Genomic DNA, 57,671 nt, shown 5'->3' on the forward strand with positions numbered 1-57,671 from the left:
GCATTGCAGAGTCTATCTGCTTCGGCATCCAGTAAATCGTTTAAGGTCTGCTCCACTGTGCCCCTGACCATTTCGTCCAAATGGCCCCGAATCTTACCCTCGTCGATATGTACGACATGCCCGAGCTTTTTGGTGTTATCCTTGTCCAAGGTGGTGGTCCTTTCGTTTGGTGTGAGTAATCTTAAGCAACTCTCATTTCACCATACGGAGACCACCGCCTACTTATAAAAGCGAAAAATATCTTACGTTATCATGGATTCTCCTTTTCCTCAGCCTTTTCGGTCTTTTGTTCATTCCTGAAGACATCGTATAAGGGATAATTGTATTAATAAAAAGTAACCGCAACAGCGTTTTGGTGGGATAACCGGCAATGGAATAGGAAAAACAGCGGGCTGAAAACAAAGGGATGATGAGAATTTTATTTTTTCAGCCGCCTTCGTGAATCACTTTTTCCAGGGTGGGATACTTGGTCAGGATAATCCAGCTCCCCTGGTTGTCTTTTCTGTGTTCAATGGCATCTACCGAGCGTTGGATAAGGTAAAGGCCAAAACCACTGTCCTTGGAACCGTCCAGGGGAGGAGGGGGAACGGTGGTTGGGTCAAAGACTCTGCCCTGATGGTTGATTTTAACCACCAGTCGGCAGGGAAAGGCTTCGGCTTGCATGGTGAAATTTTGGTCTGCCTGGTTTTGGTAGGCGTGTTTTACCACATTGGCGCAGGCTTCATGGGCCGCCAACTCCAGTTGGTACAGGGCTTCTTTGTCTAGTCCCGGTGCAACGGTGTGGGTAAAGGTATTTCTGAGAAATTTTCTCATTTCATCCAATGCATCAAGCCTGGCGGGAAAAACCCTTTGATTGCAGATCAATGGTTTATCCGGCTCATATATTTTCAGGGCCATGCAGGTGAGATCATCGGACATGGCTTCAGATTCCTGGAAACTGACAACCTGGTCACGGATAGTCTCCACCAACTCTCTGGCGCCTTTCTCTGATTTTTGAACCAAAAGGTCGGCCAGCCTGTCCTCGCCAAAGAATTCCCCTTTGGGATTTTCCGCTTCAGTGACCCCGTCTGAATAAAAAAGCAGGGTGTCGCCGGGCCTGATAGACAAGGCTATCGGCACATACTCATCATCTTTGCTAAAGCCCAAAGGCATGTTCAAACCCATAATCAGATCGGCTTCTTTTTGCCCTTTTCTATGATGTATGAGCCTGGTGTGTCCGCAATCCACCAGCTCCAGGACGCCGCTTTTCAGGTCCACGCGGGCATAACAAAGGGTGATAAAGCTCTCCAGGTCCATGAGCTTTTCCACCATTCGCTGATTGACATATGTGACTATGTCCTGGATCAGGGGCAGGTTTCTGGTTATGGTTTTATTTGAAAGGTGGCTGAAGGCCCTTTCAAACTGGCTTTTGGCCGCTGCGCCCAACAGGGCGGCCGCCACACCTTTTCCCATGATATCGCCTAGAATAAAGTCAAAACACTGGTCGCTGTGTTGGATAAAGTTAAAGAAATCTCCATCGACTCCCCTGGAGGGGATGGTAAGCGCGTAAAGCCTGGCTCCGTCGAGCAAGCCGGGCAGACGCCCCAACAATAACTCCCTTTGGATGCGGGAGCCGATACTGAGCTCCCTTTCCCTGGCCTGGGCCAGCTTTTTTCCCGCCTTAAGGCGCTCGGTAACGTCCCTGCCCACTCCGCTTATGGAGATCGTGCCGTCCTTTTGTTCTGTAAGTGAATTTTTGTATTCAATGGTATGCTTTGCCCCGTCTTTTCCCTTAAGAAGCATGGTCCCGCTGACGCTTTTATGAGCGTGTATGGCAGGCAGGTATTTTTCCTGAAAAAGGTTGCGATATGCCTCGGGAATAAAATCGGAAATCATCTTGCCCACCATCTCTTCTTCTGTGTATCCCAAACTTTTGGTGACAGTGGGGTTTACAGTGATAATGCGTCCTTCAAGATCGTGCACCACCAGGAAATCGCCCATGCTTTCAAAAAGATGCCTGTATCTTTTTTCCGTGCGCCTGACAATATCCTGAACCTGTATTTGTTCCAGAAAGGAGCTTAAAAGATCGCTGATTGTCTGGATCAGGTTTTCCTCTTCCCGCAAAAAAGGCTCCTGATCGGAATTAGGTAGATTTCTCCCGCAGCACACCTGGATCAAGCCTACTTTTTTGCCCTGGCTAATTAAGGGCTTTTCCAGGCACCATTTGGGTTCGATAAAGTTGCTGGAGGTATACTCCCTGCCCTGGTAACTGATTCTGGCATAGGTATCTGTGGGGTGCTGCCAGGCCGTCGGGATAAGCCGCGCTACATTTTCCAGGATCTGGACAGTGGAGGTTTGTTCTTCGTTAAAGAGCTTGGATATACTGTAAAGGCAGTTAAGCTCCTTTACCCTTTCGCCCAGGTCCTGGGCCTGCCGGGCCAGGGCCTTTTCCCAATTCTTTCGGGCTGTGGCGTCTCTGATGAAACCGGTTAAAATGGGTTGTCCCCCCAGACTCACCTGGCCCAGGTGCAGTTCAAAAGGAAAAGTGGAACCGTCTTTTCTGCGGCCGGTCTCAATATTGTCTTCTGTGTCTTTTTCATAATCAGTCAGCAAAAGGGAATCAAAGGGACGGTTGATCACCTCTTTTGCCATGAAGCCAAAAAGCTTTTCCGCCGCAGGGTTAAATGATGTAATCCTGAAGTCCAGATCCATGGAGATAATGGCATCCGGGGCCGTATCCAGGATCGCCTGCAGGCGGGCCTCACTCATGCCCAGATTATTCTGCGCCTTGGCCAGGTTTTCCCAGGAGGCATAAAGATCTTTATTGTTAATGCATGCCCCAATGGCCAGGGCCAATTTACGAGCCAGAGGGGGCAGGGATTCCGTTATTGTTTTTTCCAAGGGGGAACCACTTTTCATCAATAACAGAACACCCCATGGATTGAGATCAAAGTAGTAATAATATTCTTCAGTTGCCGCTATGCCCGTCAAGGGCATGCTTTTATGCAGGTTTTCTTTTTGAGACCTGGTCATGATCCGGGGAATTTCTTTTTCGGCTGTTTGATATACGGGCGTGGTTTCAAGATTTTGGGGGATGGACCGGATCAGTTTTGGGATAAAGGAATCCGAAGGGTTTTCATGAAAAAAAATAACTCCCCCGGCAAAGCAGTTGAGTTTGCGTAAAAAAGTTCGCAAGCTTTTGCCGAGCATTTTTTGCAGATCCAGCTCTTCACCTATGGCGAGGGCTATCTCATAAAGAACCTGGATCTGTTCCGAACAGGAGGAGTTCATATATCCAAAACACCTATTACAGCGGTCTTATTGTGAAAATCCAGGTAGTCCTTTCCGTAATTGGCTATCTCGCCCAGGGTCAGCGCACCGAAGAGAGGAGTGTTCGGGTTGTTGACCGCATCCATTTCCTCGGAAAAGTGGTCACCCAGAAAAAGAGCCCGGCTTACGCAGTCAAAGAACACAACCGGTTTTTTTTGCCAGCCGTTGGCGTAGTTGTTTCTGGCCTGTAAAAGAGCCTCTTTGGCGGCCTGGATTAAAGACGGGTTGTCGCCGGTCAGAATATGCACGTAGGTTTGTGAGGGAATTTCGCCCACGCAGACAATGGAACCGTCTTGCCTGGCTCTGACCGGATCCCTTACTAGTTTTTCAGCATTCAGCCTGGTGATGCCAATGGGAAAATTTTTGGCCAAGTCAAAGAAGTTGTTCTTACTGATCATGGCCTGGGCGTATTTTTGAATCACCCTTTTATACACCCCAAAGGCGGGTTCACCATCCAGGGTTAGAATGGTGTTTTTTTCGGATTTGGTTACCTTGAAAGGCCCTGTCACCACCTCCCAGCCGTGTTTGACCCCTGTGCCGCTTTTGACCTCCATGAAAGCCAGAACCGCTCTGTCCTGAACAAGGCCTTGATTGGTGATGATACAAGGCTTTTGAGTCATGTTCAGCGAACCTGCTCCGCCTCCCAGGAAGTCTATGGACAGGCCGAAGATGTCAAACAGGCTTTCGATCAGATCGTTGATTCTGGTGGCAAAACCGTCCACAAATACGAACATGCATCCCGCGGCAGACTTAACCGGGTAATTACGCTCCAGCACCCTGCCGAAATCCTGCTCCGAGTCGCTTAAAGGGCCAATGACCGCAATCCTGGGCTCTTGCAATAACCCCACCAGCACAAATCCTTTTGTCATCCGGTTTTTTTTGTGCAGGATCTCGGGGAAAACACCGCCAAAGATCGGTGTTTTCAGTTTTTTCAGCCCTTTGTCCAGGTCTTCAGGGCTAAAGTTGTTGCCCTCTGGCAAGAGGGCCAAAAGGCCCTTGACCTCGGGGTTTGCCTCCATCTTGAAACAGGTTTCCAAGAAGAGTTCCGGGTCAGGTCTGTTTTGAGTTTGCAAGATCATCGTGAGCGCCTGTTTGTAAATTGTTTTGCCGTGGCTGTCAGTAAAATTGCTTTTACTTCCAGATAGATAGATTGAGAAAACCTCCTGTCTACAGTTTCAGGCAGGTCTAAATCTTCTGGCTGTAGGCTTATAAAAAAAGTGTAGCATATTGAGCTAATTGCGTATGCGTTTGTTTTTAACGGCCTGATTTGCGGGCTTGTCACGCTTCTTCGTAAAATGCCAAAAGCAGGTCTTCCGGGATAAGCAAAGGGCTTTGTCTTATGGAGGCTATTATCCCTGTTCGACTTGCCGTTTGGGCGGTTTGGGTGATATGTTTTGAGCTATAACACAAAACCGGAGTTTCCATGTCCCGTCCAAGAAAACCCAGAATCTGCAATTGTATCGGCTGCGGTCGCGTTTTCAGGCCCGCCGGAGTCCCCATGGGTATGGTGGAAAGAATCACCTTGGCTCATGATGAACTGGAATGCCTGCGCCTCTGTGATCTCATGGGCCTTACCCAGAGCGAAGCTGGTGAGCAGATGGGCGTGAGCCGGGGTACAGTGCAAAGGACCGTAAAAACCGCCCGGGCCAAGGTGGCCAGGGCCCTGGTGGACGGCGCTGCTTTGGTTTTGGATCCTTCGGAACAGGAGTCGGAGGAGTCCTAAGACAACTGAGGTAAAGGCCTGTCCGGTTTGGCGGCAAAAACCCTTTGGGAGCCTTTAATGACTGATTCCCTGTCCATGCCGTTTAAAGACAGATTGATCCTGATCACTCCATGCTCGCAAGATTATCTGGAGAGTGTGACAGCCTGTTGCGCCAATATGGCCAGGCTTTGCGGTATGGCGGACCGGGCCCTGGACCGTTGTCTACTGGTGGCTGAAGAGTTATTCATGCATATGACCAGCCAATGCACCCTGACCGGTTACCCCGGCCAGTGCCGCCTGGAACTCGGTGTTTTGCCGGACGGGCTGGAACTGTGCTTTACCACTGATCATCTGGCCTATGATCCGGAAAAGGACCAGGACTATTCCCTGGACTCGGTTTTGGAAAACGGTGACGCCGAGGGTTTGGGGCTGCATCTTATCAAGGCTTATGCCCAGAGCATAACCCTAACTAAAAAGGGCAGGGACCAGACCCTTTGCCTTATCATGGCCGGTGGCGGGGGAGGAGAATTGGGGGCCCGGCCCTGGTCCCGCCTGGTGCCGAGCCTGGCCGGTGGAGTCAGGCTTTCACCCATGGAATACAAGGGTAAGCGTATCCATCGCCTGGATGACGAGCATTCCGGGAAATCCTTCAGAGTGAGGGCCCTGGCCCATCAGGCGCTGACCTTGATTGACGGCAAGACCAGTTTCGGCAGCATCATGGCCCGGACCTTAAAGGTCATGCCCGAGGTGACCTGGAACCAAGTGGAAGACCTGTTTGAGGTGCTGATTGATAATAACTTGGTTACCCTAAAGGAATTGCCCCGCCGCCAGGCTGAATTTCAGGTCAAACAGGAGATGGACGCCGCCTCTTTGAGGGCTTTGGAGGCCTACCGCAAGGCGGGTGAGGAAGAAGACACCAAGTAGCGCACACCCCCTAGCCATTTCTGAAAGGCGCCTCTGTCCCGGGTGGCGCCTGATGGTTCTGTCTTTTATGGCAGTTAAAGCCGATCAGGAGAATTTTCTTTTTATTTGGTTAAATTCCGGCGCATATGGTGAGCAATTTGGCTCCGGGCCCGGTCAGGCCCGGAGTTTGGAATTTCTGTCTGGTCTCAGTTGCGCAAGGCCTTGATCGGCGCGGGCAGGCGTCCGCCGCGTTTTACAAAGCGGCTGGAGTCAAAGGTGCTCACCGCCATCACCGGTGCGCGCCCCAAGAGCCCGCCAAAGTCCACCGAGTCTCCGACCTTCATGCCGGGGGCGGGGATGACCCTCACGCCGGTGGTCTTGTTGTTGGCAATGCCGATGGCCAACTCGTCTGCAATTACCGCCGACAAAGTGGAGGCTTTAGTGTCGCCGGGAACCGCGAACATGTCCAGCCCCACAGAGCAGACCGCTGTCATGGCCTTCAGCATCTCGAGGTTTAAAGCCCCGCATTCCACAGCCTCGATCATGGCCTGGTCTTCCGAGACCGGAATAAAGGTGCCGCTTAAGCCTCCCACATTGCCGCTGGCCATGGCCCCGCCGCGTTTAACCGCATCAATCAAAAGAGCCAACGCCGCAACTGTGCCGGGAGCACCGGTGCGCTCCAGCCCAATACCTTCCAGAATGCGGCCTACGCTGTCGCCAACCGCAGTGGTGGGGGCCAGGCTGATGTCAACCACCCCAAAGCTCACACCCAGGCGTTTGGCCAGCTCCCGCCCGACCAGCTCGCCTGCCCGGGTGATCTTAAAGACCGTTCGCCTTATGACCTCGCTCAAGGTGGTGAGGTCGCAGTCGGGGTGCTTGTCCACCACGGCCCTGACCACACCCGGGCCGCTGATCCCCACATTAAGGGAAAAGTCCGGCTCGCCGCCCCCGTGAAAGGCTCCGGCCATAAAGGGGTTGTCTTCGGGCGCATTGGCAAAGGCCACAAATTTGGCGCAGGCCAGACCACCGGGGGCGGCCACGCTCATATCCTTTAAGATTTCACCCAGGCGCACCAGGGCGTCCATATTAAGCCCGGCCTTGGTGGTGGCCAAGTTCATGAAACCACAGACCCTTTGGGTTTGGGAAAGGGACTCGGGCAGGGATTCCAAAAGACGGCTGTCCGCCCTGGTAAGGCCTTTTTGCACCAGACCGCCGAAACCGCCCACAAAGTCAACGCCCGCTTCCATGGCAGCCTGATCCAGGGCCTTGGCCAGGATCACCGGGGCGTCATCTTCCGGGCAGGGCTCGGTGAGCCAGGCGGCCGGGGTGATGGAAAGACGCTTGTTCACAATCGGCAGACCCAGATCCTCGCTGACATCCTGGGCGAGGGTGACCAGCCTGGAGCCGTATTCCGTAAGCCTCTCGCGACAGGCTTCGGCCATGCGTTCAGCCTCGGGGTGCATCAGGTTCTTAAGGTTTACGCCCAGGGTGACGGCCCTGATGTCAAAATCGTGAAACAGGATCATGCCCGCGGATTCAAGGGCTTCTTCCAGATTGATACTCATGGCGGTTACACCCTTTGCATGGCCTTTAATACGGCCTCGTTCTGAACCATGATGGTGAGCCCCATCTCTTCACCCTGCTTCTCCAGGGCGGTGCGCAGTTCCTTGATGCCCTGTTTGCAGCCGGTCACATCGGCCAGCATGGTCATCACAAAGGTGCCGTCCATTACTTTTTGCTGCAAGTCTTCTATATTGCAGTCATGGTCGTATAAAAGGGTGCTGATCCGGGCTATCAGGCCTCTCTGGTCCGTGCCCAGAACCACTACAAAAATTCTTTCCTTGTCCATAGGTGGAGCTTCACTTTCCTGTAAAGGCAAGGCAGCGGGTTTCCTTGCCGACTGGTTCGGTTTTATTTGGTTTTTAAAATATCGCCGTTCGCCGTGAAAAAACGTCGGCATGCGCCTTGTATTTTGGTGCAGGCCGGGGAAACGGCTTAAAAAAACTATTATTACCATAAATCATGAGATTTTTACTCCGAGTGTCTTTTTTTCGTTTATTCGGGCTCTTGAAAAAGGGAATTTTGCCCTTCCGTAAAAAGATTAAACAGCAAGTGGAAATGGATTTGATCCAGGTTTTGATTTAAGTTGCCGTAGACTGTCGGGCTGGATAGAAGATCTATTATGCAAAGCTTTTATTGTTCTGATCCGGTGACGGTGAAATGAAAAAATCATCCCTTTATTTTTGGCCCAGCCAAGCCTTGTTTCTGGGCAGCGTCCAGGATAATGCGGAGCACAGGCATTATGCCGTGCAACTGAGCTTTGCTTTGGATAAACCGTTTGAAATTGTCCATGCCGACAAATATGAATTGTTTCAAGCGGTTGCTATAGCCTCTAATTCCCCCCATCAAATGGAAGGGAAAAATGGCCGCCAGGTGATTTTACTTTTGGACCCCGAGGAAAAGATCACCCGGCGAATAGCAGCGCTTTATTTAACCAGAGAACCTATCAAGGGTATTGAGGTCAAGTTTTTTGCCGATGATCTGGTAAGGCTGCGAAACAGCCTTGATCAAGGGGTGTCCTGCCTGGAGGTTGGCGGCTTGATTAATGAAATATTCGCCAAATTGCTCGGCGAATACTGCCTCGTGCCGCCTGTTGATCCCAGGATTGAGAAAGCTGTCACCCTCATAGAACAGTTGCCGGTCAAGAAAATATCATTAAGCCTGATCGCAGCCGAAGTCCATCTGTCCGAGGGCAGGTTTATCCATCTCTTCAAGGAACAGATCGGTATTCCGGTAAGGAGATATTTGCTGTGGCGGCGGCTGCTTATGGCTGTAAAGGCTGTTGTCCGGGGATCTTCCTTCACCACTGCCGCCTATGAAACGGGCTTTGCCGATTCTGCCCATTTAAGCAGAACCTTTAAGGCCATGTTCGGTCTCTCTCCTTCTGAAGTATTCAAAGATAGCCGGTTTGTTCAAGCCGTGGCCTGTAGGTGAAGATAATCTTTCCAAAAAAGTGAGTTGATTTTAGCTCTTTTAAGCCAAGTTCGGGAAGCCGATCCGGTTGGCTGTATTTGGAGGGCAAGATGGCAGATAACCACCACAGATATCTTAGGGAAACGGATTTGCTTGATTTTTCCCACCCGGCCCTGGTTGATCTTGTGCGGGAAAGAAAGTGGAAGGCCCTTTCCGAGTATGACAAGATCGGCTCCATATACGTTTATGTGCAAAATGAAATAGTCTTTGGTTTTAATGCAAAGGACAGCATGCCTGCATCAGAGGTTTTAAGGGATGGGTTTGGCCAGTGCAACACCAAGGCCACGTTGTTCATGGCCTTGTTGAGGTCAGTCGGCATACCCTGCCGTTTACACGGGTTCACCGTGGACAGGGTAATACAAAAAGGCGTGGTAAGCGGGGGGCTGTTTTATCTGGCTCCCAAAAACGTAATTCACACTTGGGCAGAGGTGCTTTACCAGGGGAGATGGCTGAATCTGGAGGGTCTGATCGTGGATAAAAAATACTTAAGGGCCCTGCAGGCCAGGTTCCCCCATGTATCGGGGACGTTCAGCGGATATGGCGTGGCCACCCGAAATTTCAGGAATCCGGAGATAGATTGGAAGGGTGGGGACACCTACATCCAAAAGGAAGGCGTAACCCGGGACTACCATTCTTTTGATGATCCGGATGCCTTTTACAGGGAGCACGGAGAAAATTTCACGGGTATCAAAGCCCTGGTCTACGAACATCTAGTGAGCAAGCTTGTAACAAAAAGGGCGGAAAAGATTCGCTTGGGTTGAATGGCTTGTGATGCGGTGCGCAACTCGGCCGGGCTTGCGGTGTTTCTTTTAAAGTTCGGCCGAGGGGCACAGGGCGGCTAGAGTGCACTCACCGCACTTGGGTTTGCGGGAAAGGCAGACCTTGCGGCCGTGGAGGATCATGCGGTGGCTGAAGGTGGTCCACTCGGGCTGGGGGATTATCTCCATGAGTTCAAACTCGGCCTTGACCGCATCTTTTTGACTGGTAAATCCAAGTCTGCGGCTCAGTCTGCCCACGTGGGTGTCCACGGTTATGCCCGGAGTGTCAAAGGCGTCTCCCAGAACCACGTTGGCTGTCTTGCGCCCCACGCCGGGCAATTTCACCAGCTCTTCAAGGGTTTGGGGAACCCGGCTGTTGTGCTCTTCCACCAGTTTGGCCCCCAGGCCCTTGATTGATTTGGCCTTGTTGCGGAAAAAACCGGTGGAGCGGATCATTTCTTCCAATTCGGCTATATCCGCCTCGGCATAATCAATGGCCCGGGGGAAGCGGGCGAATAAAGCCGGTGTCACCTTGTTCACCCTCTCATCGGTGCATTGGGCCGAGAGTATGGTGGCCACCACAAGTTGCAGGGGGCCCTTGTGGTCCAAGGTGCAGGCCGCATCGGGATAGAGCCTGGCAAGTTCGGTCAAAACCGCCCGCACCCGCTCTTTGGCAGGGCGGACGGTTTTTTTGCTTTTTGAACCGGAGGTTCGGGGCACTAGTCCACCACCTCGGCTTTTTCAATGATCAGGGTCTCTTTGGGCACATCATCGTGCCAGCCCTTGCGGCCGGTGGGCACGTTTTTCATCTCATCCACCACCTCGGTGCCTTCCACGACCTTGCCAAATACCGCATAACCCCAGCCCTGCATGTCTTTGGCGCTGTGGTTCAGGAATTCATTGTCAGCCACGTTGATAAAGAACTGGGCTGTGGCGCTGTGGGGATCCTGGGTGCGGGCCATGGCGACGGTGTATTTGTTGTTTTTAAGGCCGTTGTCAGCTTCGTTTTTGATGGGGTCCTTGGTGGGTTTCTGCTGCATATCCTCGGTGAAGCCGCCGCCCTGAACCATGAAGCCGTCAATCACCCTGTGGAAGATGGTGCCGTCGTAAAAACCGTCTTTAACATAACCCAGAAAGTTGGCCACGGTATCGGGGGCCTTATCCTGGTCGAGTTCCAATACAATTTCGCCCTTGTTGGTGGTGAGTTTCACCATGGGGTTTTTTCCTTTCGTGAAGGCGTTTCCGCCCAAGCCCAGAGTTAAAATGGTTACAGTAAAAAACAAGACAGCCAAATAGCCGCCAAACTTCTTGACCCGATTCACATGCCACCTCCCGGGGAGCGTTTGGGTGATAAAAGGGGGGTAGTCCTCCCTTTTTTAATTCAAGCCCGCATCCCCTTTTTTCAGCACAGGTCCCTGACTGATCAGCGCGGATCGTGGGATAACACGCCTCTGAGCGGATAACCTTTGATGATCGGTTTGTTTCCTTTAGAAAAAAGGAAACTAAAAATATACCCAAAGAGTGCTTGCCTGGGGAACCCTTGCGCTACTCATAAGGGTTTTTTATGACCACGGGCTCTTAATACCCGGTTGCTTGAGCAGACGCAAGGCAAAGCCTTCGGTCTCACACCTTATTTTTAGATTAATTACAATATGACCGTCTGCTTTATGGCCCGCACAACCTCCTGGGGATCGTCCATCACCCTGATGAGGTCCAGATCTCCGGGGCCTATTTTTTCCTGGCCCATGAGTTTATCCTTGAACCAGTCCACCAGGCCTCCCCAATAGTCGGAACCCATCAGTATCACGGGGAAAGGCTTGATGCGATGGGTCTGGATCAGGGTAAGCGCCTCGGCCAGTTCGTCCAAAGTGCCGAACCCTCCTGGCATGACCACATAAGCCACGGAATGTTTAACAAAAATTACTTTGCGAACAAAAAAATAACGGAAATTCAAGCGCACATTGGCATAGGGGTTGGGACTTTGCTCAAAAGGCAGCTCGATATTCAAGCCCACCGAGTGCCCACCCGCCTCGGCCGCGCCCTTGTTGCCGGCTTCCATGATGCCGCCGCCTCCGCCGGTGATTACGGTGAATCCGGCTTCAGAAACCAGCTTGCCGACCTGTTCCGCCTGGTTATACTCCGGGCTTCCCGGGATTACCCTGGCCGAGCCGAATATACTCACTCCCGGCGGCAGTCCGCTCATCTGCTCAATACCGTCCACAAACTCGCTCAATATCCTGAACATCCGCCAGGATTCCCGGGAGTTCAGGGCGTCTATCACATATTGGTTTTCAATTTTATCCACTATGTTGCCTCTTTTGGGATTTAAAAGGTGAAAAAGCGAAAAGCTCCCTGGGTATTGTATGGTAAATGGTAAGTTTAGTTGCTCAAATCTTGACTTCCATATAATATTTTCCTCTTAACATGGACAATGCGGCAACTCAAGGCCGGTTATACTGGTTTATTATAAACCAAAGGACATGGCAATATTAAGGAGGGGTCATGCAGATCACATGCTTGGGTGCGGCTCGCACGGTAACAGGTTCCTGCTATATGGTGCAAGTGGATCCTGACGTACGCTTTTTAGTGGATTGCGGCATGTATCAGGGAGGGCGGCAACTGGAGGCCAGAAACTGGCAAACCCACCGCTACCGGCCCCAGGAGATTCAGGCCATTTTCATAACCCACGCCCACATTGATCACTCCGGCCTGGTGCCGCGCCTGGTGCGTGAAGGATATAACGGCCCGATATACGCATCCAAGGCAACAGCCGATCTTTTGCGCATACTCTGGCTGGATTCGGCCCATATCCAGGAGATGGAGGCCGAATGGCAGAGCAGGAAAAATTCCCGCCGGGGTAAAAGGACAGTGGAGCCCCTTTACGAAACCAAAGATGCGCAAGATGCCGGCGCGCTTATAGAACCCATACCCATGGATAAAAGCCGGGAGCTTTTACCTGGAGTGGAGGTCTGCTTTGTGCAGGCGGGCCATATTTTGGGGGCCTCCAGTCTGCATATCACCTTGAAGGGTGACAAGGGAATTCACCGGGTGGGCTTTTCGGGCGACCTGGGCAGGCCGGGGCAATTGATCGTGCCGGACCCGGCTCAGATGCCGCGGCCGGACACCGTCTTTATGGAGACCACCTACGGCAGCCGCAGGCACAAGACCCTGGGAGACAGCCAGAAAGAACTTCTACAGGTCATCAACCTGGCTTATCAGGAGGGGGGCAAGGTGCTTATTCCGGCCTTTGCCGTGGAACGCACCCAGGAATTGATCTACACTATGGCCGCAGCCTGGCGCAATGATCAACTGCCCAAGGATATGCCGGTTTTTCTGGATTCTCCTTTGGCCATAAACGCCACCCGCATATTCAGGGAGCACCCTGAATATTTTGATCGGGAGACCCAGGCCATTTTGGAAAAAGGCGATACGCCGCTTAATTTTCCCAACTTGAAATTTACTGCGGGAACCGATGAAAGCCGGGCCATTAACGAATACACCGGGCCTGCGGTGATTATGGCCGGTAACGGCATGTGCACCGCCGGCCGCATAAAACACCATTTGAAACACAACCTTTGGAAGCCCAATTGCCACCTGGTGATTGTCGGGTTCCAGGCCCAGGGAACCACCGGCCGCATGCTGGTGGAAGGGGCCAAGGTGGTAAAGATATTCCGTGAGCCAGTGGCGGTTAGAGCCCAGGTTCACACTATTGGAGGCTTCTCAGCCCACGCTGATCAAGCTGAACTGCTTGACTGGCTTGATAAAATAGTTCATCCGGGATTGAGAGTCAACCTCACCCATGGCGAGGAAAGTTCAGCGGTAATATTCAAGGCTGAAGCTAAAAAACGTTTTCCCCAGGTTGATTTCCATATACCGCGTTGGAAAGAGACCCTTAAATTAACCCTGAAGCCCTCTGACCAGCCAATGGCGGCGGCGCAAGCGGCTGATACTCTGGAGACTCTGCGCGCCCGCCTTGACAGGCTGTCCCTTCTTTTGGAAAAGGAAGGTGCAGAGCTGGCCGAGGCGGATATCTCCCTTTTGGAGGGACGCCTGGCAGCGGCTGAGCGCCTGCTTACGGCTAGGGAGCCGGACTGAATAATTTGAACAGACAATCTTTTTTAAACACCGTTATGAAGCCTGCCCGCTACCTGGGCGGGGAGGCGGGCCAGGTGGTGAAGGATCCGGAGCAAATCCGGCTGACCTTTGCCCTGGCCTTTCCCGAAATTTACGAGATCGCCATGAGCCACATGGGGATCAAGATCCTTTACGACTGCCTGGCAAAAAGGCCTGATGTGGCCGCCGAAAGAGTGTTCGCGCCCTGGGTGGACCTGATGGACCTCATGTCCGAAAAGGACATGGTCCCCTGGTCGCTTGAAACCGGCCGCGAACTAAGCACTTTTGATGTTATTGGTTTCTCGCTTCAATATGAGATGACTTACACCAATGTGCTTAAGATGCTTGAACTTTCTGGGGTGCCTTTTCGCAGAGAGGAAAGGGGTGCAAAACAACCGATCGTCATAGCCGGCGGCCCCTGTATGGTGAACCCCGAGCCTGTCGCCGATTTTATGGATTTGTGCGTGGTGGGTGAAGCCGAGGATCTCATGGGCCCATTGATGGATGTTTTCATCAAGGCCAAGGAGGAATCATGGGAAAGAGGCCGCCTTTACCGCGAGGCCAGTTGCATAGAGGGTGTATATGCACCCGCCCTTTTTGAGCCTTTATATGAAAACGGGCGCTTAAAAGAGATAAAACCCCTTGATCCGGAGTTTACCAAGGTGAGGCGCAGGGTGGTGGCGGATATGGATTCCCAAAAGCCGCCTGAAACCGTGGTCTCGCCCGTGGTCAAGCCGGTTCACGACCGCCTCGGCGTGGAAGTGGCCAGGGGGTGCACCAGGGGGTGCAGATTCTGTCAGGCCGGTTTTATCTATCGTCCGGTCAGAGAGCGCAAGGCCGATACGGTGGTCAAGGCGGTGGAAGATGGTTTGAATAAAACCGGCCTGGAGGAGGTCGGCCTCTTATCCCTGTCCACTGGAGACTACACCTGTATCGATGCCCTGGCCAAGGCCCTGATGGACACCCTGGAGCAGAAAAAGGTAAGCTTGAGTTTGCCTTCCTTGAGGGTTGACTCCCTTTCGGACGAGTTGATGAACCAGATCAAAAGGGTTCGCAAGACCGGCTTTACCCTGGCCCCGGAAGCGGGCTCCGGCCGCATGCGCCAGGTGATCAACAAAGACTTGAGCGAAGAGCAGATTCTTTCCATGGCCGCCAGGGTCTACGGCTTGGGCTGGAATCTGATGAAACTGTATTTTATGCTGGGGCTGCCCACGGAAACGGATGAGGATTTGGAGGCCATTGGCCGCCTCTCCTGTCAGGTGGCCGCACTCGGTAAAAAAGGGGCCAAAAGGGGCCGGGGTAAAAAACCACTGGTCAATTCCAGCCTCGGCATTTTTGTGCCCAAGCCCCACACTCCCTTTCAATGGGAGGGTCAGATAGACTTGGAAGAGTCCTACCGCCGCCTGAAGCTGGCCAAATCCAGCCTGGGCGACCCGGCGGTAAAGGCCAAGTGGAACGATCCCAGGCAAAGCCTTTTGGAAGGGGTGCTCTCCAGGGGCGACCGTCGTCTGAGCCGGGTGCTGGAACTGGCGGTCAAGGCGGGCTGCCGCTTTGACGGCTGGAGCGAGAAACTCAGTTTTGACACCTGGATTGAGTCCATAGAAAAGGCCGGACTCACGGTGGAGGAGTACTTACGCCCCCGCGACACCGCAGAGGTGCTTCCCTGGGATCATATAGATGTGGGGGTCACTAAAAAATACCTGCTCAAGGAACGCAACAAGTCTCTGGCCCAGGAGCGCACCGGCGATTGCCGTAAAGAGCGCTGCACCAACTGCGGGGTCTGCGATCATAAGAACATCCTGCCCCGTCTGGCCGAGACTCCTCCCCAGCCCCTCGAGGCGCTGAAAAGGCCTGAGTCTGAGTTGCGGGTGTTAAGGTTCAGGCTGGAGAAGACCGGCCCGGCCCGTTATCAAGGACACTTGGAGATGATAAGCCAGCTGGTGCGTTCTTTCAGAAGGGCCGGGGTGGAGTTGGCCTACAGCCGGGGCTATCATCCCCATCCCCATCTTAAGACCGATTCAGCCCTGCCCCTGGGGGTGGAGAGCCTGGTGGAGACCCTTGAAGTGGGGGTTTATGAGCTGGGCCGGGTTGATGAGATAGCCGAAAGAGTCAACTGGGTGCTTCCCTTGGGTCTTTGCCTGGCAGACGGCAGGCCGAAAATGCCGGGTGAAAAATTGGCCGAACCCCATGAAGTTACCTATATGGTTAGTAATATGGGGTCCTTTGACAAGGAGGCCCTGGATGCTTTTGAAAAGGCAAGCGAGTTTACCATGGTGCGTAAAACGCCTAAGGGCAACCGCACCTTGGATCTCAAGGCATCGGTAAAGGAATTGAAAATTGAGGAACAAGGGCTTTTCATGGTTTTGGCCAAAGCGGCCGGTGGAAGACCAAAGCCCTATGAAATATTAGAAAACGTACTGGGTCTGTCTCCTTGGCAAGCCAAGGCCGGGCGGGCTTTGAAGATCAAGGCCCGGCGGGAAGGTTGATGTTTTGTCCTGCACTTTATTGATAAATGCAAGGAACTACGAGACCAGGGTTGCCCTGGTGGAGAACGGCCAGTGTGTTGAAATTAATGTTGAGCGCCACAGCCGCGGATCATTGGCCGGCAATGTGTACCTGGGCCGGGTGGTCCGGGTTTTGCCGGGCATGCAGGCGGCTTTTGTGGACGTGGGCCTGGACAAGGCCGCATTTCTATATGTGGGGGATGTACAGTGCGAGGCTGATGTGGGGGATACGGTGGGGGTTGTTTCCCGCACCAATTCCAACCTGCGCATAGAGGAATTGCTTAAGCAGGGCAGTCATATCATGGTCCAGGTGGCCAAGGAGCCCCTGGGAAGCAAAGGCGCCCGCCTGACCACCCACATCACACTGCCCGGCCGGAATCTGGTTTATATGCCCACCATTGACCATGTGGGGGTGAGCCGTCGCATAGAGGACGAGGAAGAGCGCAACCGCCTGCGTAGTGTGCTGGAGGGTATGCGCCCCGAAGGCAGGGGGTTCATTGCCCGGACTGTAAGCCAGGGCCAGGAAGAAGATAAGCTCAAGGCGGAGATGGATTTTCTTATCTCCCTTTGGGATGCGATCAACCGCAGAAGGCACACGGCAGGTGTGCCTTCGCTTTTGCACCAGGACCTATCTGTGAGCTTAAGGGCGGTGCGGGACCTCTTTACCAGGGACGTGGATCATCTGGTGATAGATAATGAAGAGGAGTACCGCCAGGTGGTGGAGTTCGTCTCCAACTTTATCCCCAGGCTTATGCCCTGTGTGGAGCATTACAAGGGCGCCGAGCCGATTTTTGAATCCTATGGGGTGGAGACCGAGCTTAGCCGCTCCTTGGGGCGTTCGGTCTGGCTCAAGAGCGGGGGCTACATAATTATAGAGAAGACCGAGGCCCTCACCGCCGTGGACGTCAACACGGGCCGCTATGTGGGTGGCCACGATCTGGAAGAAACCATATTCAAGACCAACCTGGAGGCGGTCAAGGAGATAGCCTTTCAGCTCCGCTTAAGGGATATCGGCGGGCTGATAGTTATCGATTTCATAGATATGGAGCGCCCCAGCCATCGGCAAAGGGTGGTGGATGCGCTTAAGGCGGCCCTGGCCACGGACCGGGCCCGCACCAAGGTGCTCGGCATGAGCGCCCTGGGCCTGGTTGAGATGACCAGAAAAAGGGTGCGCGAGTCCTTTGCCGAGACCATAAAGGAACCCTGTCATTACTGCCGTGGCCTGGGCAACATCAAAAAGCCCACCACCGTCTGCTTTGAACTTTTCCGGACCCTGGAAGGGGAGTTTGCCGAGGAGCCCGGGGAGAGCGTCCATTTGAGCGTGCACCCCAAGGTTGCCGAGGAACTGATGCAAGAGGAGCGTCAGGCCCTGGAAGAGGTGGAAGAGAGGCTCAAACTAACCTTGCACGTTGAGGCCGACCCCAAACTCCATGTCGAACAATACGTCATAAAAAGAGATTGAAAATGGCTGAATACAGACTGCTGGACACCGGTCTATTGACCGCCGCTGAAAATATGGCCTTAAATGAGATCCTGACCAGGCGCGCGGGTGCGGGCGAGAGCCGACCCACCATGCGCTTTTTACGTTTCAAGCCCGATGCCGCGCTTCTGGGGTATCACCAAAGGGCGGAGCAGGAACTCCATCTTGAGTTTTGTCGGGAAAACGGCATCGATGTCAACCGCCGCCTCACCGGAGGGGGCGTAACCTATTTTCAGACCTCTTCCCTGGGCTGGGAGCTTATGGCTCCCTTGGGTATGACTCCCTTTGATCAGGGCTTTGCCCGCTCTTTGGAGCGGATCTGCACCTCGGCGGCCGGGAGCCTGAGCAAACTCGGCGTGAACGCCAGGTTCAGGCCCAGGAACGATATAGAGGTTGATGGCCGCAAGATATCGGGCACAGGCGGTTTCACCCTGGAAAAAGGTATGCTTTTTCAAGGGACTGTGCTGATTGAAAATGAGATCGAAAAGTTCATGCGGGCCATGAACGTGCCTCTGGAAAAGCTGCAAAAACATGAAATAGATTCCATGAAAGACCGCATGGCTTTTCTAAAGGATTATCTTGGTGACTCCTTTGATATGGAGGCCCTGAAAGCCGTTTTGGTCAAAGGTTTTGCCGAAGATTTGGGAATTACCTTGACTCCGGGCGGCCTGACCAAAGAGGAAAAGGCTGAACTGGCCGAAAGGCTGCCCTATTTCCAGTCTGAAGAGTGGATCTTCGCCAAAAAGGGCCTGCCTAGAAATCCCTATTGGTATCACCACGTACTGAATATTGAAAGTGGTTCCCTTACGGTGAATATATGGCTCGACCATAGCGGCCGTCTGGTGCAAAAAACCTTGATTTCAGGAGATTTTTTCTGCTCCCCCTACAGATTGATTCATGATCTGGAAGGCGAGCTCATGGGGAAGAAGGCCAGGCCCGGGGTGCTGAGCCGGGTTGTGTTGGATTATTTTGAGCGCACCCAAGGCGAGGTAATGGGCTTTAGCGCGGCTCAAGTGGCCCAAGCTGTGGCAGACACACTGGAAAACCCTGTGCAGAGCAAAGATTGATGACAAATAAACCTGAATACAGATTACTTGACACCGGTCTTTTGACCGCGGCCGAAAATATGGCCCTGGACGAGATCCTTACCAGCCGGGCCGGCAGGGGGGTGAGCCCTCCCACGGTGCGTTTCCTGCGTTTTAAGCCGGACGCTGCTCTCCTGGGCTATCACCAAAAGGCAGAGCGGGAGCTGCGCCTGGATTTTTGCAAGGAAAACGGGATAGATATAAACCGTCGCCCCACAGGCGGCGGTGCGTTACTGTTTCAGACTTCCGCCCTGGGATGGGAGATCATAGCTCCCCAGGGAGTCTCGCCCTTTGACCGGGGTTTTGAGGATTCGTTAAAAAAAATCTGCACCTCGGCCGCCGGGGCCTATTCCAAGCTGGGTGTAGACGCCTCTTTCCGCCCTAGAAACGATATTGAGGTCGAGGGCCGCAAAATATCGGGTACAGGCGGGTTCTCCATAGACGGGGGCATGCTTTTCCAAGGCACGGTCTTGATCGAAAATGAGATCGAAAAGTTCCTGCGCGCCTTGAGGGTGCCGGTGGAAAAGCTGCGTAAAAAAGAGATCGATTCCCTGATGGACCGCATGGCCTTTGTCAAGGACTTGATCGGCGACGCCTTTGACATGGAGAAGCTTAAACAATCCCTGGCCGAAACCTTTAGCGAGGACCTGGGGCTTGCGCTTACTCCTTCGGGTCTCACCTCTGCTGAAAAGGCCGAACTGGCCGAAAGGTTGTCTTATTTCCAGTCTGACGAGTGGGTGTACTTGAAAAGCGGGGACACGGGCAAGCCCTCCTGGCTGCGCCAGATCCTGCAGACCGACGACGGCACCCTGATCGTCAACCTCTGGTTGGACCACAGCGGCCGCCTGGTGCAAAAGGCCTTGATCACCGGCGACTTTTTCAGTGTTCCCCAAAGGCTGATCTACGACCTAGAGTGTGAACTCATGGGGAAAAAGGCTCAGCCCGAGCTTATCAGGGACCTGGTGCTTGGTTTTTTTGAAAAGTCCGGCGGCGAGCTTTTGGGCATACCGCCTGCCAGCGTGGCCCTGGCTGTGGAAAGCGCCTGTTCACGCAAGGTGCTTTCACCCCGTTATAATGAAATAGAGGCGGCAGAGCTTTTCTTTGTGAATATGGAACCTTGCGAGATGCGGGAACTGAAGGCCACCGCACTCTTGCTGCCTTATTGCTCCAAGCCGGTGGACTGCGATTACCGTTTTGTGCCTGATTGCGCCAGATGTGGTGACTGTCAGTTCGCCCCCATGTACGACCTGGCCGATGAGACCGGTATGGAGCCTTTTTCCATTCAAAGCTTTGAGCATCTGATCGAGGTTATCAAACAACTCGCAGCCGAAGGCAGGCATTTTGTGGGTTCCTGCTGCGAGGCCTTTTACTGCAAGCACCAGGTTGAAATGGAAGAGACCAAGGCCAGGGGAGTTTTGATCTGCCTGGATTCCACCACCTGCTATGATCTGGGCAAGGGCATGGAGGCCTATGTGGGCAAGTTTGAACACCAGACCTTCATGACCACCGAGCTCATAGCCAAGGTGGCAAGGGAGATGGCAAATGGTTAGGGAAGTTGATCTCCTGGTGGCCGGCGGAGGCCCGGCGGGCTGTCTGGCCGCCCGGCAGGCGGCTTCCCTGGGGGCCAGGGTGCTTTTGGTGGAGAAGAAAAGGCGTATCGGCGCCTTGCCCCATTGCGCCGAGTTTGTGCCCCGGGCCCTTTCCCTGGAGTTGGATATCCCTGAAAAGACCAAGGTCCAGGATATTGTTGGTATGGAATCCTGGCTCGGTGAAGAAAAGCACCGCACTCCCGGCCCGGGCTGGGTGCTTGACCGGCAGGTTTTTGATTTTCACCTGGGCGTCATGGCCGCCAAAGCGGGGGCCGAGATCTGGACCCAGGCCAGGGTGCAGAGCCTTGCCGGGGATCAGGCGGAGATTCGCTTGCCCCACGGACTGGAAAAGATTAAGGCCAAGGCTACGGTGCTGGCCTTGGGTGCAGGCAGTCAGATTGCGCGGGAGCTTGGGGTTGAAAAACCTTCACTTTTAACCGGGGTGCAGGTGGTTGTTCCCCTGACCGCAGCTGTGGATCGGACCCTGATTTTTTTTGATCCCGAGATAAAAGGCGGTTATGGCTGGCTGTTCCCCAGGGGGGATGTGGCCAACCTTGGCCTGGGTTGTTTGCCCGAGGCCGGGCCGGTGAAGGCCTTGGCCGCCTTGAGGGAGCGTATGCTCGCTGAAGGCCTTATAAAGCCGGGAATTCTTGGGAGGGGCGGCGGGGCCATTCCTGTTTCAGGACCGGTTGATTCCTTTTTAAAGGGCAATGTAATTCTGGCCGGTGATGCCGCCGGGCTCACCCATCCCGTAACCGGCGGCGGCATACCCCAGGCTGTATTTTCCGGCCAGGAGGCGGGCAAAGCCGCTGTGGCACTGGCCCGGGGTGATATGCAAGAAGCCCGGGAATATGAGGAAAACCTGCGGCTGCGCTATGGGCGTTATCTCACAAGAGCCCTTAAAGCCAGGAGGCTTTTAAGCGAAAAATGGGGAGTCGCCCCCTTTGAAGAGCTGATGAAGGGAACCTGGCCCGCCTGGGCGGGCGCGCAAAGAAAAAAGGCAAAAAAAGCCAAGTGAAACAAGACTTAAATCACCTGATAGATCAGGCCAGGGAAATATCGCGAGAGCATTTCGGCCCCGAGCTTGCCATCCATACTCCGGGAATGTTTGTGGCGTACGGAAGGCGGGGGCGGTATCCTGCGGTGAGTCTGACCGGCAAAAAATGTGCCATCAAATGCCTGCATTGCAATGGTAAACTTTTGGAACCCATGCCTGCCGCAGAAACTCCGGAAGAGCTTGTCAGGCTTGGGAAAAAGATGTGGGACCAGGGGCAGGAGGGCATGCTTCTCTCAGGCGGCAGCGATAAAAAAGGGCTTCTGCCCTGGGATTTGATGCTGCCCGCCATTCAGGAACTTTCCCAGAGCACCGGCCTTGTGTTCACCGCCCATGTGGCCAATATAGACGAACCCATGGCCAGGGCCCTGAAAAAGGCCGGGGTGAGCCAGGGCCTGGTGGATGTGGTGGGAGACGAAGAGACCGCGAAAGAGATCCTGCGCCAGCCCGAGGGGCTGAAGGGCCAGGAAAGGGCGCTTAACGCCTGCCGTTCGGCAGGGCTTGAGATTGCTCCCCACATTATTCTGGGCCTTTACAAAGGGCGCATGAAAAGCGAGGAAAAGGCCCTGGACATCCTGGTGAATATGGATGTGAAAAGGGTGGTTTTCGTGGTTTTTATGCCCCTTGTGGGCACCCCTCTTGAGCACGCAGAGCCTGTACCGGTTCATGAGGCCGCCCGTTTCATGGCCCACGCCAGGCAGAGACTGCCCCGGGCCAGGCATCACCTGGGTTGCGCCAGGCCCAGAGGGCGCTACCGAAAGGAACTCGATGCCTTGGCGGTGAGGATGGGGATCAACGTGCTCGCCATCCCCTCGGACGGAGCCCTGGATGCGGCCCGGGAAATGGGTATTGAGGTAAAACACTTTTTGACCTGCTGTTCTTTGTCCGGGATAGAAACAGAAAATAATGGGCAGCCGGAAGATCTGTGAGTAGAGTAATAGTAAATAAAGATTAATAGGGATTATTCAGGCCGCCGATGGGCTTTATGCCCCGGCTTGACAAAAGCTTTAGTTTTGCCACGCTTAGAAAACTGTTTTTTAAACAAAAAGGAAAGCGGCAAACCTGCTGGAACGGCTGTAAATAAACGGTTGCCAATTAGCCTGCCGACGGTTTTTTAAGGCGGGCAGATGCTGACGCAGCGTACTTACTCCTATTCTTTGGGAAATATGGGGGCGAAATCGCCCTTTGGAAGATATATTGCTTTTGTGCAGGGTTGCTGCACTATTAACGGAGGAGAACATGCCGGAAACGGCCAAAAATCTTGAGTTTCAAAAGCAAAGCCCCGAACATTTACGCCTCTCTCTGGCCGCGGCCATGACTTTGGGCTTTGCCGGGGGCAGATTTTACAGAGACGCCAAACTGGGCTGTATCAATTTATTGCTGACTTACCCCGGCGCCTGCAAGGCCAATTGCGCCTTCTGTGGTCTGGCCAGGGAAAAGCATGTTGATTTCTTTGATCCCAAATTTGAGAAGTTCATCCGGGTCACCTGGAAAGCCTATGCCCTGGACGAGGTGATTGAGCGCACCAAGAATGCCCCTGATTGGGTGCATCGCTTCTGCATCTCCATGATCACCCATCCCAAGGCAAAGGAAGACACCCTTTATGTGTGTGACAGGCTGGTCAAGGAGACAGGCCTGCCGGTTTCCATTCTGTGCGCTCCCACTATCATGAATGAGAAAGACCTCATTGACATGAAAGAGGCCGGAGCGGACAGGATCGGTGTTGCAATCGACGCGGCCACCCCTGAAATTTTTCACAACCTAAGGGGCAAACCCGTGGGAGGTCCCCATCGCTGGGATCATTATTGGGATATCTATGAAAAGAGCCTGGCCATTTTCGGCAAAGGCTATAGCGGCGTGCATCTGATCTACGGCCTGGGCGAGACGGAAGAGGAACTGATCAATGCTATTGATCGGGCCAAGGACATGGGCGGTTACACCCATTTATTCTGTTTCTATCCCGAAGTTTTCAGCGCCATGAAGGACCATCCCCAGCCTCCGGCCACCGGCTATCGCCGCATTCAGATGGCCCGCTGGCTTATTGATGGCGGAATGACCCGCGCGAGCAAGATGACCTTTGATGACAAGGGCAGGGTGCTGGACTTTGGCGTGGATAAAGAGACCTATGAAAAGGCCTTGAATTCCGGAGAGCCCTTTGAGACCTCCGGCTGCCCGGGCAAGGACGGCAAGGTGGCCTGCAACCGCCCCTATGGCAATGAAAAGCCCGGACCGGATTTGAGGAACTATCCCTTTACCCTGGAGTCTGATGATATCGCATTGGTTTCCAGGCAGATAAAGGAATACGAATAATTTATTTACAGTGAACAGGTGTTTCGAGCTTTTTCGCTGAAAAGTGCCTGTTTTAAAAAAAGGTATATTGCCAAGTGGTTAGGTTGGGAATTTTTTCGCCGCCGCTTGAGTTTATGGGTTTCAACCGGTTAAGGGAGGCAATAACCCCTTCCTTGCCGGTTGCGCAAGATCATATGGAATGTTATAAGTCCATATTTTTGGAAACATTTTTTTGCTTAGTGTTGGTAGAAGGGTTAGGAGACCATGAAGGTCAATACCGAAGAGTTGAGCTCTGTTGAGCGTTTGTTGACCGTGGAAATCCCTGCGGCGGAAGTCAAAAAGACTCTCGATAAGATATACAAGGCCATCAAACGCCAGGCCAAGATCAGGGGATTCAGACCGGGTAAGGCTCCCAGAAGCGTTCTGGAGAAATACTATGGGGATCGCGCTGCAAGTGAGGCTGTTGAGAGCTTGATCGGCGACTCTTATGCCGATGCCCTTAAAGAGGCGGATGTAAACCCCATTGCCCAACCGGAGTTCGATTTTGAACCGCCCGAGGAAGGTAAAGATTTTATTTATAAAATCACCTTGGATATCCTGCCCGAATTTGAGCTGGATCCCAAGGAATATAAGGGGCTTGAGCTTAAAGAGCCCGATATGGAAGTCACCGACGATATCGTAAACGAACGCCTTGACTCCTTGCGCGAACGTCAGTCAGTGCTTATTCCTCTAGAGGAAGAGAGACCTTCCGCTACAGGCGATGTGGTTGTGGTCAACTATGAGTCTTACCTTGAGGGTGAGAAGGTTGACGGCGGCCAGGCCGAAAACGTTGAGGTCGAGCTGGGCAAGGGATCCGTACAGGAGGAAATCGAGGTCGCTCTGGTCAAGGTCAAGCCCGGCGATATCGTGGAAGCCACCGTTTCTTATGATGAAAACGTATCCGATCCCAAACTTCAGGGAAAAGATGTGGTCTTTAAGCTCTTTGTCAAGGAGCTCAAGGTCAAGGTTCTGCCCGAACTGGACGACGATTTCGCCCGCTCGGTAAGCCCCGAGTTTGAAAATCTGGAAACCTTGAAGGAGCGTATCAAGACTGACCTGGAAGACAGTTATCAGGATCAGAAAGATTCAGCCCTTCGTTCCCAGATTATGGATCAGATAAGGGACTTAGGCGAGTTTGACGTTCCTAAATCTCTGGTCAGGGAAGAGGCCGGCCGCATGGTGGAAAGCCTGAAAAATCAGCTTCGCCAAAGTGGTATGGATCCGGATAAAGCAAACCTGGATCATGCAAAAATGGTTGAAGATTTTTCAGGTTCTGCCGAAAACAAAGTCAGATCCGGAATTGTTCTGGGCAAGATTTCCGATATTGAAAAGGTGGAAGTTGAGGATTCGGATATCGACGCTGAGATGGAAAAGCTCAGCCGACGCATTGGTCAGCCTGCTAAGGCCATAAAGGAAATGCATATTAAAAACAATATGATGGATTCCCTTAAGGCCCGCCTGACGGAAGAAAAGACGTTGCAGGCCCTAAAAGCCGATGCTATCATTAAAAAAGCGGATCCCAGCGAACTTGCAAAGGAATTGGAAGAAAAGGCTAAAGCGACCCAAAGCGCAAACGAAACGGATGAATAATGTCTTTAATACCGTTTGTGATCGAGCAGACTAGTCGCGGTGAACGTTCCTATGATATCTATTCGCGTCTGTTAAAAGACAGGATAATATTTTTAGGAGAGGCTGTTAATGATACGGTAGCTAACGTTATCGTTGCCCAACTTTTGTTCCTTGAGGCAGATGATCCCAGTAAAGATATTCATCTTTACATAAACTCACCGGGCGGGGTGGTTAGCTCCGGTCTGGCGATTTTGGACACCATGAATTACATCAAACCCGAGGTTAGCACCCTCTGCGTTGGTCAGGCCAGTTCCATGGCGGCCATTCTTTTGAGCGGAGGAGCCAAGGGTAAGAGATTCGCCCTCCCGCATTCTCGTATTCTGATCCACCAGCCCTTGGGAGGGTTCCAGGGCCAGGCATCGGATATAGACATCCATGCCCGCGAAATTTTAAGGCTCCGTGAGGAACTTAACCGTATGCTCGCAGACCGTACAGGCCAGCCCATAGACCGTATCTCTGAAGATACCGAAAGGGATTACTTTATGAGCGGCGAAGAAGCCAAGGCCTACGGATTAGTCGATGAAGTCATCGTCGAACGCAGAACGGAAGAGGACTGAACCTGGGCACTTTAATGGGTGGAGCAGGCTCCTATGAGCAAAAAAAGTAATGGCAAGGGGTCGGATTTGGTTTGTTCCTTTTGCGGGAAAAGCCAGGACGAAGTCAAGAAACTTATTGCCGGACCTTCGGTCTATATTTGCGACGAGTGTATTGAACTTTGTAACGAAATAATCGAGGAGGAATACCAGAAAGAGGAAACCTCCACCGGTGTTTCTGTACCTAAGCCCAAAGAAATCAACGCCATCATTGACGAATATGTGGTTGAGCAGGAAAGGGCCAAAAGGATTCTCTCCGTGGCCGTGCACAACCATTATAAACGGATAGACGCCAAGGTGGAGATGGGCGGCGTGGAGTTGCAGAAAAGCAACATCCTGCTTGTGGGACCGACCGGTTGCGGCAAGACCCTTCTGGCTCAGACCCTGGCCCGTATCCTGAACGTGCCGTTTACCATTGCCGATGCCACCACCCTTACCGAGGCCGGTTATGTGGGTGAGGATGTGGAGAATATCATCCTCAACCTTCTGCAGGCCGCGGACTATGACGTGGAAAAGGCACAGCGTGGTATTGTCTATATCGACGAAATCGACAAAGTCGCCAGGAAAAGCGAAAATCCCTCGATCACCCGGGACGTCTCCGGCGAGGGTGTTCAGCAGGCGCTTTTGAAGATAATCGAGGGCACCATGGCCTCGGTGCCTCCCAAGGGCGGGCGCAAGCACCCCCAGCAGGAGTTCGTCAAGATAGACACAACCAATATACTGTTTATCTGCGGCGGAGCCTTTGTTGGCCTGGACAAGATCATCAGAAACCGCATCGGCGCCAAAACCATGGGCTTTACAGCCTCGCTGCAGGACAAAGACAAAGAATTGCCGTTGGGCGATATCCTGGCCCGCTGCCAGCCCGAGGACCTGATCAGGTACGGCCTGATTCCCGAGTTCATCGGCAGGCTGCCGGTGGTCGCCACCTTGGATGAGCTGAGCGAAGATGCGCTCATGCGGATTTTGCGCGAGCCTAAAAACGCGCTTACCAAGCAGTACGCCAAACTCTTCGAGTTTGAAGGTGTGGAGCTTAAGTTCACCGACGAGGCCCTCTTGGCCGTGGCCCAGGAGGCCATGTGCCGCAAGAGCGGAGCCAGGGGCTTGAGATCCATACTTGAGTCGGCCATGCTGGATATCATGTATGATCTGCCTTCTCTCAAGGGCATTCAGGAGTGCGTGATAGGCGAAGAGGTTATTAAACAAGGTGAACAGCCCATTTTACTTTACTCAAACCAGGCTGAATATGCCTGATGGGTTAATCGCAGGCTTATTTGCGGCGACAACTCAGTTGGGGTCGGGTTTTGCGGGATTCAACCTTCGGAAAATTAATCAAACGGCCCATTGCGGCCGTGAGGGGACCTAATATGCGAGCACCTTTACTGCCGCTTAGGGATATTGTTGTATTCCCGCACATGGTGGCCCCCTTGTTCGTGGGTAGAGACCGGTCCGTGGCTGCTTTGGAGCATGCCATGCGCCACGACAAGACGATTTTTTTAGCCACCCAGCGCGACGCCCGGGTGGACGACCCGGGCCCGGATGATATTTACACCATTGGAACCATCTCCACGGTTCTGCAGCTTTTAAGGCTGCCGGACGGCACCGTAAAGGCCCTTATCGAAGGCAAACGCAGGGCCAAGGTGGTTAGCTTCGTGGAAGAGGACGACCTCTTCCTGGTTGAGCTGGAGGAGTTGCACGAGGAGTTTGATCCGGACCTGGAGTCCGAGGCGCTGGTGCGTTCGGTGAACCAGGCCTTTGAACAATACTCCAAGCTGCATAAAAAAATACCGCAGGAAACCCTGCATTCGGTGGCCAGCATTGATGACCCCAGCCAATTGGCCGACACAGTGGTGGGGCATCTTCCGATAAAGCTGGAAGACAAGCAGGAGCTGTTGGAGCTGGTCAATCCCAACAAGAGGATGTCCAGGCTTTATGAGCTTCTGCGTTCAGAGATAGAGATTCTCCAGTTGGAGCAGCGCATCAAGGGCCGGGTCAAACGCCAGATGGAAAAGACCCAGCGCGAGTACTATCTGAACGAGCAGATGCGCGCCATCCAAAAGGAGATGGGCGATAAAGACGACATCAAAAACGAGATCAAGGAGCTTGAGGAAAAGCTGGCCCAAAAGCGCATGCCCAGGGAAGCAGCCCAAAAGGTGCGCGCCGAGCTGAAAAAACTCAAGCTGATGTCGCCCATGAGCGCCGAGGCCACGGTGGTGAGAAACTACGTGGACTGGCTAATGGCGTTGCCCTGGTATGAAAAAACCAGGGATATATTGGACTTGAAAGAGGCTAAAGATATTCTGGACCAGGACCACTACGGCCTTCAAAAACCCAAGGAGAGAATTCTTGAGTTTTTGGCTGTGCAGGCCCTGGTGCGCAAGATCAAAGGCCCCATCCTTTGCTTTGTGGGCCCTCCGGGCGTGGGCAAGACTTCTTTGGCCAGATCCATTGCCAGGGCCATGGGGCGGAAGTTTATCCGTCTTTCTTTAGGCGGGGTAAGGGACGAGGCCGAGATCAGGGGACACAGAAGAACCTATATCGGGGCCATGCCCGGCAAGATAGTGCAGTCCATGCGCCGCTCCGGCTCGGTGAACCCGGTATTCTGCCTGGATGAAGTGGATAAAATGTCCACTGATTTCAGGGGGGATCCTTCGGCCGCATTGCTGGAGGTCCTGGACCCTGAACAGAACTATGCTTTTAACGACCATTACCTGGATGTTGACTACAACCTCTCCAGCGTGATGTTTATCACCACGGCCAACACCCTGTACTCCATTCCGGCCCCTTTGCAGGACCGTATGGAGATTATTCGCCTGCCCGGCTATACCGAGCTGGAAAAGCTCTCCATAGCCCGTCAGTTCCTTTTGCCCAAACAGGCCAAGGCCAACGGGTTAAAGCTGGAACAGGTGCAGGTCAGCGATGCCGCCATCTTGGAGGTCATCCGCCGTTACACCAGGGAAGCCGGTGTGCGCAACCTGGAACGGGAAATGGCCGCCCTCTGCCGCAAGGCAGCTAAAAAGCTGGTCAGTGCAAACGACAGCGAGGGCACTGTACGCATTTCCCAGGGCTCTGTGCAGCAACATCTGGGTGTACCCAGGTTCCGTTACGGCCTGCCCGAGGAAAAAGACTATGTGGGCCTTACCAACGGCCTGGCCTGGACTGAAGTCGGCGGCGAGATCTTAACCACGGAAGTGGTCATCATGCCCGGCAAGGGTAAGTTGACCGTGACCGGCCAATTGGGCGAGGTTATGCAGGAGTCTGCCCAGGCTGCGCTTTCTTACGTGCGCACCAGGGCCCAGGCCCTGGAGCTGCCCGAGGATTTTTACACCAGGGTGGATATACACATCCACGTGCCAGAAGGCGCCATCCCCAAAGACGGCCCTTCAGCCGGAATCACCCTCGCCACCTCCCTGGTCAGCGCCCTTACCAGACACCCGGTGCGGGCCGATGTGGCCATGACAGGTGAGATAACCTTAAGGGGCAGGGTGCTGCCCATAGGCGGGCTTAGAGAGAAGATTTTGGCAGCACATAGGGCCAGAATCGGCAAGGTCCTTATTCCCAAGGAAAATGAAAAGGACATCAAGGAGATCCCGACCAAGGTGCTCAAGGCTGTGGAACTGGTGCCGGTTGAGAGCATGGACCAGGTGCTGAAACAGGCCCTGGCAGTGGAAGACCCTGAAAAGATCTTCAAACCCGATGCCGCTCCCTTTTGTCTGAATTCAAAATCCAATGGTGAGGACGGTTCCAAAACTGTGGTGGCTCATTAAGCTTCCGCCTCTTGACACAAGGCCAATGCCTTGATAAATAGAGTGCCGTACAAAGGTTGTCGCCCCTGACCACCTTGGTCAGGGGCGACAACTTCTTAAGGGCGGGTAGCTCAGTTGGGAGAGCATCGGCCTTACAAGCCGGGGGTCGCAGGTTCAAGCCCTGTCCCGCCTACCAATAAAAATTAAAATCGGTCGGGTCTTTTGCCCCGGCCGTTTTTATTTGCCCCCAGCCCAATAGGTGTATTTCTCAAGATTCCCGGACCTATGCAGATTTGAAAAACTTCCTGCAAACAATCCGAAGGGTCCAGCCTCCCCTCTTTGAATGCTTCACTCCGGGGAAGGCTCATAAAGAGGCGGGGCAGACTTGCCTGCGCTCCTTTGAGCCCGAACTTTTTTTCCTCTCTCTTTCATGTTTTCAGAGTTCTGATTTCCCGTTTATACGCCTCCCTGGATTCATTTTTTTCATCCGGGGGCTGTTCAAGGATCTGGCATCTGACACTATGACCTTTTGCATGCCTGAAGACATGCAAAAGCTTCTGTTGGTCAAAGCTGTTTTGGGGAAAATCAATTTTAAAAAACAGACTGTCAAAAGAGGCTTAAGCGGGATTTAATCCCGGCTTGGTTTGTTGTGTAAGGGTTGGCCAGGGTGAAATTTACCCTGTAAAAGGGCCTAATCCCCTCGTACCCCCCCTTTATCCGGTAGATGGGGAAATGGATAAGGGTGGTCTAAAATCAGTCCTTAAAAGATATGTTACAGAAAAAAGTGTAGATAGCTCTTTTTGGGCTTTTTGGGGCTTGCCAAACTGCAAAAAAGACGGTAAATATTGCCCCACCGATCGCGACAGCGATAAACTGAATAATGATGCGGGGGCGTAGCTCAGCTTTGGTTAGAGCGCCGGCCTGTCACGCCGGAGGTCGCGAGTTCAAGTCTCGTCGTCCCCGCCACAGATATCAAAAGAGCCAGCAATATTTGCTGGCTCTTTTTTTCGTCCGGCTCAACTGAAAGGCCTGATAGCTATCGGCGTCAGCCCCCACTTCGGATAGAGCGCCGCGGCCGGCAGTACTGAGGCCAGCAGACCGTCTTGATCCAATCCCTTTTCTTGTACCTGGGAATTTGGTGGCCGGGTGGCTATACCCCGACCCATGGCGCAAGGATGAAGTAGAGTCCCAGAAAAGCTATGCCCACCCCGGCGGCTCGCTTGAACCAGAGGCTTCCCCGTTGAAACGATCCATTTTCCAAAAGATTGCTCACCGCCGCTGTAGAGCTTCCAGCAAAGGCAATGGGCAGGGAATGCCCAATACCAAAGAGCAGGATCAATATGATGCCGGTAACGATGTCGTTTTGTACGGTGATAATAGCTAATATGGGGGCTATAAACCCGAAAGTGCAGGAGCCGGAAAGCACTCCGTAAGCCAAACCCAGAACAAAAGCTCCGCCCACTCCTTTAACCTTAAGACGGCTCATCAGGCTGCCTGACATGGAGCAGACTTGTACGCCCAGCATGTCCAAGGCCACCCAGATAAGCACCGCCCCCACCAGTATGGTCCACCATGAACCAATCTCTCCCAACATCAAACCCAACAGGGAGCAGATGACCCCCACCAGGGCGATGGTAAGGAAGAGACCGCCGGTAAAGGCAAAGGCATAAGTGGCGGCGCTTTTAGGATTAACTGCCTTTTCCTGTCCTGCCACGTAAGTAACCATGAGAGGTATTGAGGCCATGTGGCAGGGGCTTAAGGCCACGCTGACCATTCCCCACAAAAAGGCGCCAAGCATGGCGATCAAGCTTCCGGAAGATGTCCAGCTGTTAACTGTGATGAAAAAAGAATCCATCTTTAATCTTTCTCGCAATCAACTAGTGGATCAATTGAGGGTGACTCCCATTTTTTCCAGGTAAGACACCATTTTTTCCTTGTCCATGAATCCAAGGTGTCGAAATTGCTCTTTACCGTTTTTATCAAAGAAAATCTGGGTGGGAATGCCCTTGAGTTTGAACCTGTCCACCTGTGAACGGTCCTTCCAAACATCTATGAAAGCGATGACTGCCTTGCCGTTATATTCTTCACGCACCTCTTTTATAATTGGAGCCATCATTTTGCACGGAATGCACTTGTCGGCTCCTAAATCAATCATGGTAACCATGCCTTTCACTGGCAATTGGTTGGCATCATGAGGCATTTCCGCCGAACTTACTATTGCCGACAATAGAACCAAGGCGATAGAAAAAACCAGAGATATTCTTTTCACCTCAACTACTCCTCTTCGAATTTAAATGTTTTAGTGTTTATCCATCATTAACCCGGCGGCTGGAGGTATTGCAGGTAAAGCAGTGTTTTCAATAAAATGGATTACCAAAACCAGCTAATAGTTGATTCAGGATTTGCAACTCACATGGCAGACCCCGGTTGGGGTCTCCACAGCTCAAGGTAAATATTTCCGCTTCGGCTTCAAAGCCACGTTCAGCATCGAGGTTAATACCGGCGCTTCCATCAAGGGCCCGATCACCGCCGCGGAAAGCCTGCCCTGAGTCGATGCCGTTTTTACGGCCATCTGGCGCATATAGTGTTCCACGATCTGACTGCGGGCGTCGTTCCCGGGTGTAAACAAATAAGACTTGGGGCATGATCCGTCTGCTATAAGGCACAGGGGCGCTAAAACTGCTCAGTCTCATGGAGGCAATAGCAAGGTCAAATGCCAGTGGCTTTTTAATCACAACTGCGGGTCGGCAAAGAATCGGTTTAAATAGGCGTCCAAGCATGAAGCCTGCTCCTGGGCCAGCTCGGGACAGTCTCCGGCTTCCTTTCCCCCTTCGGCGGCCTGAGCGGCAAAAACCATACAGGTGGGCTGGCCACACTTTTTACAATTGGTCTTGGGGAGCATTTTCAGGATTTCAAAGACCTGGGGGCGCGGCATACCCGTATAGCAGGGCTCGATATTTTCCCGGTTCTCCCAGGCCTGGTTAATCTCCCGTTTTAACCATTTGAGAATTTTGTCCGCTTCCGCCTCGTTTTTGAGGGCGTTTACCGCGATCAACCGGGGATGGACGGTTATGATTTTTCCCTGCGTCCGGAAGGTGACACTGGGTGGTTCTCTGGTGTATTCATAGCCTCCCAATTCAGCGTTCAAAAATGGCAATGCCTCCCCCACATCCTGATCCAGATGCGCAAAACAGTGCAGGGACTGGAAATTGGGATTGCATTCGGGCCTAAAAATTTCCTTGCGGTAACTTTCCAGAAGCATAAATACTTTCCAGATAGGTTAAACGACGTATGACGCTTCGCACCGCCTTTCTTTGCGCAGGCGGTGTTCTCCATGCAGCGCTTCCCCCGCGGTCCTAACAGCAGCAGCAGCCGCTTTGTCCGGCTGGTTCGGGTCCGCCTTGGGAGGATGCCGCATTTTTTATCAGCTCTTTAACCCTATCAATGTCATCCCGTTTAAGGTTGAAATCCTTGTTTTTGTCGATCCCCTCCCGGCTCAGAACAACATATCCCCGTAGCGGAATCTCGGCGTTTTTGAAGATGGCTTTGGCGCATCCCACCTCGCAACCATCCAGCACCACCATGCGCTGAACGTCCTTGGCTGATTGCACGAAACCTGACAGATTGCCGCCGATGCCGGCCAGGCAAAATATCTTGCCAAAGCCCTCCCGGGTCAGCTCCACACAGGCCTGGTTGGCCAGCTGCCCCACATTGGAGCCGCCTGAGCAGGAAAGCAGCATCACATTCCCATCAGGCGTGCAACAGTTCCCTTTGTGCGTGGTCTGGACATTGGCATCACAGCAACAATCAGACATTTCGCTCTCCTTTTTTATTTAAACCCGCGATAGATACCCCTATTTGGCCAACCAGGATTTGACCTGATCCTTACTGGGCACTTTACCCACCACCTTGACGTCTCCGTCGATGATCACAGCCGGGGTGCCGAAGACACCGGCAGCGGCGATTTCCATGGTGTTGGTTACCTTTTCGACCTCCGCCTCGATTCCGGCTTCGGCCACTGCTTCCTTAACTACTTCTTCCGTCTTCTTGCACTTGGCGCAACCAGGACCCAGTACCTTGATTTGCATAATTGTTCTCCTTTGGTCTTATTGTTTGCCGATCACTTGCTAAGCCGCCTCCGGAATCAAATCAGGAGGAATTGCTTCGTAGGTTTTTCCTTGATGCCAAATGGTTTGGCACAGGGTGCGCAGGCCCGGTAAATTCTTGCAGGAAGAACAGCAAATCTCCGACTTGGCGGCCTGCGGTAAAATTTTTTCCAAGGGCTTTCCGTTCAGTAAAACTTGGTTGGATTCAATAAATCCCTTTTTCGTCAAGAGGGTTCCCTTGAGCGTGACCGTCCATCCCCGTGGCCTAAATTCACCGTCCAATTCTTCAACAGCCCGTGGCACCTTTTCTTTGCTGTGCGCGCAACGCTCACAGGTCCGTCCGTCTTTGTCCAGGTGTTTCCACTCTGTTTTCAGCCGTTTTATTGGCCGGATCTCCAGACGATTGATGAATCCATCACTCTATTGTAGTAATCTTCTGATTTCCCGCTCGCTGGGAACCTTGCCCGTTGAAACCACTTTGCCGTTTATGATCAAACCCGGGGTAACCAATACACCGGTTGCGGCGATGGCATTGGCCTCTGTGATCTTGACCAGGTCAGCTTCCTCCCCGAGTTCGGTCAGCACCTTCATCACCCGTCCAAAAAGTTGATCGCAACGGGGGCAGCCCGGACCCACGACTCTGATCTCCAGACCTCCATCGGAACCCGCTTTATAGGGCTGCCCCAACGTTTTACGAAACTCACGTACAAAGGCGGAGGAATATTCATCCCGGGCCGAAGATGGGATGTAATTACGCTTTTCCATACGATTTAGCATCTCTGCCGCCACCTCCTGGTCGGAGCGGTCGGCGTATTCCGCTTTCATGTCAGTGATGACTTGGTCGAGTTTTTTGATTCCTATGGATATGCCACCTACGTTTATTTTCTTAATGTCGTCCATAATGCCTTCTCCACAGGTAAGAATCGCTTCAGGCAAAGACCGAACCATAAATAAGTCCGGCAATGGTGGACAGCACCACGATGATGGAGCAGAACACCACTGTCTTTTTCCAGCCCATGACCCCGCCTATGACCAGCATATTGGGCAGGGAAAGTGCCGGTCCGGCCAGCAGCAGGGCGAGGGCGGGGCCCTTACCCATGCCTGCTCCGATAAGTCCCTGCAAAATGGGGATCTCGGTCAGGGTGGCGAAGTACATCAGGGCCCCGGCCAGCGAGGCGAAGAGGTTGGACCACAGGGAGTTTCCTCCCAGGGCGGCCTGAATCCATTGTTCGGGGATCAGGGCGGCATGGCCCGGTCGCCCCAGCATGAAGCCCGCCACCAGCACACCCGCTCCCAGAAGCGGGAAAATTTGCTTCATGAAGCCCCAAGTGGACTGAACCCAGTCCACCCGCTCGTCTTTGATAAACCAATTTTTGAGCATGAAGCCCAGGATTACCAGAAGGCCCGCGGTCAGGTACCACTTGGCCGAGAATATGGCTTGCCACAGACCGGCCTCTCCATCTGCCGGCCGGGCAAAAGCCGCGAAGACCAGGATCAGCACCAGGGTGAGCATGAATAAGGCCTCCTGAACCAGGGTGCGTCCCTTTCCGTCTTCATCCGGCAGGTAGATCTCTCCGGCAGCGCGTTCGGCGTCGTCCTTGCGGAAGATGAAGGCCATTAGCAAGCCGGTTATGATCGCGAAGATGACGGCCCCTATAGCCCGGGCCAGACCCAATTCCCACCCCAGGATGCGTGCGGTGAGCACAATGGCCAGCACGTTAATGGCCGGACCGGAGTAAAGAAAGGCCGTTGCCGGTCCAATGCCCGCACCCCGGGAGTAGATGCCCGCGAATAAAGGAAGCACCGTACAGGAGCAGACCGCCAGCACCGTACCTGAAACAGAGGCCACGGTATAGGATAGGATCTTCTTGGCCTTGGCTCCGAAATACTTGAGTACAGAGGCCTGGCTGACGAAAACCGCAATGGCTCCGGCGATGAAAAAGGCCGGGATCAGGCAAGTGAGCACGTGCTCCCTTGCGTATTCCTGCAGCATCATGAAGGCCTCTAGGCCGGATTGGCGGATAACTTCGCTGTTCCAGGGCATATAGTAGGCTGCCGCGAAGACCGCGAGAATCATCAGGAGCTTGTATCGTTCCTTCATTTTAAATTCCTCCTCAAGCTTGTTCCTGAAGTTGCGGCCGGGCTTTTTGTATTTGTCCGGTCGTGTTTTAGCTGGTTTGATAAAGTGTCGGCGTAATAAAGTAAATCAAACGCGCACCTGATTACGCAGATGATAAAAAGGGGTTGCCCCTCCTTGTTGCAGTCAATGGGGCATGCGTTTTTCATGCTCAACAGATGACGTAACATCGTGGATTTGTGGCAACCGACCATTTCGTTCAAATCTCCCACGCTTGATTTCCCACTTGAAAGCCGCCCAAGTATCATCAGCCAGCCGGAATGGGCCAGGGTTCGTACAATCACCGCCGGAGCCTCCAGGCCATGTAGTTTACGGCTACCGGTGGGATAGGCTCGCATCTCAGTTGCTGTTCCGTTCGAAGCGTCTTAAGTTACTTTTTATTACTAGTTAATGCATATTTGGCCAATTATTCAAGTTTGAGCTCAAAAAAAATACCTCACTTGACAAGTTGAATCTGGTGTTGCACCTGGGCTTCCATCACCGATTCCACGCAGTTGAAGAAACTAAGTACACAGGGGGCCAACAGGGAATAAAAAACCTGAGTGGCGCGTCGTTCATCCTTGACCAGTCCAACGGATTTCAAGACAGACAGATGTTTGGAAATGGTCGACATGTCCAGGCCGACCGCTTCGGTGAGTTCGGCCACGCATTTTTCACCCGTGGATAACTCATCCAGGATAAGAAGCCTGTTGGGGTTGCCCAAGGCCCTTAGTATCCTGGCGCGGGCTTCAAATCGTTGTGCCTTGCTTACTTTCATGGGGTCCTCCAATTTGCTTATTTGAAATATTGGCCAAGTTTGCCAGATTGTCAAGTTCCTTTTCGAAAAAGTTGAAAAACCACCTGAAAAAAGGGAAAGGGGTGTAATGGCATATTTGCTTATTTTATATTAAATTTGATTGATTAGTTGCAAGTTGATGCGGGTGGTTACTCAAAAACAGCAGCAGTGTTTACTTCTGGAGTGCCTGTCACGCCGGAGGTCGCGAGTTCAAGTCTTGTCGTCCCCGCCACAGATATGACGAAAAGAGTCAGGTTTATGCCCGACTCTTTTTTTGTTATGTGATGCCAATTACCTGAGAGCTCGAAAGAGGAACCCCAAATAAATTAGGCATCGGATCTGATTCTATCGATGATGATATCGTTCAGCTCTGGATAATAGGTTTTTCTTTTAGCGGCCTGCCTGACAACACCCTCCCATTGCCTGAAAGAATCCACATTTTTCAAGGTGTGGTCAGTATTTTTGGGGCTACTTTTTTCGACAATTTCGTTGATTCCCGCAAGAGCTTGATCGTCGGCGGGAAAGTACATGGGGATCACGCCCGCATCCTTTGAAACCGTTTTGAAAATTTTTTTGGAATTTCTCTCTCGCTCACAATCTTCTATAAATTTTTCGATACTGAAAAAATTCAGACTTCCCAAGGCCCCCATGGCATGCCGTACTATATGCACCCCGTATTTACGCAGTGCATTGCGGCTCAATTCTGAATCTGCCACAGCCTGGGTAGTCAGCTCGGTTAGGCTGGTGCTGCCGCCGGTCTGGGCGGAAGGCAAGCCGGTGATCCAGGTGTTGACCCTGGCCAGGGCCGCATTAATAAGCGTTTGGCAAGGGGAACTGTAGGAAAGATTACCTCCGGCCTCGGCAAGGCTTGGAATGCCGCAGTGTATACACGTAACCCCGGGATTAAGCGTCTGCGCAATGACTATCATGAAAAGGACTTGGGCATGGATTTGGGTCAGAAAAGACTCGGGGCTGGCGGCGCCGGATACGCCGGCAATGCTCTGGTCAATGAGCAACAGATTGTTACCTGCCAGGGCGCTTCGCATAAAAGGTTCAACCATGTTATTCATGGGAGTTAAGGTGGAGATCAGGCTGGTGCCGTCTATCCAGTTTTCTTTATCCTTAAAAAATGCCACCTCGGCATCGCTCATGGTATTGGTCGGGATCATTTTGATGCCTTGGTAGTTTTTCTCCATCAGCTTGGCCGCCTCAATAAGAGAGATGCTCCTGTCGCAGGCCACCGGCAGGCTGAAAATACCTAGAACATCCTGGTTATCATCCACCGCTCGGATTATTTTTCCGTATTCTTCGCGATTTGCCGGGCGAAGCTCCTCGTCACCGGCCCGTTTTAGAAAGGGTGATGTCGAGCCGGTGCCAAATGTGTTTAAACCCGGATCTGCTGAAATTCTACGGGGCGTCTGTTCCAAACAGTGATCAATGTAATCCCTCTTCAAAGGTATTAACGGAGCCGTCTCTTTGTCAAAATCCACAGCGTCGGCTTCCAGGAGAATATCCATAATCGTTAGGGTGCCGGCAATGTTCATACCAGTTTCAGTGAGCACCTGTTTTGCGTTTTCGTCAATACGCTCATAGAGTTGTCTTTCCGCGATCAGATCATCCATATCCTCCATTCGCGAGCTGGCTTTTTTCAGAATATCTTCATCAGTGACATATTTTAACATGTCTGCATAGACGGCTTTGGCTTTTTCAAATTCAGCTTTTTTTTCCAAGAAAATGCCCTTGGCAAAGGCCTCATCCGCTTGATTGTTCATCTAATTCTTTCCATTTTCGGACTATTTTTTAGCGGGAAAGGATTTACTTAATAAATTGTGGGATAAATCCAAAGAAGGCAACCTTAATTTGTAGCAGGGGGGTGAGAAACGCCCTCTTATGCGGGCCACTGATACACCCCCAAAATGCCGGAGCATTTTCGGGGGCCCCGAATGTTACAGCCCCAAAATGCCGGAGCATTTCGGGGGCCCCGAATGTTACAGTCCCAATGTGGCCCGCCATTTCGCGCAGCCTTGAAAATTATGCGATATGAGGAAGTTGCTGAAATTGAACTTCAACACCCCGCTAGGCATTTTGTAAACCTCCCGTGCTTAGTGCCAGTCAACAGGAGACAGATTCCGGTTATCTAAAACCCCGTTGCATCCCTAGTTGTTCTCCAAGATGCTGAAATGGGACATCAAGATATCCATGAATGGCAAGGGGACCTGTGTGAGCACCATTTTTAGGGAAAGGTTGGGCAGACTTTTAAATATGAGTGAGGTCAAATCAACGAATTCGGTGAGGTCTCTGAAACAGGGGCTGAGCAAAATAGGATTAGCTTCTCTAACTCTGGGCTGTCTTATCCCTTGCTGGAGGATTAAACTCTGGATACGGCACACTTGAAAAAATAGAAAAGGCGACTGAACCACGAAGGCCCAATCCTATCTTAAGTACGCAGCCAAACTGTCCCAACTCAAATACCATCCCTACCTTCGCCCTAAAATGCCAATTGCTAAGCAACTATTGGAAGAAATTTGGGTTAATTAGCAAAATAGTTCTAATTTGATGTTACGAATATTATTTGTTGTATTTTATAAAATTAAGATATAAAAATGAATTCCGGCTGCTTTGTTTGTTTTTGGGCGGTGCAAGCCAAGACAAACCCTATGGGTTGCAAGCTAAGGCACTTGCACGGGTTTTGTTCTTTGTTGGCCCCCCGGGGATTAAAGGAGCTGGGAAGAAATTCATGATAGGCCTTTTCTGTGCCTGGCTGCTGAAAGATGGACCTGCTGATATATGTCACGCACCCCCCATCAATCCATACCAAACCAAGCGCAGTCTACGGCCCGGTCAAGGGGGGGCGGGAAGATCGAACAGGCCTTTAACGAGGACAACCCGTAATTTTTGATATGAATACGCATTAAGTGAAAAAGGAACAGCCATGGAAGGTCAAAAAATATTATCTCAATTGGATAACGTACCTGAAACTTTATTGATTCCTTTGAGGGTCCGCTATCTGGAGACCCAAAAGAAAGACGGCATCATCCACGATCCCAAATCGGTCGAAATCCTGGATCAAGTTGACTATGATTTTTCCAAAACCACAATCTCCAAGGGTTCCCAATTTGGAGTTTCGGTTCGCACGGAGATTCTTGACGAGCAGACAAGGAAATTTCTTTCAAAACACCCAAAGGCCGTTGTGGTCAATCTGGGATGCGGCCTGGACACCCGTTTTCATAGACTGGACAATGGTTCGGTTGTCTGGTTCGATCTGGATTTACCGGAGGCCATCTCCTTGCGGAAACATTTCTTTCCGGAAACCGACCGGCACGGATTTATTGCAAAATCGGTCCTTGATTTTTCATGGATAGAAGAAATTCCCAAGGACCTTCCCACTTTATTTATTGCCGAAGGCCTGTTGATGTACTTTACCGAATCTGAAGTAAGGTCACTGTTTGAGGCCTTGGGTGAGAATTTCCCAAAGGCGGAAATGGTGTTGGAGGCAATGTCGCCGTTTGTTGCCAAAAGAACGGAAAAGCACCCGGATTTGAAAAATTACAATGCCACTTTCAAGTGGGGGATAAAAACCGGCAAAGAGATTGAAACCTGGGGGCTCGGCCTGAAGTTCATCAGCGAAGATTATTATTTTGACAGGCACAAAAATAAAATTCCTTTTGCTATACGAACCCTGTCCATTTTTCCGGGTTTCAGAAAAATGATGAAAATCGTACATCTCAGGTTTTGATAAAAACGGCCGGGCGTTGTTTTTAAAAACGTGGTTCGCGGTAATTTATATTGCTTTGGATGTGGTTGTTTCCAGGGCTAAATAAGGCTTTTTATCGAGGTTAAAGTTGAGAAAATTTTCTTGATTGATAAAGGTTTTTTGAGCCCTGGGTAGATTCATTATTGATCTTCATTGATTAAAACGATCAGCTCTAGTTGTGATCATGGGCCGGTAGGGCCTGATCTCCGATTGGCAGTTACCTGACAGGCGCACTGTTTTGTCAAAATGATTTCAGATAAGAATCTTTCCATTATCATTTGCAATTTTGAACGCCTTCACATGGGGTGGATTGATCCTTCTTTACCCTTATCAGTAAAAAGGCGAGACCGTGGAGCCTTCTTTTCCGGCATATGTTCGCCTTGAAAAAGGTGGCAGGATCGTTTACTCACATGGCTATGCCCCAACCGCCCCTTTTGTTTAACCTTATCTGATTGCTGGCTTTTTCTGTTCCGTGTTTTTTATATGCCGAGCACTTGATTGAGACTTGTTCTTCGTGATTTGAGTGCTGGGGTGCGGATCGCTATGTGAATAGTCATTTTAGATCCTGCAACTGATCTAACCCCCAACCAGGCCCTGGACCCACTTCCATGCTAAAGCGTGACCAGAGTCGGGGGAGGGACCTGAGTTCTCGCCTCTTATCCGAATTTACGCTTGGCAAGGTTGGTTTTTATTCTGTCTCGATTTTTTTCTTGGTGTTAAATTCTAAAGGTCAAAGTAATTCCATAGTATTTTTATGGTTATTTTTTTACTTTACCCCTGAATACCTTTTTCCCCGGCGGGTGGAAGGGGTTAGCTTTAGTAGGTTATGTCCGGGGCATATGCCTTCCCAAAAAACAGTTGACATTTAATACCCGGTGTGTAATTTGTTCTAATATTTGTAGGGGATTAAATAGTCCAACGAATGGATCCCAATACTCCCTTCTTTTTCGCTTAATCAAATACATATGAATTCAATTGGCCACCAATAGGTTAGCCCGTCCGAAGGCGGGAGGTTTTTTGGTGGTTTTTTGTTTCCGAAAGGAGGAAGTGGGCAATGCCTGCTACTTTCAAAGACTGCCTGCCACGGGGGTCGTGCGCGCGATGGCAGTCGATGTTGGTGCTTTGGACTGCTTTTTGGGCCCTGCTCTTATCCGGAGCCGCGGTCGATGCGGCCACAGAGAAGCCGACCATGGATATGGGGCAGATGACTGTCATCTCCACTCAACCCGGTGTGGATATTTCACCGGATAAGACAGTTATTAAAATGGACGAGTTTCAGCGTCCTTCCGGGGTGCGCACCTTGACTGACGTGCTTACCGAAATCGGCGGCGTGGATGTCCAGCGCATCAACCCGTTGATGGCAAGCCCCGGTGACGAGGTCTCCATGCGAGGCTTGAACGAAGGGCGCATGGTCATTGAAATCGATGGCCGCCGCATTAATCACACCGGCCATTCCGGGCGCTACATTGTTGACTGGTCCTCTTTGAATATGGACGATGTTGAGCGCGTGGAGATTATCAGGGGCGGCCATTCGGTGCTGCATCCCTTTGCCATTGGCGGCGTGATCAATATCATTACCAAAAAGGGTAAACGGACCGAAGAACCCGTGCCGGAGGTCAAGGCCGAGGCTGGTTATGGTTCATTTGACACCCGTTTTGGCACTGTTTCGGTAAACGGCGGCACAGGCAATTGGCTGGGCTACAACTTCTCGTTCAGCGACAGTCACACAGACGGTTATCTGCGCAATAACTATCAGGACAACCAAAACGTAAACGGACACTTAAGTTTTTATCTGCCCAAGGATATGAAGCTTTCCTTCAGCGTTAAGCACAGCAATGTCGAGTATGGCTATCCGGTGCTTAACGATCCCACTCGGGCAGATTGGGATTCGGATTACCCGACCTTCCTCGGCAGCGCCGACCAGTTGCGTCACGTTCCGCCCACAACCCAGGTGGCAGGGCCTCCCACACCATACTGGAACCGCGATACAACCTATCAGGATATGATCTTTACTTCTCCTGTAGGTGAAGCGGAGTTTAAGCTGCATCTTTTTTCCACGGAAGGCAAGCGCTGGAATCACTATTATCGCAGCGGATCTTACAGGAAAGACTATTCAGGCGACCTGACCAGGGGAGTTATCGCCCAGTTGAGCGATTTGACCTTGGGCGAGCACAACAGCCTGACCTTTGGCGCGGAATACCAGGAACTGGGCACGCCGGATGAAAACAACAAAACCATCGGCTGGCCTGCCATGGATGACGCCACCTACCGGGTTACTTCACTGTACCTGCAGGATGTGGCGCGCTACGGTAAATTGACCATAACTCCCGGTGTGCGCTATTACCATGTGGACATGGGCACCTATTACTCCTGGTTTGAAACCGGCGGAGAGACCCCTGCCTGGCCGGTGGGCGGTAAAAGCCAGACCGAGGAAGACTTCTATCCCAGCTTGAAACTGGATTACCAGGCGACTGACGCGACCGCGCTCTATGCTGCGGTGAGCCGTTCTTATCGCCTGCCGTGTCCGTGAGATTATTACTGGTGGGCGCGGTGCGCCGACAAGGACAACACGGAACTCAGGCCTGAATCTGCATGGGAATATGAACTGGGAATCATCCAGGATTGGCAGCCGGTGACCTATCGAGCCGCTGCTTTTTACTACGACATCAAAGACTTTATCAACGACAACGGCATCACCTCTCCGGGCAGCGGCCTGGGGTCTGACTGCCTCTTTAACATCCCCCACGTAAAACTTTATGGTATCGAGATGGAAGCCAGCCTTCGGTTGGGCAAGCGCTTCCAGTCCACCATCTCCTATGTCTATCAGGAGGTGGAGGCCGACGAAACCCAATATGACGAGAATTGGACCTACTACCTGCCGGAGCTTCTGCCCAAGCACAAAGTGAAGTTCCTGGGACGCTATGAGGCCTGGAAAGACGGCTTTGTACAGCTTTCCGGACGCTGGGTGGGTGAACGCCAGACCCAGAAGGGCAGCACTCTGGACGCTTATGTGGTGCTTGATGCCGGCGTTGAACAGCGCCTCAACCTGGGCCCGGTTGAATGGAGCATCGGCGCTTATGTCAGCAACCTTCTGGGTGAGGAATACCAGGAGCAGGCTGGCTATGACATGCCGCGTCAGGTCTATGGCCTGCGCTTGAGCGCTAAATTCTAAAGGAGTTTCTATGGCTAAGCGTTTCATGCAAAGCCTTGCCGCCTTGATTTTGATTTTAACTGTAGCGTTTTTGGGGCTTGGCCTGACGCCGGGCTCCGCAGAGGCGGCTAAGGGTAAATTTTATGTGATCGGAACCGGGCCGGCCGGACCCAAGACCGCCACTTTACAAGCCCTTGAGACCATAGAGAAAATGGACGCCATTGTGGCACCTGCCAGGCATGCCAAGCTTTTTGCAAAATACATAGGCAAGACGCCTGTCGTAGCCGACCCTTGGCGGAATATTTGGGATTACAAGGGAAAGCCTTATAGCAAGTTAAGCAAGGAAGAGTTGGCCGCCTACAAAGTGGAACGGTTTAAATCCCGTGACCGCACCGTGGCCATGATCAAGGAACTAATGGCCAAGGGCAAAAATGTGGGCTTGTTGGATTTTGGCAACCCATGCCTGTTTGGCCCCAGCCATTGGTTTGTGGAACACTTCAAAAAGGACGAGATAGTCATTATCCCCGGAATGGGTTGCGATTCAGCTGCCATGGCAGCCCTCGGTGCAAGCACCATTCCGGCCCATGGCACTCGTTTTGTGGTTCAGACCGCACCGTTTTTCCTGATGGATCGTGCGGCCAGCCCAGGGATGGGTTTTAACCCGGACAGCCCCGAGGCTCAGCAAGTGTTGGCCGATTTGGCCCGGCACGAGCATACGCTGATCCTTTATATGGCGCTTAAGGACCCTATTAAGCTCTTTAAAACCCTTGGCCGTCATTGGGCCAAGGATATGCCGGCGGCCTGCGTTTTTTGGGCGGGCTACCCGGACAAGCAGCAGGTGGTGCGTGGTACAGTGGGAGACCTGGGCCCCAAACTGGCCTCTATGCCTGAACACATGATGGGCCTATTGTTTGTAGGCCGCTTCCTGGAAGGCAAGCCCTATGAGGCAGCCATGTACCGTCATCAGGGCGGGAAAAAGTAAATAATACTTAACTCTTTCTTTTCCTTAAAGCCAAGGGTGCTTTTTAGCGCCCTTGGCTTTTTTAGATGCCTAAAAAGTGGCTCAATAGGGTTCAACTACAGGATGGTCACTTCAGATGTTTGCTGATCTAGGGTGGGGGTCATGACGACCGAATAGAAGGATTTGTAAAGATATTTCTTGCAGAATAGTTTTTTGAGTGAATGCTCTGGGGAGGCACATACAATGGGAGCTGTCTTTAACTCAGACTTGGCGGCATCTTCCGGGATAGTTTGGCCTGGGCGCGGTTAATTTGCCAGACTTGTTGTACTAAATAGAAAAGATAAGTTGAAAAAAAGTGGTTTTTCCCCTTTTTTTGCGCTATTCACTGGCCTTGAGGTCAGGGCTGTGCCTTAATAGGCACAATATTTCGGATTAAACATACAGACGGCCTCAGGATAAATATAATATAAATTAAGCTTATTAACTGCTAATTCATAAGATTTACCTTCTGTATTTCTTGTATTATATAGATGATATAACTGGTTAAGAAATGTACAATTTATATGTATTTTCGATTTGTGGCTGGATGCAAGTGTCGTATGAACTTAGCCAAAAGATTTATTTGTGAAATGTTTGCTTGTTGAGTTCTGTTTACTATTAGCCGTTTTGTTTTAAGTACAAAACTTTGGCTTAAATTAAATATTGTCTCTTGCTTGAGGGCGTCAAGGATGTTGGTAGGTGTATATAAAGGTAATTTTCTGTTTAAAGGTTTATCGGGCCCAGTATTTTCAGCTTGCAGAACCGGTTTTGGCTGTGGAAGATTTTAATACCCTTCTCTGGTGTGAAACGGGAATCGGGTGAGGGTGTCTTTGGGTGCAGATGTAAACTAGTTGTTAAAACCGGTAGTTATGGCTAGAGCCCAGCGTGAGTGAGTCTCCTTGAATTAATAAATTTCACAAGTTGGCCACAAAGCGCAAATCGGGACTTGCCAAACCTGAGAAAAGACGGTAAATATTGCTCCACTGATCGCGACAGCGATGAAGCGAAAACAGATACGGGGGCGTAGCTCAGCTTTGGTTAGAGCGCCGGCCTGTCACGCCGGAGGTCGCGAGTTCAAGTCTCGTCGTCCCCGCCACAGATACAAAAAACAAGAGATCAGCAGGAAACTGCTGTTCTCTTGTTTTTTTACAGACGGCTTTTTTCGAAAGTGTCTTGCACTTCCACTAAGCAGCCTGAAGCAGGAATTAGCTGTTGGAAGCTGCCTTGCAATCTGTTCCCAAGGAAAACGGGACTTGGTATTCAGAGCTAAAATACATCTGTTATTTTAGTCTGTTATATTATGGGCCTTTTGCTTGTTCAGCTTGTTGTAAAAAAAGGCTCGGCCGCAATTGATCCAGTAACCTGCGGTCAGGCAACGAAAAATGAAATAATCGGCCAAACCAGAGACTGGGCCGTTGTCACATCTAACGGCATGTTTTTAACTGATACGATACGCGGTAGCATCATGATTTATTTTTTTAAATTTTCATGTCTCATTTTGGGGATAGCACTTGCCAGATTCATCTTGATGGAAGGCCGGGTTCTCTTTGCCCACCAGGCCTCCAAGCTGCTGAAAAAGACCTAATAAAGGGTTCCTGGGGCGCCCTACAAAAGAGGCCGGGTTTTTAAAATCTTAAATAACGATTGGGGGTAGGTGTTTTACCCGCCGATCAATCGCTTCTCGCTTTCTTCTTTTCTGATGCTTACGGTGCTTTTCAGCTTAGGTTGTGAATCAGTGCACAGATCATCCTGAGATTCGATTTCTTTATTTTCCAAGATCAAAACAAGATCATTTCAAGGACGGGCCTGGAAAAAATAGACCACCTCTGATGATAGGTCTGTAATCCTCTCAATACTCCAGCCCGCTTTTCTTAAATTTTCCAAAGTGCGGCGGTTAATATTTTCCTTCAAAAAATAAACCGAAAGTGGGTTTAGAAGGTCGAAGATTCTGCCCTGTAAGTTGCCTTTGGGGCGTACGTGTTCCAGTAAAAGCAACTGTCCACCAGGCTTACAAACCCGTTTTAGTTCCTTTAAACCGGCTACGGGGTCTGGAACTGAACAGAAAACAAAGGTGGCAAATACAGTGTCAAAGTAGTTGTCCGGAAGTGCCAGGTTCTGTATATCCATTTCCGCAAGCCGAACCGGGTTCTTTCCACGGTTTGCTCTTTCCCGGGCCCTGGCCAGCATGGCCGGGCTCAAGTCAATACCGGTATAGCTGAGCCCCCGGTGATAATAGGGCAGGTTCTTGCCCGTACCCACCCCTGCTTCCAAAACCTTGGGGCCAACCACTTCCCTGTGCAGCATCTGCCGCCAGGCCGCGAACTTCCTTTTCTCCAGGGGGGCTTCGAAGAAATCAAAGAGCCGGGCTATGCTGTTATAACGTCGGCGGGTTTCATTTGTGCTGTTTGATGCCATGATAAATAAAACATCCCGGGTTGAGGCAAAGGGGGAGGGTGAAAATCACCGGAGTTATCTGGGGTGTGATCAGGTTTTGTCTGTTGTTTTTACTAAAGTTAACAAAACAACCTTGCTTATTCTAATGACTATTCTAATCCAGGCGTCTTTCCAATCTCCTGATAAAATCTTTTTCCACGGATTGGCAGGGTGTCACGTTTAGTGCTATTCCCGCTGTTTAATCCGGGAAATCTGTTTTCAGGGGATTTGGAAACCGCGATTTGCTCTTTGTCTGGGTGTAAGTGCAGTCGCTTAGTTTAGTTTTATCCAAAGGGGAGATCACAATTGAAGAGAATCCTGAGCCTGCCCATATTCTGTCTTGTTTTGTGCTGCCTGTTTCTACTGCCTGACATCAGTTATGCGCAAGATGAATCACCTTTGGAACCGGACCAGGTGGTCTGGTCAGTCGAGGCCAAGGTGAAACAACTTTTTGACAGCTACACTTCTTATGAATTCGCTCATCCCGAAGTGCCGGTGTTATCGCCTTTGAGCCGTCTTGAGTTTTCCCTGAACAGCCTGTGGGGCGGGGTTGAGGTTAAGCGCTGGACGCCCAAATGGTCGGTCAGCCTGGAGGCAATGACCAATGTGCAGAAAAACATAGATGGGATATTGGCTGATTCTGACTGGGAGAATCCATACCACCCCAAAAAGCGCACAATTTATTCAGAGAGCACTTTAAGGCTTGAACCCAGTTATATGGTGAACGCCTCGGCCGATGTCTCGGTGGCCCGTCTGCTTTCTCTGCCCAAGGGACTGGACCTGCGCCCCGCCGCCGGGATTCGCTGGCAGTATTTTCATTTTGTGGCTTGTGACGTCACTCAGTGGGAAAGTATGCCAGATGGTAGTACTTGGAGGTATCTTTTTGAAGGTGACGGAATCAGATTCAAGCAAACCTACTGGCACTACTTTGCCGGTCTGCGCCTGGATTGGCAGCCCATGCCCGAGAAAAACCCCGGACTCAAACTGAGCCTCGAGGCGGATTGGGCCTATGTAAAGGGTAAAAACAAAGATCATCATCTGTTAAGGGAAGGCAACCGCATTACCGAAGAAACCACAGACGGCCATGCCTGGCACGCTGCCCTGAGTTTGGATGTACCTTTAACCGAAAACTTCTCCATCGGGGCCCAGGCTGAATACATGACCATTGACACCAGCGGCTCGCATCGCTGGTTTAATGACGCACCGGGTTATGAGGTGGATGAAACCTGGAGCAACGGGGTTAATGTGTGGTCCCAGCAATGCAGTTTTAGCCTTATGTGCACCTATTACTTCTAAGCTTTTTTGATGCTTGCATAGGCACGCCAATAGCCCGCCCGACCGTAAAAAGGCCGGGCGGGCTTTATGTTTCAGGTGCCCCCCGTGAGCGTTTAATTCCAAGGCTTGTCTTTGGAAAAAGCCAAACACCTTGAATAAACATCCCCTTCAGATCTCCGCCCAACACCATTAAACAGCAAAACTTTTGAGTTAATTGCCGGGTCAGCTCCCCTGCCTTTGTTCTTTCAAAACATGATTGTTTCGTTAACACCTGGGCTTCCCATAGCCTTAAGGCTTCATTTGAGTTGCTTTATAATGTTAGGAGAGGTAAAAGTAACCGATAGTTTTTTCTCTCCGGCCCAAGTAAAGACCGGGAGCGATCTAAATTAGAGGGACGGCATGCAACAAGGCACGGAAAAGGCCGCAATGAAGGTGGAGGGGCTGCAGGTCCCGGCCGGTATTGAAGGTCAGCATGTGGAGATAAAGCCGGGGCTGCGTCTGGTAATCTTGGATTCCCGGCTAAGGGAAGATCTTTGCCTGCATTTCGAGACCGAGGAAGCGCCCTATGAACTCACCTACCATCTGGACGGATTAATGCATTATTCCGTCAATAACAGCAAAGGGGGGAAATCGTTCTGGGGTAAACCGGGCTTTAACGTGGCATCTTCTTTTCCGTTTTCAGAAGGTACCATGGAATTCCCGGCTCAGGACCGGGTGCGCGCAATTGCCGTCCACATAGAACCCCAGGTTTTTTTAAGTTGCCTTGACGATCAGTCGGACTTAATTGCGCCGGAATTGGCAAGTGTCTTTGAAAACGGCTGCTTTTCTCATTATTTTCAGCCCTTCGGCATGCTTCCTTCCATGTCGCTTGCCGCAAATCAAATCCTGGAGTGTCCTTTTCATGGTTCCGCCCGCAAGCTGTTCCTTGAAAGCAAGACCCTTGAACTATTAGTTTTGCATTTGACTCAACTATTGCTAAAAAGCTCCCGGAAAATGAGTGAGCCAAATGTGGGCCGTCTGGATCGCACACGCATTCAAAAGGCCCGCGATTACCTTTTAGAGGATTTTCAGAATCCTCCTTCCCTGTTTCAACTCGCCAGTCTGGTGGGAATGACCCACACCAAATTGAACAGGGGATTCAAAGCTATTTACGGCACCACGGTTTTCGGTTATTTGCGGCAACACCGCCTGGAACAGAGTCGGCTAATGATGGAGACCGCTGAGATGAACATAGCGGAAATAGCCTATGCCACCGGTTTCAGCAGCCCAAGCCATTTTGCCAAGGCCTTTTTAAACCATTTCGGGATCCAACCCAGTGCATACCTTAAGGAAATCACCCAACGCCGCTTCATCTGCCTTAAGTAACCCCTCGATTATTCCTTAAACACCTGAATAAATGCAGCCATTCTTAATAAAGATAGAATTTTTGCATTTTTTTTGGGGTCGTTCATTAAATGACAGGAAAAAATCAGCAGGTGTTAGACCGGAGCCATAACTATTTTATAAATTCCCGGTCAAAAGAAGCTGACCAAGTACACACGCCGGATAAGGCTTTCCTATTTAATTGACTGATTTTAAAAAGAAAAGGTATGCCATGAGGAAAATGCCATCTGTTGATCTCAATTACTCCCCTCTGCACGAAATCGCCATGGGTCCGATAAAGGCCGCGCTTATGAACTGCGCCATCAAATATAAGGTGTTCGACCAATTGACCACACCCCGGACACCTCGGGAGGTGGCCGGAAAATTGGGGTTTCACCCTGATAACACAAGAAGGCTGTTGGATGCCCTCACCACCATTGATCTTTTGCACAAAAAGGCGGGCTTTTATTGCAACCAGCCCCTGGCCCAGGCTTTTTTGGTCTCTGATTCCGGAACCTCAGTCTCCCGCTTGATGATGCAGACACAGCATGAGGGCTTAAATCCCCTGGAAAAGCTGGAACAATTGGTTGCCAAAGGCCCCATGGGCCAAGATGAGGCGATCGACCTTGCCGATGAAAAAATGTGGACAGAAGAGGTCAAGAGTTCCGCCGGTTGGGTCTTTGGAGGTGTAGGACAGCTCGTTGCCGGGATTATCGCCGAACTGCCGGGTTTCTCTTCCTTTGAAAAGATGCTTGATCTGGGTTGCGGTCACGGCGTTTTTTCCCTTTTTATTCTTGATAAAAATCCTGACCTAAAAGGCGTATTAATGGACAGGGCGCCGGTTCTCGATGCTGCCGCTGAAATCGTAAGCGCCTATCAAGCCAAAGAAAGGGTTGATTTTCTGGCCGGTGACTACCTTGCCGACCAACTCGGTGCGGGCTATGACCTGGTATACGCCAGCGCCACCCTCAACTTTGCCCTGGGAACCCTGGATTCGCTTTTTACAAAGATTTTCCATTCACTTAAACCGGGCGGGTATTTTGTCAGTTTCCAGGACGGCATGACCGAAGAGCAAACCAAACCCGACACCATGCTCGGGGCGGTGATTCCTTCCATGATGATGGGGCATGATTACTGCTTTCCCCAAGGCATGATTGCTGAAACCGCAATCTCTTGCGGATTCCAAAAAGTCCGGTCCAAAACTCTAAAAACTCCCATCGGCGAAATGGATATCGATATATGCCAAAAGGGCGGCTAAGGTCCGGCTTGAAGAGGGATTACTTTCATAAATTTCACTAACTCTCTGGTTAAAGATGACTTTATCTAAAGAAGCCAAGGTGCTGGCATCGCCCGGTATTGGATTCAAGCTGTTCCTGCTGCTTTCGGCCTACATCTGCCAGGCCGTTCCCATTGGCTTTTGCTGGGTGGGGCTGCCGGTCATTTTCAGGCAGACCGGCGCGGGGTTACAGGTTATAGGCTGGCTTTCCATGCTGTATCTGCCCTGGGCGCTCAAGTTTCTCTGGTCGCCTGTTATCGACCGGGTTTACAGCGAGCGCCTGGGGAGAAGGCGCACCTGGATTTTTCCGCTTCAGTGGGGGGCTGCCTTGTTGCTTATCCTGTTGGCCGCCTTTCCGCCCATGAACTCGCCTTACGTGGGTTTTCTGATGATGCTGGCCCTTAATTTCGTTTACGCCACCAATGATATTGCCGTGGACGGATATGCCACAGACATTCTCAGGCCCGAGGAAAGGGCCTGGGGAAACACGGTGCAGATGGTCAGCATGTGTCTGGGCCATATGATCGGCGGCGGGGGATTTGTGATGCTCTATGGCTATGCGGGCTGGCAGAGCACCTTGGGGGCAATGGCCGGGCTCACCCTTCTCTTGATCCTGCCCTTAGTGCTGCATCGGGAGATCTCTCCCGTCAACCAGGGCGAGGCCTCTGCCCGCAATGCACCACATCCGCGCATCCTGCCTTTTCTGAAGGCCCGAAGAACCCGTCTGGTTTTGCTTTGGCTGCTTCTGGTCGGCGTGATCTCCCAGGCCGGTTTTTACATGCGCATGCCTTTGCTCACGGATCTTGGTTTTCAAAGCGGCCAAATAGGATCTCTGCTTTTGGTTTACGGCTACCCCTTGGGCATTTTAGGTGCCGTGATTGGCGGCGCGGTGCTAAGGGGAGCGGGCCCAAGGGTGCTGCTCTATGGGGGCGGTTTGACAGCCTCAGCTGTTGCATTGCTTACGGTCCACACCGTCTCCGGATCCGCACTGTTCGGCAATGAGATTGAACTGACCGTGGCCTTGGAGAATTTGCTTTTGGGCGCAATGCAGGTGCTGGCCTACACCGTCATCATGGCGCTCAGCGCCGGGCCTCAGGCGGGAACCAACTACGCGGTGTTGTGCAGCGCCTTTCATCTTATTTTCCTGTGCCAGGCCCCTTTGGTGGGGGCAATTGCGGATTCGCTCAACTATGAAAGCCTTTATCTGCTATTGGCTGTGGTCTTTATTGTTTTCTCGCTCTTGGCCAATACGGTTTTCCGCCGCATCGGTCATGTCTTGATTCCGGTTAAAGCCGGGAAGGAGTTTTAAATGGAAATGTCACGCCCGGTTAAGCCGGTTTTGTGGGGTTTTGTTGCTTTAGTTGCGGTTTTCCTTTGCGCTGGAACAGTTATGGCCAAAGAAAAAACTTTGCGCCTGGAATCGGTGATGGTGACAGCTGAAAAAAGAAAGGCTGATCTTCAGGATATTCCTTCCAGCATTTCGGCTTTTTCCGAGACGGATATTGAGGACGCCAGGATTCAGACGATTCAGGATCTGTCGCGGCTCACGCCCAACATGTACATTGCCAATTGGGGAATAAGGGGAACCTCCTATGTCTTTATTCGGGGAATCGGTGCGGTGAATAATGAGCCCGCCGTGGGGTATTACGTTGACGGCGTGGGCTACATGGACAGCCGCGCCTTTGACAGCAACTTATACGATATAGAGCGGATCGAAGTTCTACGCGGCCCCCAGGGCACCCTTTATGGGCGCAACTCGTTGGCCGGGGTGATTAATATCATCACCCAAAAGCCGGATAATGAAACCCGCATGGGTGTTGACCTTACCGCCGGTAATTATAATAACTATCAGGGTGTTGCCCGCCTGGCGCTTCCCCTGGTGCAGGATAGGCTCTTTTTAGGCATGGCGGGAAATTTCGAGTCCAGAGACGGTTATACTGAAAATGACTATCTTGATCAGGACGTGGATAACCACCAGGCCTTTAACGGCCGGGTCCGCATGCGTTTCACACCCACCGAGAACTTGGATATCACGGCCAATATAGACGGCGAAAAGATCGATGACGGAGCCTTTCCCCTGGGGCGGCTCGAGGCTCTGAGAAAAAGACCCCGCCATATTGCCTATGACTACGAGGGCAGCTATAAACGCGACGGCTGGGGAAGCTCTTTGAATGTGGCCTACGGCACTCCCTGGTTTAAACTCACTTCAATCACAGCCTTTCGCAAATTTGACGACAGCGCGGACAATGATCAGGACTTCACCATACTGCCTTTGATCACCGCAGATGAAACCATAGACGATGAGCAGTTCACCCAGGAACTGCGCTTCGCTTCACCCAACTCGAATAGCGATCTTAAATGGCTGGCCGGATTTTTCGGGTTCAACAAGAAAAAGAAGCATAACTTGCATCTGGGTTTTGCTCCCGGCGTGGCTATTCCCTGGCTTCCTCTGGACCGGGTGACGGATTCGGACCTCACCACCAGCGGGATGGCCTTTTTCGGGCAGGCCACCTACACCCTGTACGAAAACCTGGATCTGACCTTTGGGCTTCGCTATGACTATGAAAAGGCGGATATCGATAATGTCATGACCATGAAGTCAAACGGCTATTCCTTGGGTGGAGACAAAATGAGTGAATCGGAAAACAGCGATGCTTTCCTGCCCAAGCTTCAAATAGCCTATCACTGGACGACCGGTTTCATGAGTTACGCCGGAGTCAGCAGGGGGTATCGGAGCGGGGGCTTTAACACCGCTTATATGGATGCTTCGGATATTCACTTTGACCCAGAATACAGCTGGAACTATGAGATCGGGTTCAAGTCTTCCTGGTTGGATAACCGTCTGAAAGTCAATACTTCTCTCTTCTTTATCGATCTTGAGGACCAGCAGGTGGTCCAACTGCTTCCCTCTGCCGATACCGTGATCAGAAACGCGGGCAAGTCCCGCAGCATGGGCATGGAAATGGACTTGATAGCCATTTTATGCAAAGGGCTGACCTTAGATGCCGGTTTTGGTTACACTGATGCCGAATATCGTGAATACAAAGATTCCCTGGCCGGGACTGACTATTCAGGCAACACCACCATCATGGCGCCGGAATATACCTACAACCTGGGATTGGAATACAGGAAAGACCTGAGCAAGACCTGGGGATTTTTTGCGCGCACCGAGCTCATCGGCATTGGCCCGTTTTACTGGAATGACGCCAACAACCTCAAGCAGGACGCCTATCAGCTGGTCAACCTGAATCTGGGCCTTGAGCGAGACAATATTGACCTTATTTTATGGTCCCGCAATCTGTTCGATGAAGAGTATGAGGCTGTTGCCTTTGAGTTCCCCGGTTCAGATCCTGTGGGCCAGTCGGGGGATCCGCTCACCTTTGGAGTAACTTTGAGGATGAGATTTTAGGAGTTTGTAAAAAAGTTTAAATTACAGTAACTTGTGTTTTTATTAAGAATAACTAACGGACCTTGTGGGAAAATTTTCCATAAGGTCCGTTTTTTGAACACAAGCCCCAATAGGGTTGGCTTAAATAAACTCCTCTTCAAAGGTTTATTCCCCCTGCTCTTTTGCCCAAGCGCTATCCAGAACAACTGATAGAATCCTGCTTTGTGGACTGCTACTTATCTGGGTGTAATTGCAGTCGCGAACTCAATTTTGTTTTAGAGGGGAGATCTAAGTGAAGAGGATCCAAAAACTGTCCATATCTTGCCTTGCCTTGTGTTGTCTGTTCTTGCTGTCTGCGGTCTGTTACGCGGAAGATGAGCCAAAAGCCGAACCCAACCAGGCGGACTGGTCGGTTGAAGCAAAGGTGAAACAGCTTTTTGACAGCCATACCTCTTATGAATTCGGTGACTCTGAGATGCCTGTTTTATCGCCCATGAGCCGTCTTGAGTTTTCCCTGGACAGCTTGTGGGGCGGGGTTGAGGTTAAGCGCTGGACGCCCAAGTGGTCGGTCAGCCTGGAGGCAATGACCAATGTGCAAAAAAACGTAAATGGGATAATGGCTGATTCTGACTGGGAGAATCCATATCATCCCAAAATGCGCACAACCTATTCGGAGAGCACCTTAAGGCTTGAGTCCAGTTATATGGTAAACGCCTCGGCCGATGTTTCCGTGGCCCGCCTGTTTTCTTTGCCCAAGGGACTGGACCTTCGCCCCGCCGCCGGGATTCGCTGGCAGTATTTTCATTTTGTGACTTCTGACCTCAACCAATGGGGTATTCTGCCCGATGGTAGAATTTATAAAATGTATATTCCCGGTGACGGAATCAGATTCAAGCAGACCTATTGGCACTACTTTGCCGGTCTGCGCCTGGATTGGCAGCCAATGCCCGAGGAAAATCCCGGACTCAAACTGAGCCTTGAGGCGGATTGGGCCTATGTAAAGGGTAAAAACAAAGATCATCATCTGTTAAGGGAAGGCAACCGCATTACCGAAGAAACCACAGACGGCCATGCCTGGCACGCCGCCCTGAGTTTGGATGTGCCTTTAACCGAAAACTTCTCCATCGGGGCCCAGGCTGAATACATGACCATTGACACCAGCGGCTCGCATCGCTGGTTTAATGACGCACCGGGTTATGAGGTGGATGAAACCTGGAGCACCGGGGTTAATGTGTGGTCTCAACAATGCAGTTTCAGCCTTATGTGCACCTATTATTTTTAAGCGTCTCTTGAACTTGGATTTAAGTTAAATAAAATCCCGCCCGGCCCCAAACGGGTCCGGGCGGGTCTCGTTTTACTGAAACAACCCCCTCAGTTTTTCAGCCTCTTTCACCTGGGGCAAAGCCAGCATCAACAAAAGACGGGCCTTGGGGCCGCGCAAATCCCGGCTCAATATAGCCCCCGCTTTTTCAAGCCGGCTGCCTCCGCCCACATCACCATAGCCCCCGTGTACTGGTTCATAGGGCACCCGGGTGGTGATCACCACGGTAATTTTTTGGGCCAACGCCTGCTTTACGGCCTGGAAAACCTTGGGGTTGACATTGCCCTGGCCCAGGGCCTCCAGCACTATGGCTTGTGCGCCTTGCTTGACAGCGGCCCGGATCATGGCCCCGTCATCACCGGCAAAGGTGGTGATCAAAGACACCTTTGCCATCTCTTTAGGCAAGGGCAGGTGGGGCTGACGCAGGCGTTTATTAAAGAAGCGGATTTCACCGCCGATTATATTGCCCAGGGCACCCTGCCAGCCGCAGTTAAAGGTCTGCACTGTGCTGGTGCGGGTTTTTTCCACGCAGCGCGCAGCCCAGATATATTGGTTAAGGACCACCATGACCCCCCGGTTGCGGGCCGATGAGGACGCTGCCAGGCATACGGCGTCCCTTATATTGGCCGGACCGTCCGGGCTCAAATCAGATGCCCCTCGCATGGCCCCCACCAGGACAACCGGTTTGACTGATCTTAGGGTGACATCCAGGAAAAACGCGGCCTCGGCCATGGTGTCCGTACCATGGGTCACCACCACTCCGGCCACTTCCTGTTTTTCAAGGGTTGAATTTATTTCCCGGCTAAGCTTGGCCCATATCCGGGGTGTCATGTGTGAACTGTCGATATTGCTGAATTCCTTGACCTTGATTCCAGCCAGTTTTGAAAGGTCCGGCACTGCCTTAAGCAGATCTTTACCGGAAACCGCAGGCACCAGGGCCCCGGTCTGCGGGTCTTTTTTTTCGGCTATGGTGCCGCCTGTGGTAACCACCACCACCAAAGGCAACTCGCCCTGGGCCAGGACGGGCCTGGGTCCTGTTTGTATGGCCGCAAAAATAAAGAAAAAAACAACCCAGAAAAATATTTGTCTCTTCATGTGTCTTTTGTGCTCCGGTGAGGTGGTTGAGATCGCCGCTTACGGCTGATGGTTGATACTCACCTATTATAAACCGGTATGGAGTGTAAGGTCCCATCTGAAGCTTGTATTTTGGGGCAAAAAATGACCGCCCCTATTCAGGCCTCATGGGAGGGCTGCATTCTTTGGCTGTTGAGTCTAGATGCCATGTCACCCTATAATGTTAAGGGGTTTTTGGGATTATCGAACGGCAATCAACAGCATAGCAAAGCTTCGGAGTTTTGCCGCCTCGGGGACAAAGGGGAGTTCAGTATATGAAGCGCGGGCAAACCGATTATCGCGATTTGGTGGAGCTACTGCCCCAGACCTTGTTCAAGATCAATCAACAAGGGAAGTTCAGCTTTGCCAATCGGTCGGGCTACAAGACATTCGGTTTTAAGGCTGATGAGCTGGGTGAGTCGGTTAGCGCTTTGGTTTTTTTCGCGCCTGGAGACAGGGCCAGATTAGAGGGCAATATAAAACGCATCTTAAAGGGCCAGGTCATACCGGGCAGCGAATATACGGCCTTGCGTAAGGACGGTTCCACCTTTCCGGTTTTGGTTTCGGCAAACGCGGTGGTAGACCACGGTGAAACAGTGGGCTTAAGGGGAGTGATCCTGGATTTAAGCGCCATAAAGCGCTCTCATGAGCTATTGGCCAGAAGCGAGGAACGCTACCGACAGCTTTTGGAGACCATGAGCGAAGGTTTTGCCATGCTTAATTCAGACACTCGGCTCAACTATGTCAATACCCGTTT

At 51.7% G+C, this 57,671-nt stretch carries 46 protein-coding genes, 3 tRNA genes and 1 pseudogene (1 of these 50 running past the window's edge); 29 read left to right on the forward strand and 21 right to left on the reverse strand.

Annotated features, from left to right (window positions below):
- From X474_RS27615 to X474_RS13740, 3 genes and pseudogenes are all read right to left on the reverse strand, one after another.
- A pseudogene (locus X474_RS27615) lies at positions 1-149 on the reverse strand (IS256 family transposase); the annotation flags it as partial.
- Positions 150-426: 277 nt separating this feature from the next.
- Positions 427-3,270: a SpoIIE family protein phosphatase gene (locus X474_RS13735; RefSeq protein WP_044349710.1), complete on the reverse strand. Its 2,844-nt coding sequence runs from the start codon at positions 3,268-3,270 to the stop codon at positions 427-429.
- Entirely contained in the window at positions 3,267-4,388 is a 1,122-nt protein-coding gene (locus X474_RS13740) for an FIST signal transduction protein (protein ID WP_052515203.1), read from the reverse strand. Before X474_RS13740 ends, X474_RS13735 begins: the two co-directional genes overlap by 4 nt.
- 344 nt (positions 4,389-4,732) lie before the next feature.
- Between X474_RS13740 and X474_RS13745 the strand changes: the two genes are divergently transcribed.
- Both X474_RS13745 and X474_RS13750 read left to right on the forward strand, forming a co-directional pair.
- Positions 4,733-5,032 carry a DUF134 domain-containing protein gene (locus tag X474_RS13745; RefSeq protein WP_044349712.1) on the forward strand — a complete coding sequence of 100 codons (300 nt, stop codon included), beginning with the start codon at positions 4,733-4,735 and terminating at the stop codon, positions 5,030-5,032.
- Between the two features lie 57 nt (positions 5,033-5,089).
- On the forward strand, positions 5,090-5,935 hold the full coding sequence (locus tag X474_RS13750) for an ATP-binding protein (protein ID WP_156360763.1): 846 nt from the start codon (positions 5,090-5,092) through the stop codon (positions 5,933-5,935).
- A gap of 185 nt (positions 5,936-6,120) precedes the next feature.
- Here the strand turns inward: X474_RS13750 and X474_RS13755 are convergent, their stop codons facing one another.
- Together X474_RS13755 and X474_RS13760 are read right to left on the reverse strand one after the other, a co-directional pair.
- Positions 6,121-7,479: a PFL family protein gene (locus X474_RS13755; RefSeq protein WP_044349715.1), complete on the reverse strand. Its 1,359-nt coding sequence runs from the start codon at positions 7,477-7,479 to the stop codon at positions 6,121-6,123.
- 5 nt (positions 7,480-7,484) lie between these two features.
- The gene (locus X474_RS13760) at positions 7,485-7,793 is read right to left on the reverse strand and encodes an ACT domain-containing protein (protein WP_197282101.1); all 309 of its coding nucleotides are present in this window, start codon (positions 7,791-7,793) and stop codon (positions 7,485-7,487) included.
- Between the two features lie 341 nt (positions 7,794-8,134).
- Between X474_RS13760 and X474_RS13765 the strand changes: the two genes are divergently transcribed.
- Entirely contained in the window at positions 8,135-8,908 is a 774-nt protein-coding gene (locus tag X474_RS13765; protein WP_052515205.1) for a helix-turn-helix domain-containing protein, read from the forward strand.
- Positions 8,909-8,997: 89 nt separating this feature from the next.
- Positions 8,998-9,708 (forward strand): transglutaminase-like domain-containing protein, encoded by a 711-nt coding sequence (locus tag X474_RS13770; RefSeq protein ID WP_044349717.1) that lies wholly within the window; start codon positions 8,998-9,000, stop codon positions 9,706-9,708.
- Positions 9,709-9,756: 48 nt separating this feature from the next.
- Here the strand turns inward: X474_RS13770 and nth are convergent, their stop codons facing one another.
- The 3 genes from nth to X474_RS13785 form a co-directional block, all read right to left on the reverse strand.
- Positions 9,757-10,425: an endonuclease III gene (gene nth, locus X474_RS13775; RefSeq protein ID WP_044349719.1), complete on the reverse strand. Its 669-nt coding sequence runs from the start codon at positions 10,423-10,425 to the stop codon at positions 9,757-9,759.
- Positions 10,425-10,919, reverse strand: a complete 495-nt coding sequence (locus X474_RS13780) for a peptidylprolyl isomerase (protein ID WP_082464370.1) — start codon at positions 10,917-10,919, stop codon at positions 10,425-10,427. Before X474_RS13780 ends, nth begins: the two co-directional genes overlap by 1 nt.
- 431 nt (positions 10,920-11,350) lie before the next feature.
- Positions 11,351-12,010 (reverse strand): LOG family protein, encoded by a 660-nt coding sequence (locus tag X474_RS13785; RefSeq protein ID WP_231688330.1) that lies wholly within the window; start codon positions 12,008-12,010, stop codon positions 11,351-11,353.
- Between the two features lie 197 nt (positions 12,011-12,207).
- On the opposite strand from X474_RS13785, the gene X474_RS13790 reads away from it, so the two are divergent.
- From X474_RS13790 to X474_RS13860, 14 genes are all read left to right on the forward strand, one after another.
- Complete coding sequence (locus X474_RS13790) at positions 12,208-13,800, forward strand: MBL fold metallo-hydrolase RNA specificity domain-containing protein (RefSeq protein ID WP_052515206.1); 1,593 nt, start codon at positions 12,208-12,210, stop codon at positions 13,798-13,800.
- 5 nt (positions 13,801-13,805) lie between these two features.
- Positions 13,806-16,304: a TIGR03960 family B12-binding radical SAM protein gene (locus X474_RS13795; RefSeq protein WP_052515207.1), complete on the forward strand. Its 2,499-nt coding sequence runs from the start codon at positions 13,806-13,808 to the stop codon at positions 16,302-16,304.
- A gap of 4 nt (positions 16,305-16,308) precedes the next feature.
- The gene (locus tag X474_RS13800; protein WP_044349723.1) at positions 16,309-17,784 is read left to right on the forward strand and encodes an Rne/Rng family ribonuclease; all 1,476 of its coding nucleotides are present in this window, start codon (positions 16,309-16,311) and stop codon (positions 17,782-17,784) included.
- Between the two features lie 2 nt (positions 17,785-17,786).
- A complete protein-coding gene (locus X474_RS13805) occupies positions 17,787-18,869 on the forward strand; it encodes a lipoate--protein ligase family protein (RefSeq protein WP_052515208.1) in 1,083 nt (360 codons plus the stop codon).
- On the forward strand, positions 18,869-20,437 hold the full coding sequence (locus X474_RS13810) for a lipoyl protein ligase domain-containing protein (protein ID WP_052515209.1): 1,569 nt from the start codon (positions 18,869-18,871) through the stop codon (positions 20,435-20,437). The genes X474_RS13805 and X474_RS13810 overlap by 1 nt, the downstream gene beginning before the upstream one ends.
- A complete protein-coding gene (locus tag X474_RS13815; RefSeq protein WP_044349724.1) occupies positions 20,430-21,494 on the forward strand; it encodes a geranylgeranyl reductase family protein in 1,065 nt (354 codons plus the stop codon). The genes X474_RS13810 and X474_RS13815 overlap by 8 nt, the downstream gene beginning before the upstream one ends.
- Complete coding sequence (locus X474_RS13820) at positions 21,491-22,459, forward strand: radical SAM protein (protein ID WP_044349726.1); 969 nt, start codon at positions 21,491-21,493, stop codon at positions 22,457-22,459. Before X474_RS13815 ends, X474_RS13820 begins: the two co-directional genes overlap by 4 nt.
- Before the next feature lie 310 nt (positions 22,460-22,769).
- A complete protein-coding gene (locus X474_RS13825; RefSeq protein ID WP_044349727.1) occupies positions 22,770-23,840 on the forward strand; it encodes a radical SAM protein in 1,071 nt (356 codons plus the stop codon).
- A gap of 243 nt (positions 23,841-24,083) precedes the next feature.
- A complete protein-coding gene (tig, locus tag X474_RS13830; protein WP_044349728.1) occupies positions 24,084-25,448 on the forward strand; it encodes a trigger factor in 1,365 nt (454 codons plus the stop codon).
- On the forward strand, positions 25,448-26,044 hold the full coding sequence (gene clpP / locus X474_RS13835; RefSeq protein ID WP_044349729.1) for an ATP-dependent Clp endopeptidase proteolytic subunit ClpP: 597 nt from the start codon (positions 25,448-25,450) through the stop codon (positions 26,042-26,044). The genes tig and clpP overlap by 1 nt, the downstream gene beginning before the upstream one ends.
- Positions 26,045-26,077: 33 nt before the next feature.
- Positions 26,078-27,331, forward strand: coding sequence for an ATP-dependent Clp protease ATP-binding subunit ClpX (gene clpX / locus X474_RS13840; RefSeq protein ID WP_044349731.1), 1,254 nt, complete (start codon positions 26,078-26,080; stop codon positions 27,329-27,331).
- 113 nt (positions 27,332-27,444) lie between these two features.
- Positions 27,445-29,844, forward strand: a complete 2,400-nt coding sequence (lon, locus tag X474_RS13845; RefSeq protein WP_044349732.1) for an endopeptidase La — start codon at positions 27,445-27,447, stop codon at positions 29,842-29,844.
- Positions 29,845-29,943: 99 nt separating this feature from the next.
- Positions 29,944-30,019: transfer RNA gene (locus tag X474_RS13850), tRNA-Val, on the forward strand.
- A 691-nt stretch (positions 30,020-30,710) separates the two neighbouring features.
- Positions 30,711-30,789, forward strand: a tRNA-Asp gene (locus X474_RS13860).
- A gap of 184 nt (positions 30,790-30,973) precedes the next feature.
- Here the strand turns inward: X474_RS13860 and X474_RS13865 are convergent.
- The 11 genes from X474_RS13865 to X474_RS13915 form a co-directional block, all read right to left on the reverse strand.
- Entirely contained in the window at positions 30,974-31,678 is a 705-nt protein-coding gene (locus X474_RS13865) for a cytochrome c biogenesis CcdA family protein (RefSeq protein WP_044349735.1), read from the reverse strand.
- Positions 31,679-31,708: 30 nt separating this feature from the next.
- Positions 31,709-32,092 carry a thioredoxin family protein gene (locus X474_RS13870; protein ID WP_044349737.1) on the reverse strand — a complete coding sequence of 128 codons (384 nt, stop codon included), beginning with the start codon at positions 32,090-32,092 and terminating at the stop codon, positions 31,709-31,711.
- Between the two features lie 88 nt (positions 32,093-32,180).
- Positions 32,181-32,603, reverse strand: a complete 423-nt coding sequence (locus X474_RS26180; protein ID WP_156360765.1) for a hypothetical protein — start codon at positions 32,601-32,603, stop codon at positions 32,181-32,183.
- On the reverse strand, positions 32,555-33,085 hold the full coding sequence (locus X474_RS13875) for a (Fe-S)-binding protein (protein ID WP_044349738.1): 531 nt from the start codon (positions 33,083-33,085) through the stop codon (positions 32,555-32,557). Before X474_RS13875 ends, X474_RS26180 begins: the two co-directional genes overlap by 49 nt.
- Before the next feature lie 94 nt (positions 33,086-33,179).
- A complete protein-coding gene (locus tag X474_RS13880) occupies positions 33,180-33,638 on the reverse strand; it encodes a putative zinc-binding protein (RefSeq protein ID WP_052515210.1) in 459 nt (152 codons plus the stop codon).
- A 39-nt stretch (positions 33,639-33,677) separates the two neighbouring features.
- Positions 33,678-33,911 (reverse strand): thioredoxin family protein, encoded by a 234-nt coding sequence (locus X474_RS13885; protein ID WP_044349740.1) that lies wholly within the window; start codon positions 33,909-33,911, stop codon positions 33,678-33,680.
- A gap of 39 nt (positions 33,912-33,950) precedes the next feature.
- The gene (locus tag X474_RS25635) at positions 33,951-34,337 is read right to left on the reverse strand and encodes a DUF2703 domain-containing protein (protein ID WP_082464362.1); all 387 of its coding nucleotides are present in this window, start codon (positions 34,335-34,337) and stop codon (positions 33,951-33,953) included.
- 12 nt (positions 34,338-34,349) lie between these two features.
- Entirely contained in the window at positions 34,350-34,829 is a 480-nt protein-coding gene (locus tag X474_RS13895) for a thioredoxin family protein (RefSeq protein ID WP_052515211.1), read from the reverse strand.
- A gap of 28 nt (positions 34,830-34,857) precedes the next feature.
- The gene (locus X474_RS13900) at positions 34,858-36,030 is read right to left on the reverse strand and encodes a permease (protein WP_044349743.1); all 1,173 of its coding nucleotides are present in this window, start codon (positions 36,028-36,030) and stop codon (positions 34,858-34,860) included.
- A gap of 472 nt (positions 36,031-36,502) precedes the next feature.
- Entirely contained in the window at positions 36,503-36,823 is a 321-nt protein-coding gene (locus tag X474_RS13910; RefSeq protein ID WP_044349747.1) for an ArsR/SmtB family transcription factor, read from the reverse strand.
- A 344-nt stretch (positions 36,824-37,167) separates the two neighbouring features.
- The gene (locus tag X474_RS13915) at positions 37,168-38,613 is read right to left on the reverse strand and encodes a trimethylamine--corrinoid methyltransferase (protein WP_044349749.1); all 1,446 of its coding nucleotides are present in this window, start codon (positions 38,611-38,613) and stop codon (positions 37,168-37,170) included.
- A 1,160-nt stretch (positions 38,614-39,773) separates the two neighbouring features.
- On the opposite strand from X474_RS13915, the gene X474_RS13930 reads away from it, so the two are divergent.
- The 4 genes from X474_RS13930 to X474_RS13950 all read left to right on the forward strand — a co-directional run bounded on the left by X474_RS13930 (position 39,774) and on the right by X474_RS13950 (position 45,842).
- Positions 39,774-40,577, forward strand: a complete 804-nt coding sequence (locus X474_RS13930; RefSeq protein WP_044349754.1) for a class I SAM-dependent methyltransferase — start codon at positions 39,774-39,776, stop codon at positions 40,575-40,577.
- 1,129 nt (positions 40,578-41,706) lie between these two features.
- The gene (locus X474_RS26825) at positions 41,707-43,767 is read left to right on the forward strand and encodes a TonB-dependent receptor, PCPU motif-type (protein ID WP_435051134.1); all 2,061 of its coding nucleotides are present in this window, start codon (positions 41,707-41,709) and stop codon (positions 43,765-43,767) included.
- 10 nt (positions 43,768-43,777) lie between these two features.
- The gene (locus X474_RS13945; RefSeq protein WP_197282103.1) at positions 43,778-44,728 is read left to right on the forward strand and encodes an SAM-dependent methyltransferase; all 951 of its coding nucleotides are present in this window, start codon (positions 43,778-43,780) and stop codon (positions 44,726-44,728) included.
- A gap of 1,035 nt (positions 44,729-45,763) precedes the next feature.
- A tRNA-Asp gene (locus X474_RS13950) sits at positions 45,764-45,842 on the forward strand.
- A 698-nt stretch (positions 45,843-46,540) separates the two neighbouring features.
- Here X474_RS13950 and X474_RS13960 read toward each other — a convergent pair.
- Positions 46,541-47,161: a class I SAM-dependent methyltransferase gene (locus X474_RS13960; protein WP_044349762.1), complete on the reverse strand. Its 621-nt coding sequence runs from the start codon at positions 47,159-47,161 to the stop codon at positions 46,541-46,543.
- 324 nt (positions 47,162-47,485) lie between these two features.
- Between X474_RS13960 and X474_RS13965 the strand changes: the two genes are divergently transcribed.
- From X474_RS13965 to X474_RS13990, 6 genes are all read left to right on the forward strand, one after another.
- Entirely contained in the window at positions 47,486-48,475 is a 990-nt protein-coding gene (locus X474_RS13965; protein WP_044349764.1) for an autotransporter outer membrane beta-barrel domain-containing protein, read from the forward strand.
- A 378-nt stretch (positions 48,476-48,853) separates the two neighbouring features.
- A complete protein-coding gene (locus X474_RS13970; protein WP_044349766.1) occupies positions 48,854-49,819 on the forward strand; it encodes a helix-turn-helix transcriptional regulator in 966 nt (321 codons plus the stop codon).
- 238 nt (positions 49,820-50,057) lie between these two features.
- Complete coding sequence (locus X474_RS13975; RefSeq protein ID WP_197282104.1) at positions 50,058-51,074, forward strand: methyltransferase family protein; 1,017 nt, start codon at positions 50,058-50,060, stop codon at positions 51,072-51,074.
- A gap of 55 nt (positions 51,075-51,129) precedes the next feature.
- On the forward strand, positions 51,130-52,401 hold the full coding sequence (locus X474_RS13980; RefSeq protein WP_052515213.1) for an MFS transporter: 1,272 nt from the start codon (positions 51,130-51,132) through the stop codon (positions 52,399-52,401).
- Positions 52,402-52,482: 81 nt separating this feature from the next.
- Positions 52,483-54,501, forward strand: coding sequence for a TonB-dependent receptor (locus X474_RS13985; RefSeq protein WP_231688331.1), 2,019 nt, complete (start codon positions 52,483-52,485; stop codon positions 54,499-54,501).
- A gap of 271 nt (positions 54,502-54,772) precedes the next feature.
- The gene (locus tag X474_RS13990) at positions 54,773-55,762 is read left to right on the forward strand and encodes an omptin family outer membrane protease (protein ID WP_044349770.1); all 990 of its coding nucleotides are present in this window, start codon (positions 54,773-54,775) and stop codon (positions 55,760-55,762) included.
- Positions 55,763-55,834: 72 nt separating this feature from the next.
- On the opposite strand, the gene X474_RS13995 is transcribed toward X474_RS13990, so the two are convergent.
- Positions 55,835-56,896, reverse strand: a complete 1,062-nt coding sequence (locus X474_RS13995) for an asparaginase (RefSeq protein WP_052515214.1) — start codon at positions 56,894-56,896, stop codon at positions 55,835-55,837.
- 293 nt (positions 56,897-57,189) lie between these two features.
- On the opposite strand from X474_RS13995, the gene X474_RS14000 reads away from it, so the two are divergent.
- Positions 57,190-57,671, forward strand: the 5' end (the start) of a protein-coding gene (locus X474_RS14000; protein WP_052515215.1) for a PAS domain S-box protein. 730 nt of this gene lie beyond the right edge of the window; only the first 482 of its 1,212 coding nucleotides appear in the window; its start codon is at positions 57,190-57,192; its stop codon lies beyond the right edge, outside the window.

It is taken from the genome of Dethiosulfatarculus sandiegensis (genome assembly GCF_000931935.2).
GTDB lineage: Bacteria > Desulfobacterota > Desulfarculia > Desulfarculales > Desulfarculaceae > Dethiosulfatarculus > Dethiosulfatarculus sandiegensis.

Coding starts and splice junctions, on each gene's coding strand:
- X474_RS13735 (WP_044349710.1), bottom strand. CDS start 3,270: ATGAACTCCTCCTGTTCGGAACAGATCCAGGTTCTTTATGAGATAGCC.
- X474_RS13740 (WP_052515203.1), bottom strand. CDS start 4,388: ATGATCTTGCAAACTCAAAACAGACCTGACCCGGAACTCTTCTTGGAA.
- X474_RS13745 (WP_044349712.1), top strand. CDS start 4,733: ATGTCCCGTCCAAGAAAACCCAGAATCTGCAATTGTATCGGCTGCGGT.
- X474_RS13750 (WP_156360763.1), top strand. CDS start 5,090: ATGACTGATTCCCTGTCCATGCCGTTTAAAGACAGATTGATCCTGATC.
- X474_RS13755 (WP_044349715.1), bottom strand. CDS start 7,479: ATGAGTATCAATCTGGAAGAAGCCCTTGAATCCGCGGGCATGATCCTG.
- X474_RS13765 (WP_052515205.1), top strand. CDS start 8,135: ATGAAAAAATCATCCCTTTATTTTTGGCCCAGCCAAGCCTTGTTTCTG.
- X474_RS13770 (WP_044349717.1), top strand. CDS start 8,998: ATGGCAGATAACCACCACAGATATCTTAGGGAAACGGATTTGCTTGAT.
- X474_RS13780 (WP_082464370.1), bottom strand. CDS start 10,919: ATGGTGAAACTCACCACCAACAAGGGCGAAATTGTATTGGAACTCGAC.
- X474_RS13790 (WP_052515206.1), top strand. CDS start 12,208: ATGCAGATCACATGCTTGGGTGCGGCTCGCACGGTAACAGGTTCCTGC.
- X474_RS13805 (WP_052515208.1), top strand. CDS start 17,787: ATGGCTGAATACAGACTGCTGGACACCGGTCTATTGACCGCCGCTGAA.
- X474_RS13810 (WP_052515209.1), top strand. CDS start 18,869: ATGACAAATAAACCTGAATACAGATTACTTGACACCGGTCTTTTGACC.
- X474_RS13815 (WP_044349724.1), top strand. CDS start 20,430: ATGGTTAGGGAAGTTGATCTCCTGGTGGCCGGCGGAGGCCCGGCGGGC.
- X474_RS13825 (WP_044349727.1), top strand. CDS start 22,770: ATGCCGGAAACGGCCAAAAATCTTGAGTTTCAAAAGCAAAGCCCCGAA.
- tig (WP_044349728.1), top strand. CDS start 24,084: ATGAAGGTCAATACCGAAGAGTTGAGCTCTGTTGAGCGTTTGTTGACC.
- clpP (WP_044349729.1), top strand. CDS start 25,448: ATGTCTTTAATACCGTTTGTGATCGAGCAGACTAGTCGCGGTGAACGT.
- clpX (WP_044349731.1), top strand. CDS start 26,078: ATGAGCAAAAAAAGTAATGGCAAGGGGTCGGATTTGGTTTGTTCCTTT.
- lon (WP_044349732.1), top strand. CDS start 27,445: ATGCGAGCACCTTTACTGCCGCTTAGGGATATTGTTGTATTCCCGCAC.
- X474_RS13865 (WP_044349735.1), bottom strand. CDS start 31,678: ATGGATTCTTTTTTCATCACAGTTAACAGCTGGACATCTTCCGGAAGC.
- X474_RS26180 (WP_156360765.1), bottom strand. CDS start 32,603: ATGCTTGGACGCCTATTTAAACCGATTCTTTGCCGACCCGCAGTTGTG.
- X474_RS13875 (WP_044349738.1), bottom strand. CDS start 33,085: ATGCTTCTGGAAAGTTACCGCAAGGAAATTTTTAGGCCCGAATGCAAT.
- X474_RS13880 (WP_052515210.1), bottom strand. CDS start 33,638: ATGTCTGATTGTTGCTGTGATGCCAATGTCCAGACCACGCACAAAGGG.
- X474_RS13885 (WP_044349740.1), bottom strand. CDS start 33,911: ATGCAAATCAAGGTACTGGGTCCTGGTTGCGCCAAGTGCAAGAAGACG.
- X474_RS13895 (WP_052515211.1), bottom strand. CDS start 34,829: ATGGACGACATTAAGAAAATAAACGTAGGTGGCATATCCATAGGAATC.
- X474_RS13900 (WP_044349743.1), bottom strand. CDS start 36,030: ATGAAGGAACGATACAAGCTCCTGATGATTCTCGCGGTCTTCGCGGCA.
- X474_RS13910 (WP_044349747.1), bottom strand. CDS start 36,823: ATGAAAGTAAGCAAGGCACAACGATTTGAAGCCCGCGCCAGGATACTA.
- X474_RS13915 (WP_044349749.1), bottom strand. CDS start 38,613: ATGAACAATCAAGCGGATGAGGCCTTTGCCAAGGGCATTTTCTTGGAA.
- X474_RS13930 (WP_044349754.1), top strand. CDS start 39,774: ATGGAAGGTCAAAAAATATTATCTCAATTGGATAACGTACCTGAAACT.
- X474_RS13945 (WP_197282103.1), top strand. CDS start 43,778: ATGGCTAAGCGTTTCATGCAAAGCCTTGCCGCCTTGATTTTGATTTTA.
- X474_RS13960 (WP_044349762.1), bottom strand. CDS start 47,161: ATGGCATCAAACAGCACAAATGAAACCCGCCGACGTTATAACAGCATA.
- X474_RS13970 (WP_044349766.1), top strand. CDS start 48,854: ATGCAACAAGGCACGGAAAAGGCCGCAATGAAGGTGGAGGGGCTGCAG.
- X474_RS13975 (WP_197282104.1), top strand. CDS start 50,058: ATGCCATCTGTTGATCTCAATTACTCCCCTCTGCACGAAATCGCCATG.
- X474_RS13980 (WP_052515213.1), top strand. CDS start 51,130: ATGACTTTATCTAAAGAAGCCAAGGTGCTGGCATCGCCCGGTATTGGA.
- X474_RS13985 (WP_231688331.1), top strand. CDS start 52,483: ATGGCCAAAGAAAAAACTTTGCGCCTGGAATCGGTGATGGTGACAGCT.
- X474_RS13995 (WP_052515214.1), bottom strand. CDS start 56,896: ATGAAGAGACAAATATTTTTCTGGGTTGTTTTTTTCTTTATTTTTGCG.